The sequence below is a fragment of the Paraglaciecola sp. L3A3 genome, from assembly GCF_009796765.1.
GTDB lineage: Bacteria > Pseudomonadota > Gammaproteobacteria > Enterobacterales > Alteromonadaceae > Paraglaciecola.
This window is the reverse complement of sequence record NZ_CP047023.1, coordinates 2226959-2284629: the sequence shown is the minus strand read 5'-3', so window position 1 is coordinate 2284629 and position 57671 is coordinate 2226959. Positions and strand designations below refer to the sequence as shown.

Sequence of the window (57671 nt, the reverse complement as noted above, 5' to 3'; positions counted from 1 at the left end):
CGGACGATGTAAATTTTGTTCGTGGTTATGGATTTCAAGGAGGTGGCGCTTCAAGGCCCAAAACCGGTACCACAGCCAAACGAGTAGGTATTGGAGCTGAAGTTAAAGATAAAGCCATGCAACCTGCACCTTGGCGTTTCTTCACTGCCATGTTTGGGGAAATGTTACCTTATTACGAAAATTTCGTCAGTTTACATCCTAGCAAAAAGGATAAATGGGGAATTCCTCTACTGCACATAGATGCACAAATTCGAGACAATGAACGAAAAATGATAGTGCAGGCAGCTAAAGACGTAAAACAGTTGCTTGAGGCTGGCGGTTGTACCGATATAAAAGTGACTGAAGTGCCCGCAGACAAACATATAATGGTTGGCGCCCGTACTCACGAAATGGGCGGCGCATGTATGGGAGACGATCCAAAACAGGCAGTCTTAAATAAATGGGCCCAATCACACGATGTACCAAATGTCTTTGTGACCGACGGCGCCTGTATGCCTTCTTGCTCAACACAAAATCCTTCACTGACGTATATGGCTATCACCGCAAGGTCTGCAGATTATGCCGCTAAATTAATGCAACAAGGAAAACTGTAATGGATAGACGTAAATTTATCATCAACACAGCCGCGGCAGGCTTAGCTAGCGCAGGTTTATCATCTTGCACTTCAACCACAGAAACGACCCAAGTAACAATTGATACTATGAGTTTGGCTGAAAGACAAAAATGGCTCGCTTCATTTTCTTGTAACATTGAAATGTGGTTTAAGGATCGCCCTTTTCTAGATCGTATAACCGCGGCTAGAGAAATAGGCTTCAGTGCAGTAGAATTTTGGAATCCCCTTTCTGTTAAAAAAGCAAAAACACCGTCTCTAATTGCACAACGAGCAAGAGATGAAGGTATTCATATCACAAGTTTTTCTCCCGGTGCGCCCTATTTAGCTGATCCATCCAATCTAAATGAATTTTTAGAATGGACAGAAATAGCCATAGACCTTTGTACTTTGTTTGATGTGGCAAACTTTAATTTAACCGGTCATAAAAATATTGAAGGGCAATCTTTACAACAAATGATTGAAACCTATACTCATGCAATCAAACTTGCTGCACCAAAATTTGAAAAAGCACAAAAAATAGCAACCATTGAACCCTATAATCCGTTTGATCATAAAGGACATTTTATTTATGGCAATGAGCCGGGACTATCCATCTGCCGAGAAGTTAATTCTACCAGTATCAAACTCAACTGGGACTTTTTCCATATGCAGCGCACAAACGGTAACTTAATTACAAATATGGAAAATGGTTTTAATCAAATAGCTTATGTACAACTTGCTGACTCTCCAGACAGACACCAACCTAGCACCGGAGAAGTCGCCTACGGCTTGGTTTTGACTCGGCTCAGAGAGTTAGGTTATCAAGGTTACATAGGTGCGGAATGTTTTCCTAAAAACAAAGATGAACTTAAAGCGGCCAATGATCTTGCTCATTTAGCAAAAATCAGCAAGTTACAAGCTCCTTTATAGACAATATTTACATAGCGCCTACTCACTCTGATTAATGGTGGGCTTTATAACTAACATTCAATGGAACACAGGATAAACCTCATGGAAAAGTTATCGCGATATTTATCAAGTACGCTGATATTTACATCGCTCATTAGTCATTCAGTTCTAGCTTTGGATATTTTTGAAGCCGATCGGCTGTTTGAGAAGAAACAATATAAACAAGCTCTGCAAGAATATTCAAAGGCCGCACAGGTAGGTAGCCCCCATGCATATTATCAGTTAGGCACGATTTATCACAAAGGACTAGATGTTTCCAGAGACAATATTAGCGCCTATATTTGGTTATCTCTGGCAGCCGAATATGGTTTTTCAGATTCAAAAAAAGCGGCAAGCGAGATCTTAGAACTTTTAACTGATACACAAAAAGATAATGCTAAATATATTTTGTTATCCCTCAAACAAAAACTTGGCAAAGAAGTCATTCAAAGTAAATATTTTCCTGTTTTAAACCAACAAAACTTAAATGAAAAAATCACTTTTGGTGGTGATGGAAAATTAGAAATAACATACCAAGACACTGATCTGATGTTGGATAGTTTTGACAGTTTTGAGAGTGACGCTTTTTATGACGACGTCAGTTCCTTTGATAACCCAGATGGTGAAGATGCATTTTCAGATGCACCTCAAGAAGCACAAACAGGTACTATACGTGCACCAGCTCAGTTTATACGTAAAACACCATTTCTTATTGTTGATTACGATGTAGGACCTGATGGTTCAATTCGTAATGTCACACCCGTACAGAAAATTGGTTATTCTCGTACATTACAAGAAAAGTTTATGTTTAACACTTTCCCTGCCCCTAACTTTAAAGATACCAGAGTGAGCTTTATTAACCGTAGTTATATGGGGTCAGCTACCTATAGCCAATTTCAAATGAAAGATGAATACGAAAGGTTATATGACAAATTACGTAGAATAACTAAAAAGTTAAAAATCAGTGAAGTACCAGAAGACAAATATCAATATGCCATGATGTTATTAACTTTTACCTGGTTAAAACAAGAAGATAGTGAAGCCATTCAATTGTTAAAAGAAGTAGCAGAATCTGGACACCCATTGGCACAATTTGAATACGGCGCAAAATTATATCGTGAACAAACAGATATCCAGCAAGGCATTCATTGGATTTCTGAGGCCAGTAAATATGGCCTCCCCAAAGCTGAATACTTATTAGCGAGCATTCTGCAAAATAGCCCTTGGGTGCTGAATGATGAGAAAAAAGCGTTATATTGGTATGAATCTGCGGCGCAGAAAGACCATCTAGCGGCTCAATTAAAAGCAGCTGAGCTGCAATTATTAGCCATAGATACTAATTTACACGACCTTACTGCCGCAAATGAGTATTTACAGCAACTAAAAGAATCACAAAGAGACAATCCTGAATATTATTTCTTATTAGCCATAGCCGAGAAAAACCGACCCAACCGCGATTTCAAACAAGTGATCAATTATGTTGAAGAAGCCATCGACCTTGGAGAAAAATTTAATTGGGACGTGTCATATTGGCAAGGTTTACTAGAAAAATGGACGACTGGCTCTGTGTATATAGTAGAAGACTAGTTTAGGTGGTTTATCTAGCTCTATAAATATAAAAAGCCGGTTTCGCTTAAGCAAAACCGGCTTTTTAATATCTACCATTGAAAAACAGTATTATTTAACCAATTGATTGTAAACCTTTCATATAAGGCTGCAAAGCCGCAGGAATAGTAATACTGCCATCAGCTTGTTGGTTATTTTCTAATATAGCGACTAATGTACGGCCAACAGCTAAACCTGAGCCATTTAACGTATGTAACAATTCAGGCTTGTTGGTTTCTGGACTGCGGAATCTAGCCTGCATTCTGCGAGCTTGGAAATCTAACATATTTGAGCAAGATGATATTTCACGATAAGTATTTTGAGCCGGCAACCACACTTCTAAATCATACGTTTTACACGCACCGAAGCCCATATCTCCAGTACATAACAACACTTTACGATAAGGTAATTCCAACAGTTGTAATACCTTCTCTGCATGACTGGTTAACTCTTCTAAGGCCTCAAAAGACTTTTCAGGATGTACCAGTTGTACTAACTCCACTTTATCAAATTGATGTTGTCTGATTAAGCCTCTGGTATCTCGACCGTATGAGCCAGCCTCACTTCTAAAACAAGGCGTGTGAGCCGTCATTTTAATCGGCAATTCTTTGTCAGCAAATATTTCATCACGAGCAATATTCGTTAAGGGCACTTCTGATGTAGGGATCAGTGATAATCCTTGTCCTTCTTCAGTAGCAGGTTTGGTATGAAAGGCATCGCCAACAAATTTAGGAAATTGGCCGGTACCAGTCATACTCGCTTCATTCACCAATAAAGGTACGTACATTTCTGTATAGCCATGCTCTTCAGTGTGAAGATCCAACATAAATTGAGCTAATGCTCTGTGTAACTTGGCTATTTGACCACGAAGCACAACAAATCGAGAACCAGTCAATTTTGTAGCAGTTTCGAAATCCAAACCTTTTTTGATAGCTAAACCTAAATCAACATGATCTTTTACTTCGAAATCAAATGTCCTAGGAGTACCCCAGCGCAACACTTCAAGGTTATCGTTCTCATCTGCACCAGCAGGTACTGAATCATCTGGTAAATTTGGAATATTTTGCGATGCCGCTGAAATTTCATCAAGCAGTTCTGCAAGTTCTATTTTACCTGCATCTAACTCTGCACCTAACTTACCCACTTCAGCTAATAATGGCTGTATGTCTTCACCAGATGCCTTAGCTTTGCCTATAGATTTAGAACGTACATTACGTTCATTTTGCAATTCTTGGGTTTTTATCTGTAAAGACTTACGTTTTTCTTCCAATTGAATAAAGGAATTTACGGCTAGGTCAAACCCTCTTCTTTTCAATTTTTCGGCGGTTTGTTGAATATCGCTACGTAAACATTTTGGATCTAACATCTTGTTTTATCTAACCTTTAACTAATTGAGTGGCTAACCATGCTGCAAATAAACAACAGGTTATGTTTAATATTATATTGAGTACGGCCTTTAGCCATAAACCTTGCTGAAAAAGCATTATTGTATCAACTGAAAATGTTGAAAACGTTGTTAGTGCACCTAAAAAACCCACTCCAGCTGTGGTTCGCCATAGCGCAGATTCGAGATGACCATGTTCTAATAATGCGTACAAAAAGCCTAACAAAAAAGAACCAATAAAATTGACCAGAAGTGTACCAAAAGGAAAGCCTTTACCAAACCATTGAAGCATGAGTTGTGAAAGAAAATAACGTAAACAAGCTCCAGAAGCCCCTCCTAGCGCAATAAACACGTAAATCATAAAACTTTGCATCTTAACGGTACCTTTGTTCCTGACTACGTTTATCTAGTTCCCTTAAAAAATCTAGCTTCTCGGCAAGCTTTTTTTCCAGACCTCTATCATTAGGTTTATAATATTCTGTATTTTTTAATTGTTCAGGGAAGTAACATTCGCCTGCCGCATAAGCATAGGATTCATTATGGGCATAACGATATTCTTGGCCATAACCTAAATCTTTCATTAGACTGGTTGGTGCATTACGTAAATGTTCTGGCACTGGGTAATCCGAGGTATCTTTAGCCTCATTCACCGCGGCCTTAAAAGCTACATATACAGCATTACTTTTTGCTGCACTGGCACAATACAAGGTTGCCTGAGCAATAGCTCGTTCGCCCTCTGAAGGTCCCACACGATGGAATATATCCCAGGCATTTAAACAAATTTCCATTGCTCTTGGATCGGCATTACCAATATCTTCAGTTGCGATAGCTAATAAACGCCTAGCCACATACAAAGGGTCACATCCAGCTACTAACATTCTCGCATACCAATAAAGAGCTGCATCGGGGGCTGAACCTCGAACTGATTTATGAAAAGCTGAAATCAAATCGTAAAATAAATCGCCACCTTTATCGTACTGAGCGACTTTTTCACCTACAGCTTGTTTTACCATTTCTGCAGTTAATACTTTTTCTTTTGCATCAACAGGTAAAAAATCTGCGGTCAATTCTAGATAATTCAGTAAACGCCTTGCATCACCACTGGCCAGATCTAATAAAATAGAATTGGCATCTGAGTCGATCGATAAGCCCAAATTTCCTAAGCCGCGTTTTTCATCGGTTAAAGCTTGTTGTAAAACTAAATTTAACTCTTCACTGTTCAAACTTTTGAGGACATACACCCTAGCTCTAGACAATAATGCATTATTTAATTCAAAAGACGGATTTTCTGTGGTGGCACCAATAAAAGTAACAGTACCGTCTTCTATATAAGGCAAAAATGCATCTTGCTGACTTTTATTAAATCTATGTACCTCATCAACAAATAAAATAGTGCGTTTTTGTTGCTGCGCATAAAGTTTGGCATTATCTATTGCTTGACGTATATCTTTTACACCACTACTAACGGCAGATAATCTTTCGATATGAGCATGGCAATGATTGGCGACCAATTCAGCTAAAGTGGTTTTTCCGGTACCAGGCGGGCCCCATAAAATCATAGAATGACATTGACCACGGAGTAATGCCGCACGCAAGGGTTTTCCTTCTCCCACTATATGCTGCTGACCAAAATATTGTTCAATAACGGCTGGACGCATTCTGGCGGCTAAAGGAATAAACTCATCAGAAATTAACCCGGATTGCTCAGGATTAAAGTTAAATTCCTCTGTCATAAGGCGCGCTGATCATCCAATTCATAGCCTTCTGGCATAGTAAAAACAAACTTATTCGTTGTTAACGTTTTATTTTGCAATATATTCGAAAAGGTTAAAGTACTGGTTTGTTTCTGTACGTCTGTTGTTTCAAGCTGAACAAGTTTATCCTGACGATCAAATACTAAGCGTAACGTTTCTACACTACCAGTTTGTTGTATTGGGCTAATAATAAATTCTTTATCTTTCACCATAACGTTAAATTCTAACCACTTATTGCTACTAGGATCAGTGAGTAAGATCAATGGGTTATTCTCGATGGCGGAATCCTGATTATAGGCAACTACCTGCTCCATAAATGGGTCTATATTCCATAAGGTTTGTCCATCCGCTAACAAGATATTATCATTCGGTGCCAGTAACTCCCAATAAAGTTTATTAGGTTGTTGCAATACAATATTGCCTCTGGCTTCTTGTAATACAGTGTTCTCTATATCTACCACTTTTTGCGTAAAGTCGGCTTGATAACTTTTTAATTGCTGCAATTTTATTTGTAATGCTAATTTAGCGTCACTCACAATGTTGCCACTTAGTGCTGCATATGAATTAGCAGTAATAAATAAACTGGCAACTAACAAACAAAATAATTTAGCTGGAAATGTTTTTTTCATGAAAATTTAAATCTCTGTATTAAGCTGTTTAATCTCTTGGCGCCGGAGCAGCAAGTACTTCGCGATTACCATTATGGCCTTGTGAACTTACGACTCCACTAGATTCCATTTGTTCCACTAAACGCGCGGCTCTATTGTAACCAATTCTGAATTTACGCTGCACACTAGATACTGAAGCACGTCTTGTTTCAGTGACAAATGCCACAGCTTCATCGTAAAATACATCAAATTCTTGATCTTCACCTTCAGGTTGTTCACCTGGCAATAAAATTTCTGCGCTCGCATCACCATTTAATATTTCATCTATATATTGAGGAGCCCCGCGTTTTTTCCAATCAGCAACAACAGCATGGACTTCATGATCGTCAACAAATGCTCCATGCACTCGAGTAGGTACACCTGTTCCAGGTGGTAAATACAACATATCACCAGCGCCTAATAAGGCTTCTGCACCTTGTTGATCGAGTATGGTTCTCGAGTCAATTTTAGAAGATACTTGAAAAGCAATACGAGTCGGGATATTAGCTTTAATTAATCCGGTAATAACGTCAACAGAAGGTCTTTGTGTGGCAAGCACTAAGTGAATGCCTGCTGCCCTAGCCTTTTGCGCAATACGCGCAATCAGTTCCTCAACTTTTTTACCTACTATCATCATCATGTCGGCGAACTCATCGACGACGACCACAATTGCCGGTAATTTTTCTAAGAATGGCGCTTCTGTTTCCATGCTTTCCTCTGACTTCCACAAAGGATCTCGAATGGGCTCACCGGCTTCAATTGCATTTAATACTTTGGTGTTAAACCCTTTCAGGTTTCGCACCCCTAAAGCTGACATTAATTTATAACGACGTTCCATTTCGCCCACACACCAACGCAGTGCATTCGCAGCTTCTTTCATATCAGTCACTACTTCAGCTAATAAATGAGGGATACCTTCATAAACCGATAATTCCAGCATTTTAGGATCTATCATGATCATACGCACATCTTCAGGCGTAGATTTATATAACAGACTTAAAATCATCACGTTAACACCGACAGATTTACCAGAACCTGTAGTACCTGCAACTAATAAGTGCGGCATTTTGGCTAGGTCGACAAATACAGGTTTACCTGAAATATCTGCACCAAGTACCATAGTTAAAGGAGACTCAGCAGACTGAAATCTTTCATCAACTATCACTTCACTTAAACGTACCATGTCGCGTTTTTTATTCGGTAGTTCGAGGCCAATAACTGATTTACCTGGAATAACTTCAACTACCCTAACTGATATTGCCGACATAGAACGAGCTAAATCTTTAGATAGGGTGGTGATTTTACTGACTTTGACACCTGGTGCTAAATCCATTTCAAAACGAGTGATTACAGGCCCTGGATAAACGCCCACTACCCTAGCTTCGATATTAAAGTCAGCTAATTTAGCTTCTAATAAACGGGATACAATTTCTAGTTCTTCTGGGGTTATAGGATTCTTAATTTTATCTGGGCGTTCTAATAATTCAAAAGACGGCATAGGTCCTTGCTCAGTTCCTTCTTCTGATCCGCTAGGGTCAGTATCAGCAACGGCTTTTTCAACCTGAGGATCGGGTTCATCTTTAGTTTTTTTCCGAGATAAATTAATTTTTTTCTTTAACTCGGTGATAGATATTGGATTTTTAGTCGAACTTTGAGGTTCGGGATCATCAAGAATGTCTTGAGGAACCATAGGTTCAACAGTAAAAGGAGGGATATCATTATCATCAAAATCGCTAGCAACTTGAATATCACTGTTCCAAAAGTTGTCTTCTACTGCAGCCGGCCTGATTGGTTCTGCGGTTTGTTCCTTTGGCTTTTTAAAATTTAATAGAGGTGTTGTTGATTCTTTGAGTTTAGCTGGCGCACGGAAAATAAATAAACCAGTAAAAATAGTTAGTTCACCTAATTTATCGACAATAGTTAGCCAAGAGATACCACTTAATAAGGTCACCCCTGCACAAAAAAAACTGAGCAACAATAATGTTGTACCAACTAAACTAAAATATGGAACTAAAGACGAACTGAGAATATCCCCCACCACACCACCTGAAGCGTAATTATGTATATCACCAGCATTTAAACTGAGTAAACCTGTGGCTCCTAGCACTAACAAGATTACACCGATAATTCTTAGACCAATATTTAAATAATCAACTTCTAACAAATTTTTAGTTTGTTGAAATAAAAACCAACCTAAAAATGCGCAACAAAATGGTAAGGTATAGGCGAAAGTACCTAAGGTGAAAAAAAGAATATCTGCAAACCAAGCGCCAATTGGGCCAACCCAATTGTTAACGTTGGTTTGTAATCCAGCTTGACTCCAACCTGGATCAGCAGGATGAAATGAAGCTAAGGCCAACAGTAAAAAAAATGCAAAAGCCGCACTGATAATCATGCCAACTTCCATTATTCTTTGGATGCCTGTGAGTCTTGCCATAGTGTTATATTCGTTCTAAGTTTGAGACTAAAAAGCCAATTACTAGTTAATAGCTATAAGATACCAGTCAAGTCATAAAAATCCTAGCAAGCTGCGGCCTATCGCTCGGTTATTAAACAATCCAGTACAAGAAATTCATTTCAAACTTATTTTAACCTGTGTGGACTCTTTAACTTCCTCCATAACGACATAAGTTCTTGATTCACTTACACCCGGTAAACGTAATAAAGTGTCACCTAATAATTTACGATAACTCGACATATCGGCTACTCGAGCTTTTAGTAAAAAGTCAAAACTACCCGAGACTAGATGACACTCTTGAATATCCTCATGTGCCCTAATCGCTGCGGAAAACTCTTCAAATATATCTACTGAAGTTTTACTTAGCGTGATTTCAACAAAAACCAACATAGCTGCACCCAACTTAGTTGGATCGACACGAGCATGATAACCAGTAATATATCCCTGTGATTCCAACCTTTTGACTCTCTCAAGACAAGGACTCGCACTTAAACCAACATTTAGTGCCAATTCGGAATTAGTTATTTTGCTATTCTTTTGCAGTGCGATGAGTATGTTTCTATCAATTCTATCTAAGTGTTTCGGTGTTTTTACCAGCATAGTTAAAACCGCAATATTGCCATATCACAGCATTATATACCGTGAAAACTGATATTACCCAGTAAAAAACTGAATGCATTACTCTATACTGCAAGCTAATACTTAATAGCTAGGGTTTTAAAATGTTAATTGGCGTACCTAAAGAAATAAAAAATCATGAATACCGGGTTGGACTCACTCCCGCATCAGTGAAAGAGTTTATTAATCATGGCCACCAAGTTTGGGTACAACAAAACGCGGGAAGTGCTATTGGCTTTTCAGATCAAGATTATATTAATGCTGGTGCGACAGTAAAAAACGAAGCGGAGATAATCTTTTCCAATTCCGACATGATAATCAAAGTGAAAGAACCACAAGCAAATGAATGTAAAATGCTTCATCAAGATCAAATATTATTTACCTACTTACACTTAGCAGCTGATTCTACACAAACGGAATTATTAATAGCATCTGGTGCCAGTTGTATCGCTTATGAAACAGTGACTGATAACAAAAATACATTACCACTTCTAGCCCCTATGAGTGAAGTGGCTGGGCGGATGGCCGTACAAGCCGGCGCTCACTTTTTAGAAAAGACATATGGAGGAAGCGGTACATTATTAGGTGGAGTGCCAGGAGTAGCACCTGGAAAAGTAATGATTATTGGTGGTGGTGTGGTAGGGATAAATTCTGCAAAGATGGCCTTAGGTTTAGGTGCTGATGTCACTATTTTAGATAAATCATTAGCTAGGTTAAGAGAAATAAATGACATTTTTTTAGGTCAAGTCAAAACAGTCTACTCAACGATTGAGAGCATTGAACAATACTCGGCAATAGCCGACTTAATAATAGGGGCGGTACTTATTCCCGGGGCTTCAGCACCAAAACTTTTAACCCGTGAAAATATTAAGAGTATGAAAGAAGGGTCTGTGGTAGTAGATGTAGCGATTGATCAAGGAGGATGTTTCGATACATCTAAAGCTACAACTCACCAAGATCCCACTTATATAGTTGATGGGGTCGTACATTATTGTGTTGCAAACATGCCAGGTGGTGTTGCTCGTACCTCAACAATAGCACTTAACAACGCTACATTACTAAATGGATTAACATTAGCAAATAAAGGACTTAAACAGGCTCTTTTAGACGATCCCCATTTAATGAATGGCTTAAATGTACATAAAGGTAAAGTAACCTACAAAGCAGTAGCAGAAGCATTATCAAATAAGATTAGTTTAGAGTTTGTACAAGCAAAGCAAGCGCTAGATCTAAAACAATCAAAAAATTGCTAGTAGTTAGGCGTTTTTAATAGCCTTGCTACAACTAGTCCAGAATCAGCTAAACCTAAGCATATAACTAACCTGAATACTGGATAAGCCGAACCTCTCGATAACGCTCTTTTTGTGCCTAGCTGCGTTGGATTGTCTAGCAATAACACGTTATTACGTACGACAATCCGCCTTGCTATACACGAAAAATTTCGTCACCGAGTAAGCATCCAAGTGAGGTGATTTGGGTGAATATTATGAAGTTATTTAATTGTAATGATAAATTCAGATTAGACGATACTTCTTATCCAGAACTCAGGTTAACTAAGTTATTTAGTTCGCCTTTACACCCTTTAGTTTTACGTTACACTGAAATTAGGCATATCGAAACGTTTGATTTCAACGAAACATGAGGCGCTATTATATGATTATTGATAAATGTATTAACCAAGACATTAAACAAGCACTTAACCAAGTTAACATTTCAAAAATTATGTCTAATGGCGTATTAACTGTTTACGAGGGATGGTCTATTCGCCGACTTTCAAAATTTTTTATTAAGCATAATATTTCAGGTGCACCTGTCATTGCAGCAGACGATGAACTAGTTGGTGTAGTGACACAATCAGACATTATTCGTTTTGAAAGCCATGAACCTAGCGAACAAGAAATTCAGAAATTAGTCACTCAATTCTGTGGACCATTTGCTGGCAATATGGACGAATCCGAAATAAGACGGATCCAAGACAAAGCCAACGATTATTGTACAGTTAACTCAATCATGACTACTAAGGTATTTTCAATAAATGGTAACGCAAATATTTATGATGCCTATGAATTAATTGTAAAAAATGACATACACAGATTATTCATTACAGAAAAAGGTATTTTAAAGGGAGTAGTGACAACAATGGATATATTGAAATATTTGTTAGAGGATAAATCGACAAAGCAGGTGTAAAATATAAAAAAATTTATATATACACCTACTCAACACACATTAAAAAGCTATATTCGTGAATTATTGAATAGAATTGTTAATATCTATTAGGGCTGCCAAGGGATCGGCCGCTTGAGTAATTGGACGACCGATAACCATATAATCAACACCCACTGCCATAGCCTGTTGTGGAGTCATAATTCTTTTTTGATCGCCAACATCTGTGCCTACTGGGCGGATCCCCGGAGTCACTAATAAAAATTCTTTTCCTAAAGTTTGTTTCAGTAATTCGGCTTCCTGCGCTGAACAGACCACACCATCCAAGCCACTTTGTTTAGTAAGTTTAGCTAATCTTAGTACATGCTGTTCTGGTGTGGAGTTAATCCCAATAGCTGATAATTGTTGCTGATCCAAGCTAGTTAAGACAGTCACAGCGATTAGCAATGGAGATGTCGTTAACCCATTACTATCTAGTGCTAGTTTAGCCTGCTCCATCATCTTAGGCCCGCCTGAAGCATGTACATTGACCATCCATACACCTAAGTCAGCAGCAGCTTGGCAAGCTTTTGCTACAGTATTAGGAATATCATGAAATTTTAAATCTAAAAACACATCATAGTTTTGATCGACTAAGCCTTTTACAAAGCTAGGACCAAAATGAGTAAACATTTCTTTGCCAATTTTTAAGCGACATAATTCGGGATTTAACCTATCTATAAACGAATTGGCTTTTTGTTGATTATCAAAATCTAACGCAACCACTACTTTTGGATCTTGCACTTTATTCCCCGTCTAGGCCTTTAATCGGTTTAACTGTGCCCCACTTTTTACATGAAGGGCATAACCAATGAATTTGTCCACCTGAAAACCCACAGCTATGACATCTATACTTTGGTCTTTGTTTAATTTGTTCTTCTACTAGACCTTTAAGTAAAACTAGGCTATTTGTAGACTGTTCATGTTCTTGTAAATCTATATATAAAGCCATTAAGGTTTTAAAACCTTTCATAGTGGGATGTTTCTTCAATTGTTCTAATAAGACTTCAGCTGCTTCAGAACTCTGACCATTCTTAGCCATTTGGGTAACTTTTGCCAAATATGCTGTGGCACAGTGTTGCCAATACCTTTCTAATATATGGGTGAACTTTTGCTCATCATCTAATTTTTCTGAACACTCAGCGATCAAAGGAATGGCTTCACTTAACCAGTTAATATCTCGTACCGGAACCTGTTCTAAATGCTCAATTGCAGCAGAATAATATTCTTGTTTCATGGCCATTTGACCTAACATTAACCATGGCCGTACTGCATTATCATCAGCCTGAATCGCCTTATTAAGGTTTGATTCTGCTATCTCAAATTGATTATTTCTGATTTCTATAGATGCCTGTTCACAATAAAAATGGGCGACTCGAGCGCATAGTTCTTCACTATCTCCGCCAGCACCCATCATTTGCTCAGCTAATTCTATTGCTTTAGGCCAATCTTTAGTGGATTGATAAATATTAAATAATTGAATTTGTGCATTAAGAAAATGTTTTTGGCTATTCATTAATTGTAAAAATGCATTTTCAGCCCGCTCTAAAAAACCAGCTAAAATATAATCTCTGCCTAACTCATATAAAGCAGTTTCACGTAAAGATGCGGATATTTCTTCTTTACTGACTAAATTTTGATGGACCCTGATAGCTCTGTCCAATTCGCCTCTATGACGGAAAAACTTTCCCATTGCAATATGGGTTTCTACCGTGTCACTATCCAGATCAATCATTTTAATTAATGTATCAACTGCCTTATCAGGCTCATCAGATAAGAGAAAATTAAGTCCACGATAATAATGTTTAGCTAAAATACTAGATTGTTTACGCTGAGCTTGGCGAACACTGTTTCGACCCATTACCCAACCATACCAGGCTGCAACAGGAAGTAATAAAAAGAGAAGTTCTAGCATTATTGACTATGTGATACCTGTGAGAGTTTTTTATTTTTTCTTTCTAGGCTTGTGATCCGCCATTTTAGACGGAACACATAAACCGTACTTAAAATGAAACAAACACTAAAACCTAAAATAAACGTTATCCCTAGGACAAATGACATTTTCACTTGGCTAGAAAAATCATTAATTAAATAATTAACTGAAACTAAATGACCATTTTGTGAACCAACAAAACCCGCAATAACTAACACCAGCAGAATAAAGATAAGCAGTATTAAACCTTTGACTTTCAACCCAGCTCTCCTAATTAGTGTTATTTGTTCAATGGAATTGTAGTTTTTGTATCGTATTTAAGCTACAAAAAACAGGTTTGAATAGATTATATTGCTACTGTAACAAAAACGGCACTCGAATTGGAGTGCCGTTTTTAAATTATTTATAAAAATCAATTAGCTAAGCTTTCGTTGACCCGCTCACGTAATTCTTTGCCAGGTTTAAAGTGAGGAACGTATTTACCTTCCAATTTCACTGTTTCGCCCGTTTTAGGATTACGCCCAACACGTGGAGCACGATAATGTAGAGAAAAACTACCGAAACCTCTGATTTCAATCCGCTCACCTTTTTGTAAGGTTTGCGCCATTTGTTCTAACATTTCTTTTATCGCAGACTCAACATCTTTAGCAGGTACTTGACGTGCTTTATCGGCTAGTCTTTCAATAAGTTCTGACTTTGTCATTTACAAACCCCCAATTAATCAAAAAGCTATTAATACCGATAATAAACGCGTTAGCGTATTTGTCAAAACTAATAATGTTTTAAAAAATAACTAACACGTTTGCCACTGTTTTTATTAGTCGTTTTTAGCTGCTTTAAATGCATCAGCGAAAGCGTTACTGAAACCAACTTCTTCTTGTTGATTTACTTTATCTAACGCTTCTTTTTCATCTGCTTGGTCTTTCGCTTTAACAGATAAGTTAACAACGCGGTTCTTACGATCAACGCCCATAAATTTGGCTTCGATTTCAGAATCAACAGTTGCTACTTCAGTTGCATCTTCAATACGTTCACGAGCTAAATCAGCTACACGGATATAACCTTCAACTTCATCAGCAAGTTTAACAGTTACACCTTTAGCATCAACGGCTGTGATTGTACCAACAACAATTGTGCCTTTCTTAGTATCAGTGATGTACTGATTGAAAGGGTCTTCTTCAATTTGTTTAACGCCAAGAGAAATACGCTCGCGCTCAGGGTCAACCTGTAGGACAACAGCAGAGATTTCATCACCTTTCTTAAAGTCACGAACAGCTTCTTCGCCTGTCTTATTCCAAGAAATATCAGACAAGTGAACAAGACCGTCTATGCCGCCATCAAGACCGATAAAGATACCGAAGTCAGTGATAGATTTGATCTTACCAGAAACTTTGTCACCTTTGCTTTGTGCTTTAGCGAACTCTTCCCAAGGGTTAGGAATACATTGTTTAAGGCCAAGAGAAATACGACGACGTTCTTCGTCAATTTCAAGAACCATAACTTCACAAACATCACCAAGGTTAACCACTTTAGATGGGTGAATGTTTTTGTTAGTCCAATCCATTTCTGAAACGTGAACTAGACCTTCAACACCGTCTTCGATTTCTACGAAACAACCGTAGTCAGTAAGGTTAGTTACAGCACCGCTTAATTTAGCGCCTTCAGGGTAACGGTTTGCAATTTCTTGCCAAGGATCGTTGCCCATTTGTTTCATACCAAGAGAAACACGTGATTTTTCTTTGTCAAATTTTAATACTTTAACGTTGATTTCGTCGCCAACATTAACAATTTCACTTGGGTGTTTAACACGTTTCCAAGCCATATCTGTGATGTGTAGAAGACCATCTACGCCACCTAAGTCAACAAACGCACCGTAATCAGTAAGGTTCTTAACGATACCTTTAACTTCATGACCTTCTTCAAGGTTAGCAAGTAATGTATCACGTTCTGCACTGCTTTCAGCTTCGATAACAGCACGACGAGAAACAACAACGTTATTACGTTTAGCATCAAGTTTGATAACTTTAAATTCTAATTCTTTACCTTCAAGGTGAGCAGTATCACGAACTGGACGTACGTCAACCAATGAACCAGGTAAGAAAGCACGAACTGTGTTCACTTCAACCGTAAAGCCACCTTTAACTTTACCGTTGATCACACCAATGATCGTTTCTTTTTCAGTGTAAGCTTTTTCTAATTCTACCCAAGCTTCGTGACGTTTCGCTTTTTCGCGAGATAAGATTGTCTCACCGAAGCCATCTTCAACTGCATCCAATGCAACATCAATTGTATCACCAACAGCAACTTCAAGTTCACCATCAGCATTTTTAAATTGTTCTACAGGGATAGCACTTTCAGATTTTAGTCCAGCATCTACAAGGACTATATCTTTATCGATAGAAACGATAGTACCTTTAACAATAGAGCCAGGACGGGTTTCAAGTTCTTTTAAACTTTCTTCAAATAGATCAGCAAAATTTTCAATCATAGGTTTAATAAATTTCTTTTTTGACATCCACGTTACAATCCAGTGAGCGTGGGGTTGTTATTCATGACCAAATCATCCATAACTTGGTGTAGTTTTACATTATATAAATTTGCCTAGGCTGAAATTTTAGTTAATTTCCCTTCGACAAATAACTCAATCTTTTCAAGCACTTGCTCTATATTCAACGAGGTTGAATCAAGCACAAATGCATCTTTCGCAGGTATTAAAGGAGCAACAGTTCGATTTGCATCTCGCTCATCGCGGGCTTTTATGTCTGCTAAAAGGCGGCGCATACTAACATCATGGCCTTTATCTTTCAACTGCTTAAAACGTCTATCTGCACGTTCTTCTGCGCTGGCCGTTAAGAATATCTTAGCTTGGGCTTCAGGAAAAACAACTGTACCCATGTCTCGGCCATCAGCCACTAAACCTGGGGATTGTTTAAATCCTCTTTGTCTTCTTAATAACGCTTCGCGAATTCTAGGTAAAGAAGCAATCTGAGAAGCTACCGAGCCTACTTCTTCAGTGCGTATAATATCGCTTACATCTTCACCTTCTAAAACTACTTTCACACCATTTTCTGTTGTTTCAAAGTGAACATCTAACCCTGCTGCAAGAGGTAACAAGCCCCCCTCATCTTCTACTGGGATTTGGTGATGGATAGAGGCGATGGCTAAAACACGGTATATACTACCGCTGTCTAAAAAGTGCCAACCGAGTCTTTTTGCTAATAAAGTACTCGCGGTTCCTTTACCTGCGCCGCTTGGTCCATCGATTGTGATGACAGGTTCTGTGTACATGCGCTCTCCTGAGCTAATGAAAATCGGGCGCAATTATACGCATAGATCCAAGATAAGCAATGACACTTAGGTTACAATTTATTAACCTTAATATTTAATATCAGACAATAAAGGGAGCACTAAAGCCCCCTATTTAAATTTACTGACAAATTGTCGCAAACCTTTGGAAATAATCGGGGAATGTTTTTGCGGTACAAGCCGGGTCATTAATTGTCACTGGAGTATCACTTAATGCGACTAAAGAAAAACACATAGCCACACGATGATCGTTATAAGTATCTATTTCAGCATGAATTAAATCTTTAGTGGGGGTAACGCTGATAAAATCTTCACCTTCAACCACTGTAGCACCCACTTTTCTTAGTTCAGTACTCATAGCTGCCAAACGATCAGTTTCTTTTACTCGCCAATTGTAGATATTACGTATAGTAGTCGTACCTTCGGCGAATAGTGCTGTGGTGGCTATTGTCATGGCTGCATCAGGAATATGATTTAAGTCTAGGTCTACCGCTTTAAGTGGTGCACCTTGCACTTCGATATAGGTATCTTGCCAATTAATCTTGGCTCCCATTTTTTCTAGCACTTCAGCAAAACGAATATCACCTTGAATGCTGTTTTTACCAATACCTGTTACCCGCACAGTGCCACCTTTAATAGCCCCGGCAGCTAAAAAGTAAGAGGCTGAAGAAGCATCACCTTCAACCATAAAGTGACCAGGTGCTTGATACTGTTGATTACCTTTCACTACAAACTTTTGATAATTTTGGTTCTCAATGTGAATCCCAAATTTAGCGATCGTATCTAAAGTAATATCAATATAAGGTTTTGAAACCAACTCACCACTGATTGTAATAGAGGTATCTGCAACAAATAGAGGCGCACTCATTAGTAGTGCGGTCAAAAACTGGCTAGACACACTGCCATCTACAGTTATTTCTCCACCTGCTAAAACTTGGCCTTGAATTGATAAAGGGGGATAACCTTCTGTTTTTAAATACTCAATTTCAGCGCCAGCTTGGCGTAAAGAATCAACTAAAGCCCCTATGGGTCTTTCTTCCATCCGCGGTTCACCTGTTAATTCAAATTCACCATGACTACAGGCTAAAGCAGCACATAATGGGCGCATAGCAGTTCCGGCATTACCTAAAAATAAAGTGACAGGATCAGCTACTGAAAATACTCCGGCATTACCCGTTACCCAACATTCGGTTTTACATTTAGATAATTTATACTGGATACCTAACTTGGTTAACGCATTAAGCATATGGTGAATATCTTCACTATCGAGTAAATTGGTAAGATGTGTTTCACCTGCAGCCAATGCCGCTAATAAAAGAGCTCGGTTAGATAAACTTTTTGAACCAGGTACATTCACTGTCCCTTCAACCTTTTGAATTGGTGAAAGTAATAATTGTTCCATTAGCTATTTCTCCTAGCGAAGTCTCGCATGAAATCAGTTAGCGCAATGACTCCTTCTAAAGGCATTGCATTATAAATACTGGCACGCATGCCACCGACAATTCGATGGCCTTTCAGCGCTTTTAAACCGAACTCTTCTGCTTCTGTTAAAAAGGCAGCATCAAGTTCAGTTGAAGGTAAATGAAAGGTGACATTCATTTTCGAACGAAAATCGGGGTGCACTTTATTGGAATAAAAAGGGGTGTCATCAATACATCCATATAATAATGCTGCTTTTTGCGCATTTATTTTAGCAATAGCCGTCAGACCGCCCTGCTCTTTTAACCATTTAAAAACCAAACCAGCTAAATACCATGAGTAGGTAGGTGGGGTATTGTACATAGAATCAAACTTATCCATTGTTTGATAATGTAAAAATGTAGGAGTTTCTGGCATTGCAAAGTCTAATAAATCATCTCTGACAATCACCACAGCTAACCCCGAAGGACCAATATTCTTTTGTGCACCGGCATAGATAACCCCAAATTTAGACACATCTATAGGTTTTGACAAAATATTTGAAGACATATCGGCCACCAAAGGTAAATCTCCACAGTCAGGCACTTCGTCTATTTCAATACCATCTACAGTTTCGTTGGAACAATAATGGAAATAGGCGCTGTCTGCCCCCATCATATCAGCGCTGATTTTAGGTACCGCTGTTAATCCGTCTTTTGTCACTACCTCAGAGACTATATTTGCTGACAAGAACTTTTCTGCTTCCTGTTGAGCACCTTTTGACCATGAACCAGTTAATAAAAAATCGGCTGACTTGCCTCTTCCATGTAAGTTCATAGGTACCGCAGAAAACTGTCCTCGTCCACCACCTTGAGCAAATAATACTTTGTAGTTATCTGGGATAGATAACAAGTCACGGAGATCTTGTTCGGCTTCTTTAGCCAAAGCAATATATTCCTTACTACGATGACTTAGTTCCATTACAGAACGCCCGGTTTCCTGCCAATTGATAAACTCTGCTTGGGCTTTTTGCATGACTGCGGCTGGTAACATAGCTGGACCAGCACAAAAATTATAAATTTCTGACACTTTCTCTCTCACAAAAAATATCTTATAAAAAAAAACGAGCGGCAAAGGCCACTCGTTTGTTAGAACAACTTACTGAATATTAAGAACTAGAATTTATCTAGTTTCCATACTTTTCGATAGAAAAAATATGACTCTCTTATTCGTCTTCGTTTGTATCTAGGTTATCACTTGGGCTTGGATCTGTAGTTTCATTGCTTTCACCTGCAAGCACTTCACCTTCGACTATCCCCCCTTCAGCGTCACCTTCAATAGCTGCTATTTCAAGCTCTTCTATTTCATCGATACGTTGTAAGCCTACAACATGTTCGCCTTCAATAGTGCGAATTAAGCGCACACCTTGAGTATTCCGGCCAACGGTTGACACTTCTTCAACACGAGTTCTTACCAATGTACCTTTATCACTAATGAGCATGATTTCATCACTTTCATTAACTTGCACCGCACCGACAACTTTACCATTTCGTTCAGACACTTTAATTGAAACAACGCCTTGTGTAGCTCGGCTCTTAGCTGGGTAATCCGCAACAGGTGTACGTTTACCAAAACCATTTTCGGTTGCAGTTAAGATAGCGCCATCACCTTGAGGCACAATCAGCGATACGACTCTTTGGCCTTCTTGCAAACGAATACCACGAACACCCGTTGCAGTACGGCCCATTGGGCGTAAGGCAAGTAACTCTTCTCCGGTTTCAGGATCAAGTTTTACATTACCCGTTTCTGAATCTCGTTGTTTTTCGTTAAATCTAACCACTTTACCGGCGTCGGAAAACAACATAATGTCATTTTCGCCGTGAGTAATATCAACCCCAATTAATTCATCACCCTCGTTTAAGTTGACAGCAATAATACCGTTAGCTCTTGGACGTGAATAAGAGGTTAAAGCCGTTTTCTTCACAGTACCGTTAGCTGTGGCCATCAATACATATTTACCTTCTTCAAATTCTTGAATAGGTAAAATTGCAGTAATTCGTTCATTTTCTTCAAGTGGAAGAATATTCACAATTGGACGACCACGAGCATTTCGACTAGCTAATGGTAATTGATACACTTTTAACCAATATAAACGGCCACGTGTAGAGAAACACAAAATGTGATCATGAGTATTAGCTACTAGTAACTTTTCGATGAAATCTTCATCTTTCATCTTAGTGGCAGATTTACCACGACCACCACGACGTTGAGACTCATAGTCGTTGAGTTTTTGATATTTAACATAACCTTCACGAGATAAAGTCACTACCACTTCTTCTCTTTCGATTAAATCTTCAATATCAATGTCGTGTGATGCAGCAGTGATTTCTGTACGACGCGCATCGCCATATTCATCACGTACGGCTTCCAATTCTTCGCGGATCACTTCCATTAAACGTTCTGGGCTACCTAAAATGTGTAATAGCTCAGCAATGATTTCAAGTAATTCACGGTATTCTGATAGTATTTTATCATGCTCTAACCCCGTCAATTTATTTAAACGTAGGTCTAGGATAGCTTGGGCTTGTTGCTCGGTTAAATGGTATAAACCATCACGAATACCGTATTGTGGTTCAAGCCAATCAGGTCTTGCTGCATCATCGCCAGCACGCTCCAACATCTCAGCCACATCACCTAAAGACCAGCCTTGAGCGACTAAAGAAATTTTCGCGTCAGCTGGGCTTTTAGAAGCTTTGATTAACGCAATGATAGGATCGATATTAACTAAAGCAATAGCCAAACCTTCAAGGATATGAGCACGTTCACGGGCTTTTTTCAGTTCGAAAACAGTCCGTCTTGTGACCACTTCACGTCTATGTAAAACAAACGCTTTTAAAATATCTAATAAATTAAATATCTTAGGCTGAGTTTTATCTAGTGCCACCATATTAATACCAAACACAGTTTGCATTTGTGTTTGTGAATATAGGTGGTTTAACACAACTTCAGCTGATTCGTTGCGTCGTACTTCGACAACAATACGCATACCGTCTTTATCAGACTCATCACGTAATGCAGAAATACCTTCTATTTTTTTCTCTTTAACAAGGTCAGCTATTTTTTCAATTAGCCTAGCTTTGTTAACTTGATATGGGATCTCGTGAACGATAATAGTTTCTTTGCCATTATCTTCAGTCTCGATCTCAGCACGGGCACGCATGTAAATTTTGCCACGGCCAGTACGGTAGGCTTCTTCTATTCCTTTACGGCCACTAATAAAAGCAGCAGTAGGGAAATCAGGGCCAGGAATATATTCAATTAATTCTTCAATAGATAACTGAGGATTGTCAATCAGTGCGATACAACCATTTACCACTTCAGTCAAATTATGAGGAGGAATATTGGTGGCCATACCCACAGCGATACCAGAAGAACCATTCACCAATAAATTGGGCACTCTTGTTGGTAATACTTCAGGGATATGTTCGGTACCATCATAGTTAGGTACAAAGTTAACGGTCTCTTTTTCTAAATCAGCAAGCAGCTCATGAGAAATTTTCGCCATACGGATTTCCGTATAACGCATTGCAGCAGCAGAGTCACCGTCAACAGAACCGAAGTTACCTTGACCATCAACTAACATATAGCGAAGAGAAAATGGCTGCGCCATACGTACAATAGTGTCGTATACAGCAGAATCACCATGAGGGTGATATTTACCAATTACATCACCCACTACACGAGCAGATTTTTTGTATGGTTTATTAAAATCATTTTTTAATTCGTTCATGGCGAATAAAACGCGGCGATGTACCGGTTTTAAGCCATCCCGTACATCAGGCAGCGCCCTGCCAACAATAACGCTCATCGCATAATCGAGATAAGAGTTTTTTAGTTCTTCTTCTATATTAATAGGAAGAATTTCTTCGGCGTGATCAGTCATATACAGCCTTGTCCCTAGTCATTATTATTAGAGTATGATTTTGGATAAAACTCACTTGGTTAATTTTAAGCTAGGACTTAAAAAAAATATTAAGTTTTTACCAATATTATCTTTCATTTCAACCGCCTAATACTAACACCTACAAATATAAATAAATAGCTCGTATCGCCCATATAGTGTTCAATAAACCAGCAGTTAAGCATATATGCTGTTTTATTCACTCAAGAGCCTGAGATTTACACTAGATAGTAAGCAGACTTGCTGGCTATAATGTTGTTAATTTAACGCATAACAAAAATGACCTAGATAAATGAGCAATACTCAAAATGTCGATCACAGTGAAATTCAAAAGTTTTCTGATTTAGCATCTAGATGGTGGGATCTAAATGGAGAGTTCAAACCTCTACACCAAATAAATCCTCTTAGAACTGACTATATTAATCAACACTGCCATGGGTTAGATGGAAAAAAAGTGTTAGATGTAGGTTGTGGCGGCGGCATATTAGCTGAGAGTATGGCTAAACATGGCGCTAAGGTCACTGGTATAGATATGGGAGAAGCGCCATTAGAAATAGCTAAATTACATGGTTTAGAATCAGGCTTAGATGTTGACTATCAGCAAATCACTGCCGAAGAGTTTGCCCTGCAACATGGCTCGCAATTCGATGTCGTCACTTGCATGGAGATGCTTGAACATGTGCCAGATCCTAGTTCAGTGATTAACGCTTGTTTCCAATTAGTCAAACCAGGTGGCCATGTATTTTTCTCCACCTTAAATAGGAATATTAAATCTTATTTAATGGCCATACTAGGCGCCGAATATATTCTAGGGCTTGTGCCTAAAGGCACTCATCAACACGACAAATTTATCAAACCCTCAGAACTTATGGCTTGGATAGATAACACCCCACTGGTAATAAAAAGAATGATAGGTTTACATTTAAATCCTATGACTCAAGAATATTATTTATCGCAACAAAATGTCGATGTGAATTATATTATTCACTGTCAAAATGGAGATGAATAATGTCACAGTCACCTGATGCTATTTTATTTGACTTAGATGGGACTTTACTTGATACAGCTAAAGATTTAGGCAATGCATTAAATCAAATATTAGCTGACCAACAATTACCTAGTGTAGATTATGCAACTTATCGCAATATCGCTTCAGATGGTGCAAAAGGTATGCTTGAACTAGGTTTTGGTGAAGCCCTTAAAAAATTAAATTTTACCCAGTTACGTCAGCAATTTTTAACAAACTATGAAAATAAAATATGTGTCGACACTTGTTTCTTCCCTGGTGTTGAAACATTATTATTGACACTTAATAAAAATAATATTCCTTGGGGAATAGTGACTAATAAACCTGAATATCTAACCTTAGAGTTAGTTAAATATTTTCCATTATTAGAAAACTGCCAAGTGATAATAAGTGGTGATACGTTAAGTGAAAGAAAACCCCATCCTTTACCTTTATTGCATGCTCAACAAAAATTAAATTTAAACAGCCCTAATACTTGGTATATTGGCGATGCTGAACGTGACATCCAAGCCGCTATTAATGCCAAGATGTTTAGTGTCATTGCCGCTTATGGTTACATAGATAAAAAGACAATCATCGATAACTGGAAAGCAGACCTATGTATCAAACATGCTGCAGATTTAATCAGTTATTTGCCTTGCTCTGATTAAAATTTAAACTAGCGTATAAACACGATATGTAGTATAAAAAATCAAAAACACACACTATATATCCATATATAATTAAAATCGCACAAGTTACACAAAAATAATTTAACGTAAAAAATAACTTAAATTTTATCTTGCATTCCCTTAAAACGCACATCAAAAAGCCCTTTTAGGTGAGTCACTACTAACCTTTTATTTTCGGTAATTTGATTGCACAAATAACCACCACATATTGGGTTGCAATGTTGTTCAAACCTCACTATCTTGTGTTCAGTTTATTAAACAACACCAATTTCTGCAGACCAAAAAAGAATGGTTTGGAAAGTGTTCAAAATAAGCACAAAACAAGATGAAACATACTGACTATTAGCGCATTTCATCCTCTCGCTTAAAATAGCTATCTATATAGCAATATAATAAAATTAACGGCTAAAACATGAAGAATAATTTATACGTCACTAAACGTAATGGCGAACGTGAAATAATAGATCTAGAAAAAATTCATAAAGTGATTGAATGGGCTGCTAAAGAATTAAATAACGTTTCTGTTTCACAGGTTGAAATCAAAGCACATATCCAATTTTATGATGGTATAAAAACTGCTGATATCCATGAGACTTTAATCCGTTCTGCTGCAGAGCTGATTTCTACAGATTGTCCTGATTATCAATTTTTAGCTGCTCGCTTAGCTATATTTCATTTACGTAAAAAAGCATATGGAAAATTTGAACCACCTGCATTGTATGACCATGTAAAATTCCTTGTGAGTAATGGTAAATATGATCAACATTTATTAGAAGATTACACCCAAGCTGAATTCGAAGAAATGGATGATTATCTTGATCATTGGCGTGATATGGACTTCAGTTATGCTGCAGTTAAACAGCTAGAAGGTAAATATTTAGTACAAAATAGAGTGACAGGCGAAATATACGAAAGTGCTCAATTCCTTTATATTTTAGTGGCTGCCTGTTTATTCGCAAATTACGATAAAGAAACGCGTATGCATTACATCAAGCGTTTTTATGATGCTACGTCTAAGTTTAAAATTTCTTTACCTACACCTATCATGGCTGGAGTTAGAACCCCCACCCGTCAATTTAGTTCTTGTGTATTAATTGAAGCTGGCGACAGTTTAGACTCTATCAACGCAACCGCTAGCGCTATAGTCAAATATGTTAGTCAACGTGCTGGTATTGGTGTTAATGCTGGTCGAATTCGTGCTCAAGGTAGCCCTATCCGTGGAGGGGAAGCCTTCCACACTGGTTGTATTCCTTTTTACAAACATTTTCAAACAGCCGTTAAAAGTTGTTCGCAAGGCGGGGTTCGTGGCGGTGCAGCAACTTTATTTTATCCATTGTGGCATTTAGAAGTTGAATCATTATTAGTGCTTAAGAATAACCGTGGGGTAGAAGAAAACCGAGTTCGTCATCTTGATTACGGTGTGCAATTTAATAAATTAATGTATACACGTTTGATTAAAGATCAACACATTACTTTATTTAGCCCTTCAGACACACCTGGTTTATACGATGCATTTTTTGCTGATCAAGATGAATTTGAGCGTTTATACGAGTTATACGAAAAAGATCATTCTATCCGCAAGAAACAGATTAAGGCTATAGAGTTATTTAGTTTGTTTATGCAGGAACGTGCAAGTACAGGTCGTATCTATTTACAGAATGTAGACCATTGTAATACTCACAGTCCATTTAACCCTAAACTAGCGCCGGTTCGTCAAAGTAACCTTTGTTTAGAAATTGCATTACCCACCAAGCCATTATCAAATGTGAATGATGAAGAAGGTGAAATAGCGCTTTGTACTTTATCTGCTTTCAACTTAGGGGCAATTAAAAGCCTAGATGAATTTGCTGAATTATCTGATTTAGCGGTACGTGCATTAGATAATTTATTAGATTATCAAGACTACCCTGTGCCAGCTGCATTTAATGCCACTATGGGTCGTCGTACATTAGGTATAGGTGTGATTAACTTTGCATATTACTTAGCCAAAAATGGCGTTAAATATTCAGACGGTAGTGCCAATAGTTTAGTGCATAGAACATTCGAAGCAATGCAGTACAATCTGATGAAAGCATCATGTAATTTGGCCAAAGAAAAAGGGGCATGTCCTAAGTTTGACGAAACCACTTATTTCCAAGGTTTAATGCCTATTGATACCTACAAAAAAGATCTGGATAAAATTTGTGACGAGCCACTACATTGTGATTGGGATAGCTTAAGAGCAGACATAAAACAGTATGGTTTACGTAACAGTACCCTATCTGCACTTATGCCTTCAGAAACGTCTTCACAGATCTCTAATGCCACCAATGGTATCGAACCACCTCGTGGACACATTAGTATCAAGTCAAGTAAAGATGGTGTGTTGAAACAAGTTGTGCCTGAATATGAAAGATTAAAAGATCAATACGAATTACTTTGGGACTTACCTTCAAATGATGGCTACCTGCAACTCGCGGGTATTATGCAAAAATTTGTTGACCAAACCATTTCAGCTAATACAAGTTACGATCCCAATAAGTATGAAGGCGGCAAAGTACCAATGAAACTTCTACTTAAAGATTTGTTAACCAGCTACAAACTTGGCGTGAAAACTCTGTATTACCATAACACCCGAGATGGTGCTGGAGACTCTTCACAACAAGAACTACCTAGCCAAAAATTTGTCCCTCAAGAAGTCATAGTCGAAGAAGACGATGATTGTGCAGGCGGTGCTTGCAAAATATAGTTACTGAGTTTATGTAACGGAAAAAAACAAAACGACGTGGCCGCTCTAAGCGGCTACAAATCGTAATAATATACATCTAATGGCAACTACAATTAATGAAATACACAACTTTTAATCAAATTAGCAATAATCCCTTAGCGGAGCCGATGTTTTTTGGTAACCCTGTAAACGTGGCACGTTATGATCAACAAAAACACCAGATTTTTGAAAAGTTAATTGAAAAACAGATTTCTTTCTTTTGGCGTCCTGAAGAAGTAGATGTTAGTAAAGATAGAGTCGATTTCCAAAAGTTAAGTGATTCAGAAAAACACATATTTATTTCAAATTTAAAATATCAAACTTTACTTGATTCGATTCAAGGCCGAAGCCCTAACATTGCATTTTTGCCTATTATTTCCATCCCTGAATTAGAAACCTGGGTTGAAACTTGGTCATTTTTTGAAACCATACATTCACGTTCATATACCCATATTTTGCGTAATTTATTTGGTGACCCAAGCGAAATTTTCGAAGATATTGTAGAAAATGAAGAAATTAAAAAACGTGCCGCAGACATTTCAATATATTATGACGATTTGATTTTTGCCACTCAACTATGGCAAACATTAGGCGAAGGTACACATACTGTTGATGGTGCAACTCACATCATTACTATGCGCGAACTTAAGAAAAAATTGTTTTTGTGTATGAACTCAGTTAACGCCTTAGAAGCCATTCGTTTTTATGTCTCATTTGCCTGCACCTTTGCATTTGCAGAACGAGAATTAATGGAAGGTAACTCAAAAATTATTCGACTGATTGCCCGTGATGAAAATCTACATTTAACCTCTACACAGCATATTATAAATATTTGGGCTAAAGGCAAAGATGATCCTGAAATGGCTGAGATAGCAGAAGAATGTAAGCAGGAAGCCACCGATATTTTCTTAAATGCAGTACAACAAGAAAAAGAGTGGGCCGAATTTTTATTCCAACAAGGATCTATGATTGGCTTAAATAAAGAAATTTTATGCCAGTATGTAGAATTTATTGCTAATCACAGAATGTCGGCCATAGGTTTAGGACAACCTTTTGATATAAAAAGCAATCCACTACCTTGGATGAATAATTATCTTAACTCAGACAATGTACAAGTTGCCCCTCAAGAGTCAGAAATTAGCTCATATTTAGTTGGCCAAATTGATGCAGAAGTCAGTGCTGAAGATTTTGGTGACTTTGATTTATAACAGCAATGAGTAAATTCAGTGACAGTTTTATGATTGAAATAGTCGATCATAAAATTGTCTGTCATAAAGCACAAAAATCTTTACTTGAAAGTATCGAAGCAAACCAAATCGAAGTCCATTTTCACTGTCGAGAAGGTTATTGTGGAGCCTGTAGAACTAAACTTTTACAAGGCGAAGTGGAATATAAAACTGATCCCCTTGCCTTCATTGACGATGATGAAATTTTGCCCTGTTGTTGTTATCCCACTTCAGATATCAAAATTGAATTAGGTTAGAAATACACATTCCTAACCTACTAAAAATTAATCTATCAGCTGGTAGTCTTCACGTAATATTTTAATAATTTCAGCTTTAGGGTTGTCACTCAATAGCAATTTTTTACCAGTAATTTTTTCTGCAATACCAATATACGTTTTTGATATTTGTAGCAATACTTCCACTGGCAAGGCATTATCTTTAGCTAAGGCTAAGCGTTCTGGCATGCGATCTTTATTTAACAAAATATCTGGATCAGGGAAATGATTTAATAGTAGCTGACGAAATCCTTCCTTAGAGTTTTCTACTACTTCACCTTGTTGATACTTTTCGGCATCCCAAATGCGTGATGAATCAGGTGTGCCGACTTCATCCATATAAATCAGTTTGTTTTTACCGGATACATCTTTCACGTAACCAAATTCAAATTTAGTATCAACAAATATTTGGCCTATTTGCTCTAAAGCATCACTAATAACTGCAAACCCTTCAGTTAGTAGCCTTTCATATAAAGCAACATCACTTTCACTTTCAAAATTAAAAGCCGTAAAGTTATCAGTAATATTTTGACGAGTAATATTGACATCATCAGCCTCAGGCACATCAGGAATACCTTTTAAAATCCCCTTGGTCGAAGGTGTCATCAGTAATTGACTCAGTTTACTGTCTTGAGTTAAGCCCTCTTCGAGCTGAATACCACAAAAATCTCTTTCACCTTTATCATATGCACGCCACATTGAACCTGTTATATATTGGCGACAAATTGCTTCAATCATCACAGGTTTGGCTTTTTGTACAATCCAGACAAATGGATGAGGAATATCTAGAATATGACTATCAGCTAGACCTTGTTGTTTAAATAAGCCGAACCAATGATTAGAAATAGCATTTAATGCCGCTCCCTTACCAGGCACCCCTTGCATTCCTTCTTCACCATGCCAGATACAATCAAATGCTGAAATACGATCACTGATCACCATAATGGCTAAGGGTGTATCCATAGGAACTGGGTAGTTTTTTTGCGCAATTAATCGACGGCTATCTTGTTCAGTTAACCAATACACAGAACGAACTTTTCCACTATGCACAGGTAACTCTGTTCTTATTGGTAAGTCATTATTGATAGATAAAATTGAATCAGAGAGAGACATAGTGTGCCTAATCCTTTAAAAGAGAAATGATGAAATTAATACTGGATCTAAAGACCACCACCCTAAAATTAGGTGGTGATTAACAAATTAAATATCTAAATCTTCTGCTGCCATGGTTTTAGAAAAAACCTTATACAAATCAGTCAACTTATTTGCAGGAAATGGATTGCTTTCGCTATCTAATAAAGTGATAGATGTTTTTGGTCCCAAATCTCCAAGTTTGAATCGATAGTCTTCGGTATCCAATTTTAGATCAAGTTCACTTTCAGACCACATACCATCCCACCAGCCTTCGTCAACTCCATTATATTTAGTAAATAACAAACCAGTGCTTTTATCATAATCTTTAACATCAAAACCCAGTTTTCGTAAGACTAATAAAAACCTAGGCCAAGCAATATCATAAACGGCATCAACCACATATGCAGCATCTCCATCTTCATCAAACCCAAGCTGCATCGGAAGACCTTTACGGATTTCTCTGATGCGTCTTACATCAGCAAGTTTGACTTCAAAATCATAGTGTTCAACCACTTGATTTAAAATATCAACTTCATTGCGTCTAACATCTTTAGCTTCAGATATTTCAGTGGCTAACTCACTATTTTTCTCTTTATAATCGATTTGAGCGACTTTTAATGCAGCTGTACGACCATGTGGTTTTAATTCCAAATCAAATTTAAATCGTTGCCTAATAATACGATCTGAGCTTGACCAGTTGTACCATTTAGCTGCTACAGATTCATCGATTACCATCCAGTCAGAAATCAAATACTGCTTTTCTTTATCGAATTCTTGTACCCCTATTCCTTTACTTTCTAAAAACGCAACTAGCGAATTCCAGATGGTATCATCCAGCGCTTGGCTATCATCAACTTGATCAAACCAAATAGTCGCTTCTTTTGAACCTTCTTCGATGTGCGAACCAGACACTAAAGGCAAAACCAAGGCAGGTGAAACAATACTAAGATCTTGCCCCATCATATTTTTTGGCGCGTTATTACCTAACACAGGTAATTTATAAGCGTCACTAAATTTAGGGGTATCTACATCATTAGGAATGGCAATTTTTTGGCCTGGTGTTTCTTCTAGATAAGCAAAACTCCCGCTAGCCTTTTCATTTTCATCAATTGAACTACAAGCAGTCAAAAAGCCTAATGCCACTGCGCTAACAAAATGTATCTTATTCGTCATGCTATCTCCTTAAGATAATACGCCAGAACTGCGCATGACTTGTTCGAGTGTATTTTGGCTCTCAAGTTCCGATTCAACTAAAGGTAATCGTAAAAAAGCCGAATTGGTGTAACCCATTTTATATAGTGCCCACTTTGGCAGTACAGGATTGGGTTCAATAAACAAACTAGTATGTAAACCAGCTATCTTTTCATTTATTTGTTTTGCTAGACTAAAATCCTTAGCAAAAGCTGCATTACATATATCAGCCATTTCTTTAGGTGCTAGATTTGCCGTCACAGATATCACACCATGACCACCATTCACTAGGAATTCACAGCTACTGTCATCGTCTCCGCTCAACAACACAAAGTCATCAGGCACTAAGGGTTGTGTCTCTTTTAATCGAGCAATATCCCCTGTCGCATCTTTTAAACCGACAATTTTTGGATGTTTAGCTAATTCAGCAACCGTTTCCGGCAACATATCTGCAACAGTTCGACTAGGAACATTATACAAAATCACAGGTAGGTCAGTTGCATCAGCAATTGCTTCAAAGTGCGCTATCATGCCTTTTTGTTGCGGCTTATTATAATAAGGCACAACACTCAAAAAACCAGCAACACCTGTAGTGGCAATCTGTTGACTCAAAAAGATAGCCTCAGCAGTAGAATTAGCTCCGGTACCAGCAATAACAGGTATTTTACCCGCGGCATATTCTACCGTACGCCTAACCACCTCAATATGTTCGTCAAAAGGTAAAGTGGCAGACTCACCTGTCGTGCCCACAGACACTAATCCGTGTGTACCATTTTCAATATGAAAATCAACTAACTTCTTCAGTGAAGGGTAATCAATTTGCCCGTCTTCAAACATTGGCGTAATTAGCGCCACAAAACTACCAGTAAACATGTTTTCTCCAGAAAAATTTCGCGCCTAATGTTAATGATCCAACCCAGTAAAAACAAGCTTTGAATAGCACAATAAGCATATTAGAATAGAAACTGTAAGTACCTGGCAATAATCAGGTATAGTATTTCTCCTAAATAGAACAAAATTGGTCAAAAATGAATCAACAATTAATCATTACTATATTAGGCGCTGATCAATTTGGTGTTTTAAGTACATTAGCTGACACAGTGTCTGGCGTTGGTTGCAATATTTTAGACAGTCGACAAGCGATTTATGGTCAAGACTTCTCATTGACTATGATCATTGAGGGTAGTCCAACGGCCATAACTCGAGCAGAATGTTTATTACCACAAACCTGCCAAAAACATAATTTATTGTCATTAATGAAGCGAACCACTCAGCATAATAAACAAAACCTAGAAAGTTTAGCTGATGTAGTGATAAGAGGAAAAAGTTCTCCTGGCTTGATAGACCATATCACCCAATTTTTTTCCACCTATAATATTTCGGTTAGTGCTTTTAGGTTTAAGTTTATCGATAAAGAAGATGCAATTTCTGGTGATGCCTTAGACATGAAATGTAAGATGGTGATTTCTATCCCCCACCAACTCATTGTTACCGATATTGAACAAGCCTTTCAAAAACTGCTACAACCGTTAAATTTGCGAGGCGAGTTTAAACAGAACCATTAATTTTTTACAATTTCCAAGGATTTAAAGATGCAAATGTTAGAAGAAGGGTCACTAGCACCCGTTCATGCTTGTCCCAATCAAGATGGCCAAGCTATCTCTATTAACGATTTTAAAGGTCAAAAAGTATTAGTCTATTTTTATCCGAAAGCCATGACACCAGGTTGCACAGTTCAAGCTCAAGGGCTTAGAGATATTCAGCAACAACTACAGGATTTAAATGTAGTAGTGTTAGGTGTTAGCCCAGATGCAGTTAAACGCCTACCTAAATTTATTGAAAAAGAGAGCTTAAATTTCACGCTACTATCTGATGAAGATCATGCATTAGCCGATGCATTTGGTGTTTGGGGCTTGAAGAAGTTTATGGGCCGTGAATATGATGGGATTCACCGTACAACATTCTTAATTAATGAGGACGGCAAAGTCGAAAAAGTGTTCAAAAAGTTTAAAACCAAAGATCATCATCAAGTCGTTTTAGATTATCTACAAAATATCTAATATTCACTTAGATACCAGCAAATTTGCTGGTATCTAAAATCAAATTTAAGACTCAACAGACTCAACTTTAGTCGGCGATGACCAAGCGTTTGCTACTGCCTTGACTAAAGTTGCTAACGGAATGGCAAAAAACACTCCCCAAAATCCCCATAGACCACCAAAAAATAATACCGCTACTATAATGTATATAGGATGCAGGCTCACCGCTTCAGAGAATAAAATTGGCACTAACGCATTACCGTCTAATGCCTGAATAATGCTGTAAGCAATCATCAAATACCAAAATTCAGAAGTTAGCCCCCATTGAAATAACGCTACAACTGCCACAGGAATGGTCACAACCGCTGCGCCTATATATGGAATAAGCACAGAAAATCCAACTAACACACCAAGTAACAAGGCATAACGTAAGTCCATAAAAGCAAATGTCACAGCTGAAACTGTACCAACAATAATTATTTCTATCACTTTTCCGCGAATATAGTTGGCAATCTGGGTATTCATTTCTGAACCAACTTGTTTAATCAAACGTCTTTCATTTGGCAACAACGAAGAAATATTATTCACTAAAACGTCTTTATCTTTGAGCATAAAGAACACCATAAGTGGCACTAAAATCATATAGATTAATAAAGCACCGAGCCCCCCTAGCGAACTAAAGGAAGCGGACAACAATTGCTCAGCCAAGCTAACGACTCTTTGATTCACACCATCCAATACATCTTGAATTTGGGTGAGCTGAACCAAATCAGGATAAGATTCAGGCAAGGCTAGCAACCACAACTGTCCTTGTTCCCAGATTTGCGGCATTTCTTTGATTAAATTAATACTTTGTTGGGTGACTACCGGAACTACACCAACAAAGGTTAATACCGATAGACTGATAAAACCAAATAACACGAGTACAGTAGTATAACTTCTAGATAAGCCAAATTTATTCAATTGACTCACTGGCCAATCCAATAAATAAGCAATAATAGCAGCAACCAAAACAGGCATTAATATCCCGCCCCATAATACTAGTAATAAAGAGGTTACCAGCAACATAAATAACAACATCATGGAATCGGGATCTGAAAACTTTCGCTTATACCAACGTTCAAAAACGCTTAACATCTATTTTCCTTTATATATTTAAGGTTTAACAACCTCTATGGGTCATGTAATCTGATACTCATTCTAATAAAAGTGGCGACTAAAGTGGCACTTATATCTAGGATTGATATTACTAATTGTGGCTAATGTATGTGAGAATACCAAGATTGTAAAATACCATTTAAATAAGTGGTTTATTAAATAATCATAAATTAATAGAGGTTTTATTTTGATAAGCGATTGGCACTGTCGATTTAACAATGTGAAAGCTATTCTGCAATTAAAAAAGTCCATTAATTTTGGTGATGTTTCAGTTAACTTTCAAACTGTGGCGAAAAAACTAGCCGAACTAGAAGGCACATTTATTGATGGATTCGATAATAATATTAAATATTTACTCAATTCAGAAAACTGGAATAATACAAAATTAGTGGCAGGTAAACCACAAGTGACAATAAAAACCCGAATGGATAAATACGCTTTCGAACTTCACTGTTTTCCCATAATCAGAGGTGAAGCACAAGCAATTGTTATGGTCATAGAACCAGATTCTCCTTTTAAAGAATATAATCCGGCTAGTTTTGGCCCTGTAATTAAAATAAATGGCTTGCAAGACTTAATGACTATGATGCACCGTAAAGGTGATGATGCAGATATGGAATTAATTAAATATGCCCATATGATGACTGAACAATTGATTGATTTATTTATCCATAAGTTAAAAGTTGAAAATAAGAGTGGGCTGTCGGTAAAAGAATTTTTTTACCAACTAGAAGAAAATGAAAAAGAGTCACACCTAAGCTAATCAATAATTTTGTTACATTTAACTACCAATACAAATGAACTTATTGATACTTTTCCTGTTCTATCCATACAAACAGATGGATTAATAAAAGTAGAATACAAATAATTTATGATTAAAACTTTTCGCTGTATATTTGTAACTGCATGTCTTGTGCAAACTATTAGTAGTTTTTCGGTTCATGCGGCAAACACCAAAAACGACCTTCCCGAAATTGGTGTGGTGGCGTCTAGCGCGATAAGCGTTGATAAAGAAATGCAAATAGGTGATGCATTAATGCGTCAACTAAGAGGTCAAGCACCTATTGTAAGGGATCCCCTGCTCGACGAATATATCCAAGACATTGGCAATCGCTTAGTCGCACAAGCAGAAAATGTTAAATTTCCCTATACTTTTTTTATTCTAAATAGTTCCGACATAAACGCCTTTGCTTTTTTTGGCGGACATATTGGCATACATACAGGTTTAATTTTTAATGCCCGAAATGAATCGGAGTTAGCATCGGTTTTAGCTCATGAAGTTAGCCATGTTACACAAAGGCATTTGGCTAGAAGTATAGAAGCTAGACAAAAATCATCACCATTACAAATTGCTTCACTATTAGGCGGAATACTTTTAGCTGTAGCCAACCCTGAGGCAGGTATCGCGGCAATATCCGTAGGAAATGCTGCATCAGCACAATCATCGATTAATTATACTCGTCAAAACGAAAAAGAAGCAGATAGAGTGGGAATTAATATTTTAGCTCATGCTGGATTTGATCCAAATGGAGCCGCTTCGTTTTTTAACATATTAACTGAAAAGAACAGACTGAAGTCTAAACCTATGGCGTTTTTATTAACTCACCCCTTACCAGAGTCTCGGGTATCAGATGCACGTACTAGAGCAGCCATGTTTTCTGCTAAAACGGTACCGGAAAATATCAATTTTCATTTAGCCAAATCCAGAATACTAGCTAGATATTATGCTAATCCACAACGTAATATTGCCTATTTTTCAGAACAAATTAAAAATTCACAATATGCTTTTAAACAAGCTGCTGAATATGGCCTAGCACTATCGTATTTAGCTGATGAACAATATTCTGCCGCGGCTAAAATAATAGACGAATTATTAACACAAGCGCCTAGCAATTTATTTTATTTAGACACATTTACAGATCTATCAATTGAATTAAATAAACACCAACAAGCTATTGATAAATTGACTAAACAAATTGCCAATGCACCCTATAATCAAGTATTAACCTTAAATTTAGCGAATGTGCTAATCAAAGATAAACAAGCCCCAAAAGCCAGTATTATTTTAAAAGACTATATTTTGCTTAATCCAAATAATCTATTAGCTCATGAGTTACTGGCTGATGCATACCAAGCCAGTGATCAAAAATTAGAAATGCATCGTACAAAAGCAGAAATTTACGCTTTAATCGCTGCCTATCCTAGAGCCATAGACGAGTTACAAACAGCCTATAATTTTGCCAGTGATAGACAAATAGAAAAACAACGCATAAGGGCTAGAATTGACCAATTTAGAAATGCCCAAGAAAAATTACAATCTTTGTAGTTGTGTAATCACAGCCAGTAATTTTTCTGCATTTTGTTCTCCTTTTAATTGTTTTTTCACTTCACCATCAGCACCAATAATATAAGTAGTAGGCAAACTGCTAGGTGGCTGTAACCAAGGAAGGGTATCTAGTTGGGCAATTAATGGAAATTGAATATTATATTTTTCTTGTAACCCTTTTAATTGCTCAGGACTAACTTGATCAAAGCTTACGCCAAATAATAGAATGTCTTGTTTATTTTGTTGATGAAATTGATTAAGCTCAGGGATTTCTCTAAGGCAAGGCACACACCACTCTGCAAAATAGTTCACCACAAGCCACTTACCTTGCAAAGAAGACCATGAATATTTCTGTTTTTCCAAAGTCACAAAATCAGCTTTTACGGCAATATTCACCCAAACACCTAATAACAAAGCAATAACAGCAGTTAGACTCAATGTAAGTTTTTTCAAAATAACTTTGTCCTAAATAATATATCTACACCTAGAATTGCAATAGAATACGTTTATAAACTAAGAGGAAAAAGAATTTTATGCCTAATTTAAAAATTATCCATAACCCTAGATGTTCAAAAAGCCGTCAAACATTACAATTGTTGCAAGATAAGGGATTTGAACCAGAAATAATTGAATACTTAAAAACCCCATTAAGTGCTGATGAATTAAGTGAAATCGTCAAACAGTTAGGTTTTAGTTCAGCCAGACAATTATTACGTAAAGGTGAAGAAGCTTACAAACAGAAAAATCTACAAAATCCTGATATGAGTGAAGATGAAATTCTAGCCGCCATGCTTGATGAACCTAAACTCATTGAAAGACCTATAGTGTTAAATATCGGTAAAGCGGCAATTGGTCGTCCGCCTGAATCAGTACTAGATATTTTATGAGTCAGAAAGTTTTAGTCCTGTATTACAGTAAACATGGCGCTACGCAAGCGATGGCCAATAATATAGCGCTAGGTGTTGAACAAGTTGGACTAGAGGCCTGTTTACGGACAGTTCCCGAGGTCAGCTCAAATATTGGCGAGCATCAACAAGCGGTGCCTTCTGTTGGCGACCCTTACGTTTGTTTACAAGACTTAGTTGAATGCAGTGCTTTAGCATTAGGTAGCCCTACTCGCTTTGGTAATATGGCTGCGCCGTTAAAATATTTCCTGGACCAAACTAGTGCCCAGTGGTTATCAGGATCTTTAGAGAATAAACCTGGCTGTGTATTTACCTCTTCATCTAGCATGCATGGCGGTCAAGAAAGCACTTTATTATCTATGATGTTACCCTTACTCCATCATGGGATGTTGATTTGTGGTCTTCCCTATTCAGTTCCCCAATTACATACCACCTTAACCGGAGGTTCCCCCTACGGTGTCAGTCATTTAGCCCAAGGCAATAATCCAACTAAATTAAGTGAAGAAGAAAAAACAATGTGTATCGAACAAGGAAAAAGATTAGCGAATATGGCCGCTAAGCTAGGAAACTAATATGACATTAACCACTAATTTTTACCGTAAACTAACCTTGATTAGTTATACCTTGTTAATTTTTTGGGTGATTATTTGGCACTTTTATCTAACAGTAGATAAAGCCACTAGCCATTTATTCACAATATTATTGTGGGTTATCCCTCTTTTAACCCCAGCAAAAGGCTTAATCCAAGGTAAGCCATACACCCACGCATGGACCAATTTTATTGTCATGTATTATTTACTTCACGGCCTAACTTCTATTTATGCAGTAAAAGATGAATGGTTTTATGCGCTGATTGAAATATTATTATGTGTAGCCTTATTCACTGGTTGTAGTTTTTATGCACGTTTAAGAGGACGAGAACTAGGTCTGGGTATACGAAAATTAAAAGATGAATTACTAGAAGAAAAACAAGCTTTTGAAGGTAATTCTGAAGATAAATAAACTTATTTGGGGATAATAAGCATGTTATTAAACATGCATTTGTCCCCGTAATATAATTTATTTACATCTATTTTATATCACTAAAGAAGACTCTCTTATCACTTATGTGGGATCAAATTGAAAGAAATAAAGGCTCAAATAGATTACTGTCGTTATGCTGGGTCTCGATATAATTAGACATTCAGTCGCTTTGCGTGCGATGGCATTGGTTGAACGGCAGTTGTTAATTGTCGCCATGTTTGACGAAAAAAGGGTTATATTCAAATCCAGCAATCGCTAATTTCTTTGACGCCGGCCATTTATTGGCAGAGTCTCTGAGGTTTTAATTCCGTACTAAACACCACAATTACAGATCCAAGCTGCATTGACAAGTTCAGAGCAGGGAGCGATTCTTTTTTCTAAATTAAAGTAAAACAAGTTGAGCAAGCTTATGAAAACGACATTAATGGCACAAGAAAGCCGGCAAACACCAATTGTAATTGCCCAACAACTGATATCTAACCGAACAATTTGTCAACGTTTAGTCGAAAAAATTAACGCATTTAACCCTTATTTTGTTTATATCATTGGCCGTGGTTCATCAGATCATGCAGGAGTATTTGCAAAATATTTAATTGAAGTCGAAATGGGGATTGCTGTTTCTTCCTCTGCTCCATCCGTTTTCAGCATTTATAACCAAAGTGTTAAGTTGGATAAAGCTTTGGTGATTGTTATTTCACAGTCTGGTAGTAGCCCTGATATTATTGCTCAAACCAAGGCAGCTAAAGCGAGCGGCGCATTAACTATAGCATTGGTTAATACCCCCAATTCACCACTTAGCACAGTGGTCGATGCCGAATTACCTTTACGGGCAGGACAAGAACTCGCCATCGCAGCCACAAAAAGTTACCTAGCAACTTTAAGTGCCCTACTCCAGCTGATCGCATACTGGAAACAAGATACTGTATTACTAGAATCGTTAAATCATCTGCCACAACAATTAACAGCAGCCATCGAGGCAGACGCTAAATTATCCCATGACTTTGTCGCTAAACTCTCCCATCTTGTGGTACTAGGTAGAGGTTTTGGTTACGCTGTCAGCCGAGAAATCGCTCTAAAACTAAAAGAAGTATGTGGCATTCATGCGGAAGCCTTTAGCAGCGCAGAATTTTTACATGGCCCAGTCACTTTAGTAGAGAAGTCACTTTCTATCATAGATGTAGCTGTTGATGATGAATCTCAACAAGCACATCAAGAAATTATGGCCGATGTAAATAGTAGAGGCTCTTGTACATTAAATATAAGATTAACAGTTGATAATACGCATCCTAGATGTATGCCACTTATTATATTACAACGTTTTTATTTAGACATTGAATTTATTGCACGACAAATGAGGCTTGATCCCGATAGCCCAGCGGGCCTGAAAAAAGTGACTAAAACCCTATAGAGGAAGTACCCATGCGTTATTTTGCACCACAATTATTTGATGGGAATAACATAAAAAACAATCAAGTGATGACCATCAAAAATGGCTCCATTATATCCGTAGAAGATGGATTAGCCGAGTCAGCTGATATTCAACTAACAGGTTTAGTTGCCCCCGGCTTTATTGATGTACAGGTTAATGGCGGTGGAGGAGTGTTGTTTAATAATCAACCTACTGTTGGGGCACTACAAATAATAAGCCAAGCTCACCAACAATTTGGTACTACCGGTATGTTGCCCACATTAATCACCGACAAGATTGCCACTATGAGTTTGGCTACTAATGCCATTCAACAAGCGATAGCAGAAAAAACACCGGGAATTTTGGGAGTGCATTTTGAAGGGCCACATTTAAGTCAACCGAAAAAAGGTATTCATCCAGAGCAACATATTAGGCATATCACAGATCAAGAACTAGCCTTATTTTTACGCCATGATCTAGGCACGGTTTGTGTCACTTTAGCCCCTGAAAATGTACCTTGTGACATTATTCAAGAACTGGTTAAGTCCAATGTAAAAGTCTGCTTGGGCCATTCAAATGCCACAGTAGAACAAACACAAGCAGCCATATCAGTTGGGGCACAAGGTTTTACCCATTTATTTAATGCCATGTCACCACTGCAAAGCAGAGCAGCAGGAATGGTTGGCGCAGCACTGTTAGATAACAACACTTACTGCGGTTTAATTGTCGACCATGAACATGTTGATATAGCTAGCTGTCAGCTTGCCATTAAATGTAAAACAGCCAACAAAATAATGTTAGTCACAGATGCAATGTCACATGTGGGCAGCGATCAAGTCGCTCTTGAATTTAGTGATATGAATATTAGCCGTGAAGGCAATAGATTGACTATTGAAGGTGGCAGGTTAGCCGGTTCAGCTCTAGATATGGCGACAGCAGTTAAGCATACAATTGAAGATTTACATTGTTCAAAAGAGCAAGCACTTATAATGGCATCTAGCACCCCCGCAAACTTTCTAGGTAAACAGCAACAAAAAGGCTATTTAACTGAAAACTTTGATGCTGATTGGGTGGTATTGAACCATGATTTTACAGTCCGAGAAACATTCATCGCTGGCAACAAAGTATACTAACAAAACGAAATAACAACAAAAAGGTGAGTTATGCAAGCTATCAATCCTTCTAACACTAAACCCAGTGCCCTTATGCCTATGTTGATCATAGGTATGCTGTTTTTTATATTTGGCTTTGTCACTTGGTTAAATGGTGCATTGATCCCCTTTTTACAAATTGTATGTGAACTCACAGAAAGCCAAGCACTTTTGGTGGCATTTTCATTTTACATTGCTTATGTCGTTATGGCCCTCCCTATGTCTTGGGTTTTAGACCAAACGGGTTATAAAAAAGCCATGAGTTTAGGGTTAGGTTTAATTGCCTTGGGTTGTTTATTATTTATACCTGCTTCATATAGCCACGAATTTAGTGTGTTCTTAATAGCCCAATTCATAGTAGGTACAGGTCTCACAATATTACAAACAGCTTCCAACCCTTATATTGTAAAAATTGGCCCTCAAGAAACCGCAGCTGTACGTATATCTATTATGGGATTATTAAACAAGTTTGCTGGATTTTTAGCGCCCATTGTTTTTACTGCGTTAGTTTTAGGCGAGTTTTCCCAAGTTAATGCTCAGTCTATCGCGGCTTTATCTGAAGCAGACAAAGCCATACAAATATCGGCTTTAGCGGATGGTTTAGTTAAACCTTATGCTGCCATGGCCGCAGTATTATTAGTATTAGCCGTGTTATTAAACTTTTCATCATTACCTGATTTAGTACTAGATAAGCCTAATTCAGAAAAAGAAGCGTCGAAAAAATTAATGGCTTATCCGCAACTAATCTTAGGGGTGTTTGCCTTGTTTTTATATGTCGGAGTAGAAGTTATAGCCGGTGACACTATTGGTTTATTCGGCTCTCAGTTAGGATTAGAAAATGCCACTTCATTAACGTCCTACACTATGGCATTTATGGTCTTAGGTTATTTATTAGGGCTAGTGATTATTCCCCGTTTTGTTGACCAAGCTCAAGCATTATCGAGATCTGCAATATTAGGCTTAATCCTTAGTCTAGCTATAGTATTCTCTGACAGTCAATCAACACAAGTTTCAGCTATTTTGTGGGGATGGATGGGCTTAGGTTTACTGCCTGACACTATCACCTTAATTGCTATATTAGGTTTTGCTAATGCGCTAGTTTGGCCTGCAATTTGGCCACTTGCACTAGATGGATTGTATAGTTTAACAGCAAGAGGCTCAGCACTTCTCATAATGGGTATTTCAGGTGGAGCGATTTTGCCTATGGTATATGGTTTGCTAGCCGAACATTTTAGTAGTCATTCAGCATATTGGATGATGTTACCTTGTTATGGATTCATTTTATTTTATGCTATTAAAGGCCATAAGATGCGAGCTTGGAAAAGAGATTAAACTGCAAAAACATTATTCACTACGGGAATCATATACTCTCGTGGTTAAGGTATTTCTCTGTTCACACTTTCTAGATATCTAAAATACTTTTAACAAAAGGAATAGTCAGTTTACGCTGTTGCTGTAATGATTTTTCATCTAGCAAATCAAGGGAATTAATTAATGCAGACATATCTCTTTGCCAATGATTCACTAAAAATTTAGCGACGTCTTTGGACATATTCATACCACGTAGTTCAGCCCGTACAATCAATGCCTGTTGTCTTTGTTCGTCTGTCAAAGACATAAGTTGAAAGCTAATCCCCCAAGACAAACGAGATAATAAGTCTGGTAATGTTATTGGTAATAATTGTGCAGGTTGATTACCTGTCATCACCAAACAGCCTGTATTTTTTTCTTTCACACGATTAATCAAATCAAATAACGCGACTTGCCAATCAGCACAATCTTGAAGTTGCTGAACATCATCTAAGCAAATAATCGAATAATGTTCCAAGCCTAATAAAACCTCAGGAGTCAAATCTGCTTTTTCTTCGAAGCTAAGGTAAATACAACTCACCTTCTCTATTTCTGCTTGATGACAAATTGCGTACAACAAATGGCTTTTACCCACTTCCTGATCACTAAAAATGTAATTCAACCAATGTTCTAATCGATTATGTTTTAGTTGTTCAAATAATTGGGTTAGATGACCACACACTTGAGTGTTCTGCCCTTCTACATAACTATCAAATGTTTCAGTTTCTTTAATTGTCACTGGCAGTGATAATTGACTACTTACTTCGCCCAAGTGAACTCCGATTCATACATGGCCTGACCATATTCATCTAAAATGGGTTTAACCTTGTTATCTAAACTAAAGGCATTCTGTAAATCACTAAATTCTCCTAATAAATCTAACTCAAAGGTTGCTCTGGCACCTTTTTGTTTAATTAGGCTGGCGCTATTTACCACACTGAGGTTTTCTAGAAATACCGATACATCCACATAATCTTGTAAGCTGTTGATATTATTAATCACAATTTCGACCTTACGTTTTGAAGAATGTAGGTTATTTAAATCAATAGAGTATTTGTCAGATAATTGATCAGCCAATATATCCACTAATTTAATACCTAGCTGTTCGATTGAATCTGATTGAACTTGCCCAGCTAATAGTTTACCACTTTCAATAGTTGTCCAATCTGCGTACCAAATGTTAGACGTTAATGACAAAGGAGCCTGTTTTTCTGTTTCGCTAAGCACTTGTGCCGCAGGATAAATACGAGCCGAAATAATTGATTTCACCCCATAACGTTCACTGGCCCGAGCAATTTGCTGACTAAATCCTCCCCAGATATCATAAACCGTTAATTGCTGCACATCATCTAGATCCCATAACGGATAAACTAGCTGTATTGCTCTGGTTTTAGCTTGGACTTCTAATTGAGCAAATAACCTCGGCTGACTATCTGCTGTGACTATAGCTCTAGATGTACTGTCTGAGGTTTGGATAGCTAACCACACTATACTATCCGGTCTTCTTTTATCCCAAATAGGAAGCCCCGCGTTTCTAATTAAATTTTCTACTCGCTCTCGATCAAAGCTAATTAGAATATAAAGTTGTCCCTGCTCATTTTCATATCGGTAAGAATGAACTAAACGTTTAGCACCAACTATTCCTTTACGGATCTGGGGATTTTTCAGAACATCAGTTTTACCTCTGACTTTAATCAAAACTTGTTTTAGCCCTTGTTTAAAAGCATTAGTTTGATTGTTATCAGATTGATCAATTACCGCAATTTTAGTATCAAATAGATCATGAATAACCGCAGCGTTCGCTTTATGACAGCTACAGATCACTATAAATACTAATAACGTAAGACTAACGGAGTAAAATTTTATTGGCATCGGTGCCAATTCTCCCTAAACAGGATGAACAAAAAGGCTATTGTCAGTTATTTAACGAAAAAATTCATCAATTGTTTGTAATTAAACAACTTATATCTTGAATTATGCCCCTGTGTCAGCAGATTAACTGGCAGATCCTGTTGAACAGCTCATCCTGCAATCAATTTTTTGTATAAAAAACCAGCAAAGTTAACATCTAATTACCAATCCGATTATAAAGCTACTGATCTTGTTGGTATTCCTCAAGCAAGCTGCTAAAATCTGCGCTCTTTTTTTGTGGCCAATTGAGGTAAAGACGTGAGCGACAACAATTCATCATTAAGTTATAAAGACGCTGGGGTCGACATAGACGCAGGCAATCAATTAGTCGAGCGAATTAAATCGGTCACAAAAAAGACCCATAGACCTGAAGTTAAAGGTGGTCTAGGTGGCTTTGGTGCATTATGTTCTTTACCTGAAAAGTACAAAAAACCGTTATTAGTTTCTGGTACCGATGGTGTCGGTACAAAATTACGACTAGCAATGGATCTTAAACAACATGGCGGTATCGGCATAGATTTAGTGGCTATGTGTGTTAACGACCTTATTGTTCAAGGTGCAGAGCCTTTATTTTTCTTAGATTATTATGCAACGGGTAAACTCAATGTTGATACAGCAACAGAGGTTGTTACAGGCATAGGTAAAGGTTGTGAGTTATCAGGTTGTGCTCTTATTGGTGGTGAAACCGCTGAAATGCCAGGTATGTATCACGGTGAAGATTACGACGTTGCAGGTTTTTGTGTCGGTGTGGTAGAAGCTGATGACGTTATAGACGGCTCAAAAGTTGCTCACGGTGATACCCTTATCGCATTAGGTTCTTCTGGTCCCCACTCAAATGGTTATTCTTTAGTTCGCAAAATAATTGAAGTATCAGGTAGTGATACAAGTGAAATATTTGAAGGCAAACCTTTATCTGATCATTTACTTGAACCTACCCGCATTTATGTAAAATCCGTACTTGAATTGTTAGCACAAATTGAAGTCCATGCAATCTCCCATATTACTGGTGGTGGTTTCTGGGAAAATATTCCACGAGTGTTACCTAAAGGCACTAAAGCTGTGATCGATGGCAGTAGTTGGCAATGGCCTGGTATATTCAATTGGCTTCAAGAAAAAGGTAATGTCACTACCCATGAAATGTACCGTACATTTAACTGTGGTGTAGGCTTAATTATTGCACTTCCTGCAGACAAAGCAGCCCAAGCTGTTGAGATATTAAATAAGCTAGGCGAGAACGCCTGGGTTATTGGAAAAATTGAAAATAGTGACTCAGAACAACAGGTAGAGATTAACTAAGTGAGTAAATTAACTCCTGAAAAGTCTATTGTTGTTTTAGTATCAGGTGATGGCTCGAATCTTCAAGCCATTATCGATCAAATCAGCCAAGGTAAAATAAACGGTAAGATCATAGCTGTCATTGCCAATAAAGAAAATGCTTACGGCTTAATTCGCGCTAAAGAATCTAACATTCCGGCCATTTTTATTGATCATAAAAGTTTTACTAGCCGTGAAGATTATGATGCCGAACTAATGAACAACATAGATAATTTTTCTCCCGATTTAATTGTGTTAGCTGGCTTTATGCGAATACTGACGTCAGAGTTTGTCGAACATTATCATGGGCGCATGTTGAACATTCATCCATCTTTGTTGCCTAAGTATAAAGGATTAGATACTCATCAACGCGCAATTGCTGCAGGAGATAGAGAACACGGTGCCTCAGTACATTTTGTTACACCAGAACTTGACGGTGGACCAGTTGTATTACAATCTAAGGTACCGATATTTGAACAGCAAGATGCTGACGAATTAGCAGAAAGAGTGAAACAACAAGAAAGACAAATGTACCCTCTTGTGGTTAGCTGGTTTTGTGCTGGTAGATTAAAAATGGCAAATAATAAGGCAATGTTGGATGATAAAGTACTCTCTGAAATGGGTTATGCTATTGGCTAAACTTAAGGTGTTTGGATTAATTACCTTATTTATCTTAACATCTACCAGTAGTTTTGCAGCAAACACAGCTACTCCAACTTTAAAAAATTTTAAAGCTGAATATTCAGCCTATCGATTTGGTCGTGATCTTGGAGAAGCTAGTCTGACATTAACTAGCTTAGAAGATAACCTGTACCAACTAGATTACCATTCAAAAGTATCTGCTTTTTTCCTATCTGATGAACGCACTGAAAATAGTACTTTCTCCTTTGAGTCTGGTCAAATTACGCCACAAATGTATCTGTATACACGCACAGGTACAGGCTCTGACAAAAAAACCTCAGTACAATTTACTGACTCTCAAATCAAAATAAACAATAGTCCCCCTATCGATTGGGAGGGACAATTAGATAATCAACTTTACCGCCTAGATGTACAATTAAAACTGGCCGCCGGTCATAAAAGTTTTTCTTACGACTTAATCAATAGTCGTGGTCAAGAAAGACATTACGACTTAAAAGTGGTAGGTAAAGAAATGATCAATGTTCCTTTTGGTGCGATCGAAGCTATCAAGGTCATATTTGAACGAAAAAATTCAACTCGTAAAACATGGGCTTGGTTTTCCCCTAAACTTAATTACCAATTAGTCATGCTTCAACAATTTAAAGATGGTGATGAACAAGGTGAATTACGTTTAAAAAGTATCACTTTCAGCGATAAGTAAAGCGTTAGAAGTTTTAACACAAACTTATTAATAGTGCGCTACGCGTCCCCCACATCTTATCTGAATGAATCCTGTTTGTTCTTATATTTGCTGTATTTAACAAAGAGCATGCAATACCCCATCCCATTAGCACCATCAAAATCTACTAGTGCATTCTAAGACTTCACTTTTTAAAGTGAATGGGAATAATAAAAAACTGCATAATTTATCTACTCAATATTCTTGATCTTTGCTAAACATAGAGATAACGTTAGCTTTCTGGTCTGACCTCCAAAGGAGTTATTATGCAAGTACTTAGTTGGCTATTATTTGTCACTTTAACATTAGGTGTAGTGAGTTATTTTCGTATGAAGCTATTTAATGCTTCAATTGCTGTTTTTTGTTTATTTTTAATTGGCCATATATTTGGCTTCGTTGGGCAGTGGACCTGGGCGGCATTTTTAATTATTGCTGTGCCATTAAATATCGAGTCGATCCGCAAGAAATATATTAGCTCTCCTATTCTGAAACTTTACAAACAAATCATGCCCGAAATGTCGAGTACGGAAAAAGACGCAATAGACGCCGGTACTGTTTGGTGGGACGGAGAATTATTCAGCGGTAATCCCAATTGGCAAACATTACATAATATACCTCAAGCCCGACTCACCGCTGAGGAACAAGCTTTTTTAGACGGTCCTGTAGAACAAGTTTGTGGCATGAATGATGATTGGCATGTCACTCACAAAGAAACTGATTTATCAGCCGAAGTCTGGCAGTTTTTAAAAGATAATAAATTTTTCGCCATGATCATCAAAAAAGAATATGGCGGTCTCGATTTTTCAGCTTATGCACAGTCTCGGGTGTTACAAAAACTTGCCGGTACTAGTGCTGTATTATCTAGCACTGTAGGGGTACCAAACTCCTTAGGGCCTGGCGAATTATTACAACTTTATGGTACCAAAGAGCAGCAAGATCATTATTTACCTAGATTAGTTACGGGTGAAGAAATCCCTTGTTTTGCCCTAACGGGCCCTGAAGCAGGCTCTGACGCTGGCTCCTTACCTGACACAGGTATTGTTTGCAAAGGTGATTGGAACGGTGAAGAAATATTAGGCATGAAGCTAACCTTTGATAAAAGGTACATTACTCTGGCCCCCGTTGCTACTGTCATAGGTTTAGCCTTCAAAATGTATGATCCAGATGGGCTGCTAGGCGAACAAAAAGAATTAGGTATTACCTGTGCATTATTACCAAGAGATACCGAAGGTGTTGATATAGGCAATCGCCACTTTCCTCTTAATGTACCTTTTCAAAATGGACCTATTCGAGGTAAAGACATTTTTGTACCTTTGGATTACATTATTGGCGGCCCAGAGATGATTGGTCATGGATGGCGTATGTTAGTAGAGTGCCTATCTGTAGGGCGTGTTATTACTTTGCCTTCAACCTCTGCCGGCGGGGCAAAAACCATAGCCCTTGCAACAGGTGCTTATGCACGTATCCGTAGACAGTTCAAACTGCCAATCGCTAAAATGGAAGGTATTGAAGAAAAACTAGGAAGTATCGGCGCCAACGCTTATTTAATGGATGCTGTCACATCATTGTCTACTAAAGCTGTCGACTTAGGCGAAAAACCTTCTGTGATATCGGCAATTTGTAAATACCACTTAACCGAAAAAATGCGTCAACTTGTCTCTGATTCTATGGATATTCATGGCGGTAAAGGCATTATGCTTGGGCCAAATAATTATCTAGGTCGAGGCTACCAAGGTGCGCCCATTGCTATAACGGTAGAAGGCGCTAACATACTCACTAGAAACATGATGATTTATGGGCAAGGTGCCATGCGTTGTCATCCCTATGTATTAGCTGAACTAACAGCTGCTAGTCATGAAAACGAGGGTGAAAGTTTAGAACAATTTGATCAAGCTGTTTTCGGGCATATAGGTTTTGCCATTAGTAACTTCTTCCGCAGTATTTGGTTTTCCCTTAGTGGTGCTTGTTTAGCTCATGCTCCATTTATGGATGATACCAAAGGATATTATCGTTCTATGCAGCGTTATAGTTCAAATATGGCTTTATTGTCTGATGTAGCTATGGCAACTCTTGGTGGCGACTTAAAACGTCGTGAAAGAGTCTCAGCTCGTTTAGGCGATGTCCTCAGTTACCTTTACTTAGCTTCCTGTGTGTTAAAACGTTTTGACGATGAAGGACGCCGTAGAGAAGACAGTCCTCTTATGCACTGGGCAATGCAAGATTGTTTATACAAACTCGAAATAGCCCTTGATGAGCTATTAAACAACTTCCCTAATAAATGGCTAGGCAAAGCCCTTAAATTAATCATCATGCCTTTTGGTAAAAAGTATCAACGTCCAAGTGATGAATTAGATCATAAAATTGCCAAGATCCTGCAAACTCCTAACGACGTCAGAACGCGTTTAGGTAAAGGACAATATCTAGCCAGAATCGAAGGCAGTTTACTCGGAGACTTAGAGCTAACCCTGGAGAATATTGTTGCCGTTGAACCCATTTACGATTTAATCTGTAAAAAGGCCAACAAACGCCTGCCCTTTACCCAGCTAGATAAATTAGCCGAGCTAGGTTTAGAATTAGCAGTGATTACACAAGAGCAAGCTGATCTATTAATTGAGACTGAAAAAGGTCGGTTACGTACGATTAATGTCGATGATTTTGCCCCAGAAGAATTATTAGGTGGAGTACCTAAGCCAAATAAACCAAAAAGAAAGCCACGGGTAACTAAATCGGTATAAAAAATATAAAAACAAAAAAGCCCTGGAAACAGGGCTTTTTAATATCAGTATCTTTATCGTAATGCTATCTAATCTAAATCTAAACCTTTAAGCAACAACACAGCTTGAGTGCGTGTATTAACATTAAGTCTTCTTAAAATAGCACTAATATGAGCTTTGACTGTGGCTTCAGTAATATTCAAATTATAAGCAATTTGTTTATTCAACAAGCCCTCTTGAACTAGTTTTAACACTTCAGACTGCTTAGGGGTTAATTCACTAATTAAGCGAATTAAATCTAAACCTGAAAGTTCATCATTGTCTTGCAAGACAATGCCATTAGGCAACCATACTTCGCCTTTCATCACTTGCTTTAAAGCTTCGGCTATAACTGATGTTGAGGTGGATTTAGGTATAAAACCTTTAGCACCTAAGGCCATAACTTTACTAATAACCTTTATAGAATCACTGGCGGATACCACCACTACAGGTATGTTAGGGAAATTTTGCAATATATGAATTAAACCATATAAATTTTCACAACCAGGCATGTCTAAATCTAACAAAGCTAAATTTATATCTGTATTGGCCCGTAATGTTGAAATTGTAGAAGCTAAATCATCAGATTCTACAATGTCTACATTTTCAAAAAGTGGTGTTAGTGCCCCAACCAAAGCTTCCCTATAAAGCGGATGATCATCTGCAATTAAAAATTTTACCATTCAATACTCGTCCTATGCAGTAACGGATAATGTTACCTTATTAAAACTATACTAAAGGATTATTGATAAAATTAATAATATATAGTTCAGATCTTACTTATTAAATCTATTTTCAATTAAATCATCTACCACACTTGGATCAGCCAAGGTAGAAGTATCGCCTAATTGTTCATGTTCGTTTGCAGCAATTTTACGTAAGATACGACGCATAATTTTACCAGATCTGGTTTTAGGTAGTCCATTCGTCCATTGTATAAAATCTGGGCTAGCAATGGGGCTTAAGTCATCTCTTACCCACTGACGTATGGCTTTTGTTAATTCCTCAGTGACTTGAGTGCCATCAGTCGGTAACAAGTAAACATAAATCCCCTGCCCTTTAATATCATGAGGATAACCGACAACAGCTGCCTCAGCAACAGCAGGATGGGCCACTAATGAACTTTCGATTTCAGCGGTACCTAAACGATGGCCAGAAACATTCAGTACGTCATCAACACGACCAGTTATCCAAAAGTAACCGTCTTCGTCACGTTTAGCGCCATCACCAGTGAAATAAACGTCGTCATAAGTACTAAAATAAGTTTGAATAAAACGTTCATGATCCCCCCATACACTTCTAGCTTGACCAGGCCAAGAGCCTGTAATCACCAAATTACCTTCCGCTTCTCCGGTTAACTGTTTTCCATCATTTGACATTAAAGCAGGTTTAACCCCAAAAAATGGCTTAGATGCCGATCCCGGTTTTAAATCGGTCACACCAGGTAGTGGAGTTATCATTATGCCACCGGTTTCAGTTTGCCACCATGTATCCATGATTGGGCAAGTTGCATTACCAATTTTTTGATAATACCAATTCCAAGCCTCAGGATTAATGGGTTCGCCCACACTGCCCAAAATACGTAATGTTTCTCGAGTACTATCCTTAATAGGTTCATCTCCTTTTGCCATTAATGCTCTGATGGCCGTTGGAGCGGTATATAAAAGTGTTACCTTATGTTTATCGACAATTTGCCCCATACGTTTTACATCAGGGTATGTAGGTACACCTTCGAACATTAAAGTAGTCGCGCCATTCGCTAAAGGACCATAAACAATATAAGAATGCCCAGTGATCCAGCCGACATCGGCAGCACACCAATAAATGTCTGCAGGTTTACAATCAAATACATATTGGTGAGTCATTGAGGCATACACCATATAACCGCCTGTAGTATGCACGACTCCTTTTGGTGACCCTGTTGAACCCGATGTGTATAATATAAATAACGGGTCTTCTGCATTCATTGGCTCTGGAGCACAGACACTGGACGATTGTTCCACTAGATCATGCCACCAAATATCACAATTTTCAGACCAATCCACCTCGCCACTAGTATTTTTAAATACGATTACTCTTTCAATACAAGCCGCTTCTTTTTTAGCTAGAGCTTTATCTACATTATCTTTTAATGGCACACACTGACCGCCACGACGACCTTGGTCAGCGGTAATCACTACTTTAGCAGCACAATCTTGGATCCGATCAGCTATTGCATGGGGAGAAAAGCCACCAAAAACCACTGAGTGCACAGCACCAATCCTTGCACAGGCTAGCATGGCATAAGCAGCCTCAGGTACCATAGGCATATAAATCACAACCCTATCGCCCTTAACTACCCCTAAACTTTTTAATCCATTGGCTAATTTACATACTTGTTCATGTAATTCACCATAACTAATGTGTTTATCTGTAGCAGGATCATCTCCTTCCCAAATAATGGCTGTTCGTTCGGCGTTGTTGGCTAAGTGCCTATCAATACAGTTGTCACTAGCATTAAGTTGACCATCATAAAACCACTTAATATTGGCATTTTGCTTAGAAAAGTTACTGTCACAAATTTTTGTATAAGGTTTAATCCAATCTAAACGTTGTCCATGTTCGTTCCAAAAATCAGCAGGATTATCTATTGAACTTTGATACATGCTTTCATATTCAGACTTATTTAGATAAGCGGCTTCTTTGGCTTTTTGGCTGACAGGATAGAGTTTTTCTAACATTTTTGTTCAGTTCCTTTTACAATAATTTTCTATATTTTACATAAGGTATAAAACTAAACCCTTATTGGCAAGAATGTAAATTGATTGAAGTGCATTGGACAGGTAGAATTGCCACCAATTTTACACTAGCCACAGTAATGATTATGAACTCAGGTAAAGACGCAATTTATTCACAACCACAACAAGTGGGCTCCTTTGCTTTTGATCAAAATGTAGCCGAAGTATTTCCTGACATGATCCAGCGCTCTGTGCCTGGCTATAGCACCATCGTTGATGCCATTGGTCAACTTTGTGGCCGTCACGCAACTGACAATAGTCAGATCTTCGACTTAGGTAGTGCCTTAGGTGCAGCCAGTTTAGCGGCCAGTAAATATGTGCAAGCAAAAAATTGTCAAATCATAGCGATTGATAATTCAGAGGCCATGGCAAAACGTTGTGAATTACATGTGCAAGCCTATAAATCGTCAACACCTATTAAAGTCATATGCGATGATTTACAAAACATTGAAATCGACAATGCTTCATGTGTCATTATGAATTTTACCTTACAATTTATTGCACCTGAACAAAGGGCAGCTATTATTGCAAAAATTTATGCCGGCCTAAATAAAGGCGGTATTCTTATTTTGTCAGAAAAACTTAAGCATGACAGTCAACAGGGCAATGAATTATTGATTGATCTGCATCATGAGTTTAAACGTCGCAACGGCTACAGCGACTTAGAAATCAGTCAAAAACGCACCGCATTAGAAGATGTGATGCGTACAGATACATTTGAGCAACATCAAACTCGCTTAAAAACAACTGGGTTCACCGATGTAATACGTTGGTTTACCTGCTTTAATTTTTCATCCATGGTGGCGATAAAAGGTTAAAAGATTCGAGATTCGAGATTCGAGCAAAGTATATTCCCCTATATGAAAATATAGATACCTAATATTTATCTTTATCTGTAGCTAGAACCCCGCAGCTCACTACTGCTTTTAAGGAGGCCACTTGGCTGTTACTTGGTTTAACGATTTTTACAAACAGATTGCTGACTCCCCTTTGAGTCATTGGCTTGAAGTATTACCGGCACAAATTGCCCATTGGCAAAAAGAACAGTTACATGGTGACTTTAATAAATGGGTGAAGTTACTCGGTAAATTACCAGCAACTGAGCCTTCTGAAATCAAGCTAAAAGACAAGGTTGAATTTGGCCTAGAGTCAGATATAAACGACTATACTCAAAAACACATCACTGGATTACTTAAACAATTCGCTCCTTGGCGTAAAGGTCCTTTTCACCTACACGGCATCCATATCGATACTGAATGGCGCTCTGATTGGAAATGGGACAGAGTACAACCTCACATTCAATCACTGAAAGATAGATATGTGTTAGATGTAGGATGTGGCAGTGGATATCACATGTGGCGCATGTTAGGTGAAGATGCAAAAATGGTAGTTGGCGCAGATCCGTCGCAACTTTTCTTGATGCAATTTCAGGCAATCAAACATTTTAACTCTGCCGTTAACATTCACCTTTTACCCGTAGGAGTTGAACAACTTCCTGAATTAAAAGCCTTTGATACTGTTTTCTCGATGGGCGTTTTATACCATAGACGTAGCCCCATTGATTTTTTGTATCAATTAAAAAGCCAGTTACGTAAAGGCGGAGAATTAGTGCTGGAAACCTTAGTGGTTGAAGGTGATGAACAAACCGTATTAATGGCGGGTGAAAGATACGCACAAATGCGCAATGTTTGGTACCTCCCCAGCACTGTAGCATTAACAGTATGGATGCAAAGAGTGGGCTTCAAAAATATCAAAGTTGTCGATGTAGCCCATACTTCTGTTCAAGAACAAAGAGCAACAGAATGGATGGACAGCCATTCTTTAGTCGACTTTCTTGACCCGAATGACCACAGTAAAACTATAGAAGGCTACCCTGCTCCTTTAAGAGCAGTGATAGTCGCAGAAGTTTAATATATACATTTACAACTAAATTTAAACAGGGAGTTTTGTTATCAAATTTTATAAAGTATTAGTCGTAATGATCAGTTTGAATCTAATTGGTTGCAGCTTAGGACCTAGCGCAGCCAACCGCTCACATAAAGCTTATATTGCGGGCGAATATGCTGAATCCATAAGATTAGCTAATAGGGCTTTATCAACCTACGAATATGACAAAGAAGAAAAAGCTAACTTACTTTATTTAAAAGCAGATAGTTATGCCAAATTAAATCGCTACACAGATGCTTATGGCATTATTCAATATATATTTAAAACCTATCCAGAAACCGAAGCTTTTTATCGAGCAAAAACCCTAATAACGTCTGTAGCAAAACATTTACAACAAAAACCTATTATTAAGCCGAAAGTGAAACAAAAAACAGTCACTCAGGCTATCTGAAATAATGCTAAATAAATGTCACTTTTTGCTATTCGTTCCATGCTTTTTCTTTAGTACGGTAATAAACGCTCAACAGATTTTAGCTTCTACTGGAACCGTACTTGAAAATATCACTTATGCCACATTTTCCAAAACAAAAGTACAACTGGATTTATATCAACCTCAAACTAAAGGCATCCATCCTGCAATAGTATTAGTACATGGTGGAGGCTGGGTAAATGGCTCTAGAAAAGGTTTCCATCAAATGGCTTTATCTCTTGCCGAACGTGGATATGTGGTAGCAAATATTGATTATAGATTAGCAACTCAGGCTCAATTCCCAGCAGCAGTGCAAGATACAAAAGCCGCTGTCCGTTGGTTACGTCAACATGCAAAACTGTATAATATTGATCCGGGAAAAATAGCTGGGATTGGCGGCTCTGCTGGTGGACATCTAATTGCTATGGCCGCTTTAACCGGCCATAGCAAAAAATTTAGTGATGATTATAATTACCCAGAAATCTCAAGTGAATTACAAGCAGTAATATTAATGGGCGCAGGTGTTGATCAAGTCACTCGTGCCGAAAACGCCAAAAATCAGTATGTAAAAAACTGTGTTATCTTTTTTGCTGGCAGTCTAAAAGATAAACGTGAGGTATACATACAAGGCTCCCCCATTACTCATATTTCGGCCAATGCGCCGCCCATTCTAATGGTTGATGGTGGCCAAGATAATCCTGGCGCTAGGTATGTGGATTTTATTCCTAAGCTGCAAAGATTTGGAATTGAGTACCAATTTAAAGTCATTGCTGACGCGAAACATGGGCAATGGTTGAAAGAAAAATATTTGCATAGTTACGTCAATACGTTTGATACATTTTTACAGGCCCATTTACACTAAAATAAATGGGCTAAATGTTAAAATAAAGGAGTGTTATGCCAAGATAAACGAGATAATTGCTTTTTTATCCGCAACACTTTTTGTATTTTTTACCGCTACCACAAGGACAAATATCATTCCGTCCTGGTAATTTTTCAACTTTCACTGAAGATGTTTTATTCAATAACATTGTCAGTTCTGAGATAGACTCTACAGCCCCTTCACTGTTATCAATACTAATATCGGCATATAACTGTGCATCAGCGACTAACGCCTCAACTACAACTTTGCGAGTTTCATTTGTTACCACTAACTGCAAAGGATATTTTTTACTACCCGAGATACGTGACGCATCACGTTCGTAGCCATATTTAATATGGCTTTGACGGGCATCTTGGCGACCTTTGAAAAAGAATTTGTCTGACATTTAACGATCCAAATTAAGAAATGAGTAGCAAAATAATTAACTATTAATTTAGGCTACATTTGCGCCGCTGAGTCTAACATGCTTATAGATAAGGTGATAAAGAAAGGCAGTACAAAAAACAAATTTTGTCTATACTGCCAACCAAGATAAATCAAAGATTAACTAATGAGTCTCGACTTAAGTCAGAAATGCTTTTAGCACCAGTTAATGTCATTGCGACTCGCATCTCTTTTTCATACAAATCCAGTAAGTTCTCTACACCTGCTTGACCTTGTGCCGCTAAGGCATAAATAAATGAGCGACCAAGCAGAGTACAATCAGCCCCCAAGGCTAACATCCTTACGACGTCTAGTCCTGTTCTGATACCTGAATCAGCAAAAATCTTAATGTCACCTTTGACTGCATCAGCGATATCAGGTAACGCTCTAGCAGACGAAAGAACACCATCTAACTGTCGACCGCCGTGGTTTGACACCACAATCCCGTCAGCACCAAAACTCACGGCATTTTTTGCATCTTCTACATCTAGGATACCCTTAATCACCATAGGACCATCCCAAAAATCTCTTACCCATTCAAGGTCTTTCCATGAAATAGAAGGATCAAAGTTTTCTCCTAACCAACCTATGTAATCTTCAAGCTTGGTGGGCTCACCGCGATAAGTTGAAATATTACCTAAATCATGAGGCTTACCAAAAACGCCCACATCAAACGCCCATTGAGGATGTAACATAGACTGAAATATTCGTCTAACAGCAGCATTAGGACCACTCATACCAGAATGCATATCTCGGTATCTAGCTCCCGGAACTGGCATATCGACAGTAAACACTAAAGTCGTTACCCCTGCAGCTTTAGCTCGTTCTAATACATTTTTCATAAAGCCACGATCTTTAAGTACATAAAGTTGAAACCACATTGGGCGCTCAAGAACAGGAGCTACTTCTTCAATTGGACAAACTGAAACTGTTGACATGATAAAAGGTAGGCCTTTGTTTTCAGCCGCTTTTGCCGCCTGTACCTCACCTCTTCGAGCATACATACCAGTCAAACCTACAGGCGCAAGAGCAATTGGCATAGCTAGTTTTTCGCCGAAAATTTCAGTTTCTAAATTTAGATCTGACATATTATTCAGAATTCTCTGGCGCAATGCGACCTCAGCTAAATCTTCTGTATTACGTTTTAATGTATGCTCACCATATGAGCCTCCATCAATGTAATGAAACAAAAATGGAGGTAGTTTGGCTTTTGCAGCTTTACGGTAATCAGTTGATGCTGAAATAATCATGTTGTCATCCTAAAGTTATGCTCAAATTTACTGTTCAAATGGATTGACAGTTAATACAAGAGTCTTATCTAAGGTAGTTTTCTACCTAATTTAAATATTAAACTAATTTACTGCTTTATTTTTTATGAATAAATAGAAATAATGAAAAACATTATTTCCAAAAACATATTAATCATGCAAGCAAACGATTTAATCCTATTTACCC

Annotated in this window: 56 protein-coding genes (2 of these 56 running past the window's edge); 30 read left to right on the top strand and 26 right to left on the bottom strand. The window is 37.9% G+C overall.

What is annotated here, in order from left to right; genetic code table 11:
* The 3 genes from GQR87_RS09535 to GQR87_RS09525 form a co-directional block, all read left to right on the top strand.
* Window positions 1-593: the end of a GMC oxidoreductase gene (locus GQR87_RS09535; protein WP_158968758.1), read on the top strand. The gene continues 1126 nt to the left of window position 1, outside the view; 593 of the gene's 1719 nt are visible here — the last part of the coding sequence; its start codon lies beyond the left edge, outside the window; its stop codon occupies window positions 591-593.
* Window positions 593-1522 carry a TIM barrel protein gene (locus GQR87_RS09530; protein ID WP_158968756.1) on the top strand — a complete coding sequence of 310 codons (930 nt, stop codon included), beginning with the start codon at window positions 593-595 and terminating at the stop codon, window positions 1520-1522. Before GQR87_RS09535 ends, GQR87_RS09530 begins: the two co-directional genes overlap by 1 nt.
* A gap of 81 nt (window positions 1523-1603) precedes the next feature.
* Window positions 1604-3127, top strand: a complete 1524-nt coding sequence (locus tag GQR87_RS09525) for a tetratricopeptide repeat protein (RefSeq protein ID WP_158968754.1) — start codon at window positions 1604-1606, stop codon at window positions 3125-3127.
* A 94-nt stretch (window positions 3128-3221) separates the two neighbouring features.
* Here GQR87_RS09525 and serS read toward each other — a convergent pair whose 3' ends face one another.
* The 6 genes from serS to lrp form a co-directional block, all read right to left on the bottom strand.
* Window positions 3222-4511 carry a serine--tRNA ligase gene (serS, locus tag GQR87_RS09520; protein WP_158968753.1) on the bottom strand — a complete coding sequence of 430 codons (1290 nt, stop codon included), beginning with the start codon at window positions 4509-4511 and terminating at the stop codon, window positions 3222-3224.
* Between the two features lie 10 nt (window positions 4512-4521).
* Window positions 4522-4902, bottom strand: coding sequence for a fluoride efflux transporter CrcB (gene crcB / locus GQR87_RS09515; protein ID WP_158968751.1), 381 nt, complete (start codon window positions 4900-4902; stop codon window positions 4522-4524).
* A gap of 1 nt (window position 4903) precedes the next feature.
* On the bottom strand, window positions 4904-6262 hold the full coding sequence (locus GQR87_RS09510) for a replication-associated recombination protein A (protein WP_158968749.1): 1359 nt from the start codon (window positions 6260-6262) through the stop codon (window positions 4904-4906).
* Window positions 6259-6912 (bottom strand): outer membrane lipoprotein chaperone LolA, encoded by a 654-nt coding sequence (gene lolA / locus GQR87_RS09505; protein ID WP_158968747.1) that lies wholly within the window; start codon window positions 6910-6912, stop codon window positions 6259-6261. Before lolA ends, GQR87_RS09510 begins: the two co-directional genes overlap by 4 nt.
* A gap of 28 nt (window positions 6913-6940) precedes the next feature.
* Window positions 6941-9367 (bottom strand): DNA translocase FtsK, encoded by a 2427-nt coding sequence (locus GQR87_RS22585; protein ID WP_158968745.1) that lies wholly within the window; start codon window positions 9365-9367, stop codon window positions 6941-6943.
* A gap of 135 nt (window positions 9368-9502) precedes the next feature.
* Window positions 9503-9988, bottom strand: a complete 486-nt coding sequence (lrp, locus tag GQR87_RS09495) for a leucine-responsive transcriptional regulator Lrp (protein WP_158968743.1) — start codon at window positions 9986-9988, stop codon at window positions 9503-9505.
* Between the two features lie 122 nt (window positions 9989-10110).
* Between lrp and ald the strand changes: the two genes are divergently transcribed.
* The 3 genes from ald (at window position 10111) to GQR87_RS09480 (ending at window position 12196) form a co-directional block, all read left to right on the top strand.
* On the top strand, window positions 10111-11259 hold the full coding sequence (gene ald, locus GQR87_RS09490) for an alanine dehydrogenase (RefSeq protein WP_158968741.1): 1149 nt from the start codon (window positions 10111-10113) through the stop codon (window positions 11257-11259).
* 233 nt (window positions 11260-11492) lie between these two features.
* Entirely contained in the window at window positions 11493-11648 is a 156-nt protein-coding gene (locus tag GQR87_RS09485; protein WP_158968739.1) for a hypothetical protein, read from the top strand.
* A gap of 11 nt (window positions 11649-11659) precedes the next feature.
* Entirely contained in the window at window positions 11660-12196 is a 537-nt protein-coding gene (locus GQR87_RS09480) for an HPP family protein (protein WP_158968737.1), read from the top strand.
* A gap of 60 nt (window positions 12197-12256) precedes the next feature.
* Here GQR87_RS09480 and pyrF read toward each other — a convergent pair whose 3' ends face one another.
* The 9 genes from pyrF to gyrA form a co-directional block, all read right to left on the bottom strand.
* Complete coding sequence (pyrF, locus tag GQR87_RS09475; protein ID WP_158968735.1) at window positions 12257-12955, bottom strand: orotidine-5'-phosphate decarboxylase; 699 nt, start codon at window positions 12953-12955, stop codon at window positions 12257-12259.
* Between the two features lies 1 nt (window position 12956).
* The gene (gene lapB, locus GQR87_RS09470) at window positions 12957-14126 is read right to left on the bottom strand and encodes a lipopolysaccharide assembly protein LapB (protein ID WP_158968733.1); all 1170 of its coding nucleotides are present in this window, start codon (window positions 14124-14126) and stop codon (window positions 12957-12959) included.
* Entirely contained in the window at window positions 14126-14404 is a 279-nt protein-coding gene (locus GQR87_RS09465) for a lipopolysaccharide assembly protein LapA domain-containing protein (RefSeq protein ID WP_158968731.1), read from the bottom strand. Before GQR87_RS09465 ends, lapB begins: the two co-directional genes overlap by 1 nt.
* Before the next feature lie 152 nt (window positions 14405-14556).
* Window positions 14557-14847, bottom strand: a complete 291-nt coding sequence (ihfB, locus tag GQR87_RS09460; protein ID WP_158968729.1) for an integration host factor subunit beta — start codon at window positions 14845-14847, stop codon at window positions 14557-14559.
* Window positions 14848-14961: 114 nt separating this feature from the next.
* The gene (gene rpsA / locus GQR87_RS09455) at window positions 14962-16632 is read right to left on the bottom strand and encodes a 30S ribosomal protein S1 (protein ID WP_158972955.1); all 1671 of its coding nucleotides are present in this window, start codon (window positions 16630-16632) and stop codon (window positions 14962-14964) included.
* 113 nt (window positions 16633-16745) lie between these two features.
* Window positions 16746-17432: a (d)CMP kinase gene (cmk, locus tag GQR87_RS09450; RefSeq protein WP_158968727.1), complete on the bottom strand. Its 687-nt coding sequence runs from the start codon at window positions 17430-17432 to the stop codon at window positions 16746-16748.
* 139 nt (window positions 17433-17571) lie between these two features.
* Window positions 17572-18852: a 3-phosphoshikimate 1-carboxyvinyltransferase gene (aroA, locus tag GQR87_RS09445; protein ID WP_158968726.1), complete on the bottom strand. Its 1281-nt coding sequence runs from the start codon at window positions 18850-18852 to the stop codon at window positions 17572-17574.
* Window positions 18852-19937: a 3-phosphoserine/phosphohydroxythreonine transaminase gene (serC, locus tag GQR87_RS09440; RefSeq protein ID WP_158968723.1), complete on the bottom strand. Its 1086-nt coding sequence runs from the start codon at window positions 19935-19937 to the stop codon at window positions 18852-18854. The genes aroA and serC overlap by 1 nt, the downstream gene beginning before the upstream one ends.
* Window positions 19938-20073: 136 nt before the next feature.
* On the bottom strand, window positions 20074-22791 hold the full coding sequence (gyrA, locus tag GQR87_RS09435) for a DNA topoisomerase (ATP-hydrolyzing) subunit A (protein WP_158968721.1): 2718 nt from the start codon (window positions 22789-22791) through the stop codon (window positions 20074-20076).
* A gap of 310 nt (window positions 22792-23101) precedes the next feature.
* On the opposite strand from gyrA, the gene ubiG reads away from it, so the two are divergent.
* From ubiG to yfaE, 5 genes are all read left to right on the top strand, one after another.
* Entirely contained in the window at window positions 23102-23818 is a 717-nt protein-coding gene (gene ubiG / locus GQR87_RS09430; protein WP_158968719.1) for a bifunctional 2-polyprenyl-6-hydroxyphenol methylase/3-demethylubiquinol 3-O-methyltransferase UbiG, read from the top strand.
* On the top strand, window positions 23818-24486 hold the full coding sequence (locus GQR87_RS09425; RefSeq protein ID WP_158968717.1) for an HAD family hydrolase: 669 nt from the start codon (window positions 23818-23820) through the stop codon (window positions 24484-24486). The genes ubiG and GQR87_RS09425 overlap by 1 nt, the downstream gene beginning before the upstream one ends.
* 433 nt (window positions 24487-24919) lie before the next feature.
* Window positions 24920-27235: a class 1a ribonucleoside-diphosphate reductase subunit alpha gene (gene nrdA, locus GQR87_RS09420; protein ID WP_158968715.1), complete on the top strand. Its 2316-nt coding sequence runs from the start codon at window positions 24920-24922 to the stop codon at window positions 27233-27235.
* Between the two features lie 95 nt (window positions 27236-27330).
* Window positions 27331-28461 (top strand): class Ia ribonucleoside-diphosphate reductase subunit beta, encoded by a 1131-nt coding sequence (gene nrdB / locus GQR87_RS09415; RefSeq protein ID WP_158968713.1) that lies wholly within the window; start codon window positions 27331-27333, stop codon window positions 28459-28461.
* Window positions 28462-28466: 5 nt separating this feature from the next.
* The gene (gene yfaE, locus GQR87_RS09410; protein WP_158968711.1) at window positions 28467-28736 is read left to right on the top strand and encodes a class I ribonucleotide reductase maintenance protein YfaE; all 270 of its coding nucleotides are present in this window, start codon (window positions 28467-28469) and stop codon (window positions 28734-28736) included.
* A gap of 27 nt (window positions 28737-28763) precedes the next feature.
* Here yfaE and GQR87_RS09405 read toward each other — a convergent pair whose 3' ends face one another.
* The 3 genes from GQR87_RS09405 to dapA form a co-directional block, all read right to left on the bottom strand.
* Window positions 28764-29867: a phosphoribosylaminoimidazolesuccinocarboxamide synthase gene (locus GQR87_RS09405; protein ID WP_158968709.1), complete on the bottom strand. Its 1104-nt coding sequence runs from the start codon at window positions 29865-29867 to the stop codon at window positions 28764-28766.
* Between the two features lie 87 nt (window positions 29868-29954).
* Window positions 29955-31061: an outer membrane protein assembly factor BamC gene (bamC, locus tag GQR87_RS09400; RefSeq protein ID WP_158968707.1), complete on the bottom strand. Its 1107-nt coding sequence runs from the start codon at window positions 31059-31061 to the stop codon at window positions 29955-29957.
* 9 nt (window positions 31062-31070) lie between these two features.
* Window positions 31071-31952: a 4-hydroxy-tetrahydrodipicolinate synthase gene (gene dapA, locus GQR87_RS09395; protein ID WP_158968705.1), complete on the bottom strand. Its 882-nt coding sequence runs from the start codon at window positions 31950-31952 to the stop codon at window positions 31071-31073.
* 155 nt (window positions 31953-32107) lie between these two features.
* Between dapA and GQR87_RS09390 the strand changes: the two genes are divergently transcribed.
* Together GQR87_RS09390 and bcp are read left to right on the top strand one after the other, a co-directional pair.
* Window positions 32108-32644, top strand: a complete 537-nt coding sequence (locus GQR87_RS09390; protein ID WP_158968703.1) for a glycine cleavage system protein R — start codon at window positions 32108-32110, stop codon at window positions 32642-32644.
* 27 nt (window positions 32645-32671) lie between these two features.
* Window positions 32672-33139 (top strand): thioredoxin-dependent thiol peroxidase, encoded by a 468-nt coding sequence (gene bcp, locus GQR87_RS09385; protein ID WP_158968701.1) that lies wholly within the window; start codon window positions 32672-32674, stop codon window positions 33137-33139.
* Window positions 33140-33184: 45 nt separating this feature from the next.
* On the opposite strand, the gene GQR87_RS09380 is transcribed toward bcp, so the two are convergent.
* Window positions 33185-34255: an AI-2E family transporter gene (locus tag GQR87_RS09380; RefSeq protein ID WP_158968699.1), complete on the bottom strand. Its 1071-nt coding sequence runs from the start codon at window positions 34253-34255 to the stop codon at window positions 33185-33187.
* A 208-nt stretch (window positions 34256-34463) separates the two neighbouring features.
* Between GQR87_RS09380 and GQR87_RS09375 the strand changes: the two genes are divergently transcribed.
* Both GQR87_RS09375 and GQR87_RS09370 read left to right on the top strand, forming a co-directional pair.
* Window positions 34464-35039 (top strand): hypothetical protein, encoded by a 576-nt coding sequence (locus GQR87_RS09375; protein ID WP_158968697.1) that lies wholly within the window; start codon window positions 34464-34466, stop codon window positions 35037-35039.
* A 108-nt stretch (window positions 35040-35147) separates the two neighbouring features.
* Complete coding sequence (locus GQR87_RS09370; protein ID WP_158968695.1) at window positions 35148-36602, top strand: M48 family metalloprotease; 1455 nt, start codon at window positions 35148-35150, stop codon at window positions 36600-36602.
* Here the strand turns inward: GQR87_RS09370 and GQR87_RS09365 are convergent.
* A complete protein-coding gene (locus tag GQR87_RS09365; RefSeq protein ID WP_158968693.1) occupies window positions 36588-37055 on the bottom strand; it encodes a TlpA disulfide reductase family protein in 468 nt (155 codons plus the stop codon). The two genes, GQR87_RS09370 and GQR87_RS09365, sit on opposite strands and share 15 nt — an antisense overlap.
* An 80-nt stretch (window positions 37056-37135) precedes the next feature.
* On the opposite strand from GQR87_RS09365, the gene arsC reads away from it, so the two are divergent.
* The 6 genes from arsC to GQR87_RS09335 all read left to right on the top strand — a co-directional run bounded on the left by arsC (window position 37136) and on the right by GQR87_RS09335 (window position 42421).
* A complete protein-coding gene (arsC, locus tag GQR87_RS09360; RefSeq protein ID WP_158968691.1) occupies window positions 37136-37489 on the top strand; it encodes an arsenate reductase (glutaredoxin) in 354 nt (117 codons plus the stop codon).
* Window positions 37486-38079, top strand: coding sequence for an NAD(P)H:quinone oxidoreductase (gene wrbA / locus GQR87_RS09355; RefSeq protein WP_158968689.1), 594 nt, complete (start codon window positions 37486-37488; stop codon window positions 38077-38079). The genes arsC and wrbA overlap by 4 nt, the downstream gene beginning before the upstream one ends.
* A 1-nt stretch (window position 38080) precedes the next feature.
* Window positions 38081-38509 carry a DUF2069 domain-containing protein gene (locus GQR87_RS09350; protein ID WP_158968687.1) on the top strand — a complete coding sequence of 143 codons (429 nt, stop codon included), beginning with the start codon at window positions 38081-38083 and terminating at the stop codon, window positions 38507-38509.
* 430 nt (window positions 38510-38939) lie between these two features.
* Window positions 38940-39938 carry a glucosamine-6-phosphate deaminase NagB-II gene (gene nagB-II / locus GQR87_RS09345; RefSeq protein ID WP_158968685.1) on the top strand — a complete coding sequence of 333 codons (999 nt, stop codon included), beginning with the start codon at window positions 38940-38942 and terminating at the stop codon, window positions 39936-39938.
* An 11-nt stretch (window positions 39939-39949) separates the two neighbouring features.
* Complete coding sequence (gene nagA, locus GQR87_RS09340; protein WP_158968683.1) at window positions 39950-41071, top strand: N-acetylglucosamine-6-phosphate deacetylase; 1122 nt, start codon at window positions 39950-39952, stop codon at window positions 41069-41071.
* 30 nt (window positions 41072-41101) lie between these two features.
* On the top strand, window positions 41102-42421 hold the full coding sequence (locus GQR87_RS09335) for a sugar MFS transporter (RefSeq protein WP_158968681.1): 1320 nt from the start codon (window positions 41102-41104) through the stop codon (window positions 42419-42421).
* 70 nt (window positions 42422-42491) lie between these two features.
* Here GQR87_RS09335 and hda read toward each other — a convergent pair whose 3' ends face one another.
* Complete coding sequence (gene hda, locus GQR87_RS09330) at window positions 42492-43211, bottom strand: DnaA regulatory inactivator Hda (RefSeq protein ID WP_158968679.1); 720 nt, start codon at window positions 43209-43211, stop codon at window positions 42492-42494.
* Window positions 43199-44311: a DUF2066 domain-containing protein gene (locus GQR87_RS09325; protein WP_158968677.1), complete on the bottom strand. Its 1113-nt coding sequence runs from the start codon at window positions 44309-44311 to the stop codon at window positions 43199-43201. Before GQR87_RS09325 ends, hda begins: the two co-directional genes overlap by 13 nt.
* A gap of 297 nt (window positions 44312-44608) precedes the next feature.
* Here GQR87_RS09325 and purM point away from each other — a divergent pair, with 297 nt between their 5' ends.
* The 4 genes from purM to fadE all read left to right on the top strand — a co-directional run bounded on the left by purM (window position 44609) and on the right by fadE (window position 49759).
* On the top strand, window positions 44609-45646 hold the full coding sequence (gene purM / locus GQR87_RS09320) for a phosphoribosylformylglycinamidine cyclo-ligase (RefSeq protein WP_158968675.1): 1038 nt from the start codon (window positions 44609-44611) through the stop codon (window positions 45644-45646).
* Window positions 45647-46303 (top strand): phosphoribosylglycinamide formyltransferase, encoded by a 657-nt coding sequence (gene purN, locus GQR87_RS09315; RefSeq protein WP_158968673.1) that lies wholly within the window; start codon window positions 45647-45649, stop codon window positions 46301-46303.
* Window positions 46290-47006 carry a DUF3108 domain-containing protein gene (locus tag GQR87_RS09310; protein ID WP_158972954.1) on the top strand — a complete coding sequence of 239 codons (717 nt, stop codon included), beginning with the start codon at window positions 46290-46292 and terminating at the stop codon, window positions 47004-47006. The genes purN and GQR87_RS09310 overlap by 14 nt, the downstream gene beginning before the upstream one ends.
* 284 nt (window positions 47007-47290) lie before the next feature.
* Window positions 47291-49759 (top strand): acyl-CoA dehydrogenase FadE, encoded by a 2469-nt coding sequence (fadE, locus tag GQR87_RS09305; protein WP_158968671.1) that lies wholly within the window; start codon window positions 47291-47293, stop codon window positions 49757-49759.
* Window positions 49760-49827: 68 nt separating this feature from the next.
* On the opposite strand, the gene GQR87_RS09300 is transcribed toward fadE, so the two are convergent.
* A complete protein-coding gene (locus tag GQR87_RS09300) occupies window positions 49828-50460 on the bottom strand; it encodes a response regulator transcription factor (RefSeq protein WP_158968669.1) in 633 nt (210 codons plus the stop codon).
* 93 nt (window positions 50461-50553) lie between these two features.
* Window positions 50554-52497 carry an acetate--CoA ligase gene (acs, locus tag GQR87_RS09295; RefSeq protein ID WP_158968667.1) on the bottom strand — a complete coding sequence of 648 codons (1944 nt, stop codon included), beginning with the start codon at window positions 52495-52497 and terminating at the stop codon, window positions 50554-50556.
* A 143-nt stretch (window positions 52498-52640) separates the two neighbouring features.
* Between acs and cmoA the strand changes: the two genes are divergently transcribed.
* The 4 genes from cmoA (at window position 52641) to GQR87_RS09275 (ending at window position 55772) form a co-directional block, all read left to right on the top strand.
* The gene (cmoA, locus tag GQR87_RS09290) at window positions 52641-53372 is read left to right on the top strand and encodes a carboxy-S-adenosyl-L-methionine synthase CmoA (RefSeq protein ID WP_158972953.1); all 732 of its coding nucleotides are present in this window, start codon (window positions 52641-52643) and stop codon (window positions 53370-53372) included.
* Window positions 53373-53493: 121 nt separating this feature from the next.
* The gene (gene cmoB / locus GQR87_RS09285; RefSeq protein ID WP_158968665.1) at window positions 53494-54465 is read left to right on the top strand and encodes a tRNA 5-methoxyuridine(34)/uridine 5-oxyacetic acid(34) synthase CmoB; all 972 of its coding nucleotides are present in this window, start codon (window positions 53494-53496) and stop codon (window positions 54463-54465) included.
* 67 nt (window positions 54466-54532) lie between these two features.
* The gene (locus tag GQR87_RS09280) at window positions 54533-54892 is read left to right on the top strand and encodes a tol-pal system YbgF family protein (RefSeq protein ID WP_158968663.1); all 360 of its coding nucleotides are present in this window, start codon (window positions 54533-54535) and stop codon (window positions 54890-54892) included.
* Window positions 54893-54896: 4 nt separating this feature from the next.
* Window positions 54897-55772 (top strand): alpha/beta hydrolase, encoded by an 876-nt coding sequence (locus tag GQR87_RS09275; RefSeq protein WP_158968661.1) that lies wholly within the window; start codon window positions 54897-54899, stop codon window positions 55770-55772.
* A 64-nt stretch (window positions 55773-55836) separates the two neighbouring features.
* On the opposite strand, the gene GQR87_RS09270 is transcribed toward GQR87_RS09275, so the two are convergent.
* Window positions 55837-56178: a PBPRA1643 family SWIM/SEC-C metal-binding motif protein gene (locus tag GQR87_RS09270; protein WP_158968659.1), complete on the bottom strand. Its 342-nt coding sequence runs from the start codon at window positions 56176-56178 to the stop codon at window positions 55837-55839.
* A gap of 151 nt (window positions 56179-56329) precedes the next feature.
* The gene (gene lldD, locus GQR87_RS09265; protein WP_158968657.1) at window positions 56330-57466 is read right to left on the bottom strand and encodes an FMN-dependent L-lactate dehydrogenase LldD; all 1137 of its coding nucleotides are present in this window, start codon (window positions 57464-57466) and stop codon (window positions 56330-56332) included.
* A gap of 141 nt (window positions 57467-57607) precedes the next feature.
* On the opposite strand from lldD, the gene GQR87_RS09260 reads away from it, so the two are divergent.
* Window positions 57608-57671, top strand: the beginning of a protein-coding gene (locus tag GQR87_RS09260; protein ID WP_233267443.1) for a LysR family transcriptional regulator. The gene runs 875 nt beyond the window's last position; only the first 64 of its 939 coding nucleotides appear in the window; its start codon is at window positions 57608-57610; its stop codon lies beyond the right edge, outside the window.

Bases quoted from the DNA above. Each gene is read 5' to 3' on its own strand.
- GQR87_RS09530 (WP_158968756.1), top strand. From the start codon at position 593: ATGGATAGACGTAAATTTATCATCAACACAGCCGCGGCAGGCTTAGCT.
- GQR87_RS09525 (WP_158968754.1), top strand. From the start codon at position 1,604: ATGGAAAAGTTATCGCGATATTTATCAAGTACGCTGATATTTACATCG.
- serS (WP_158968753.1), bottom strand. From the start codon at position 4,511: ATGTTAGATCCAAAATGTTTACGTAGCGATATTCAACAAACCGCCGAA.
- crcB (WP_158968751.1), bottom strand. From the start codon at position 4,902: ATGCAAAGTTTTATGATTTACGTGTTTATTGCGCTAGGAGGGGCTTCT.
- GQR87_RS09510 (WP_158968749.1), bottom strand. From the start codon at position 6,262: ATGACAGAGGAATTTAACTTTAATCCTGAGCAATCCGGGTTAATTTCT.
- lolA (WP_158968747.1), bottom strand. From the start codon at position 6,912: ATGAAAAAAACATTTCCAGCTAAATTATTTTGTTTGTTAGTTGCCAGT.
- GQR87_RS22585 (WP_158968745.1), bottom strand. From the start codon at position 9,367: ATGGCAAGACTCACAGGCATCCAAAGAATAATGGAAGTTGGCATGATT.
- lrp (WP_158968743.1), bottom strand. From the start codon at position 9,988: ATGCTGGTAAAAACACCGAAACACTTAGATAGAATTGATAGAAACATA.
- ald (WP_158968741.1), top strand. From the start codon at position 10,111: ATGTTAATTGGCGTACCTAAAGAAATAAAAAATCATGAATACCGGGTT.
- GQR87_RS09485 (WP_158968739.1), top strand. From the start codon at position 11,493: ATGAAGTTATTTAATTGTAATGATAAATTCAGATTAGACGATACTTCT.
- GQR87_RS09480 (WP_158968737.1), top strand. From the start codon at position 11,660: ATGATTATTGATAAATGTATTAACCAAGACATTAAACAAGCACTTAAC.
- lapB (WP_158968733.1), bottom strand. From the start codon at position 14,126: ATGCTAGAACTTCTCTTTTTATTACTTCCTGTTGCAGCCTGGTATGGT.
- ihfB (WP_158968729.1), bottom strand. From the start codon at position 14,847: ATGACAAAGTCAGAACTTATTGAAAGACTAGCCGATAAAGCACGTCAA.
- rpsA (WP_158972955.1), bottom strand. From the start codon at position 16,632: ATGATTGAAAATTTTGCTGATCTATTTGAAGAAAGTTTAAAAGAACTT.
- cmk (WP_158968727.1), bottom strand. From the start codon at position 17,432: ATGTACACAGAACCTGTCATCACAATCGATGGACCAAGCGGCGCAGGT.
- aroA (WP_158968726.1), bottom strand. From the start codon at position 18,852: ATGGAACAATTATTACTTTCACCAATTCAAAAGGTTGAAGGGACAGTG.
- gyrA (WP_158968721.1), bottom strand. From the start codon at position 22,791: ATGACTGATCACGCCGAAGAAATTCTTCCTATTAATATAGAAGAAGAA.
- ubiG (WP_158968719.1), top strand. From the start codon at position 23,102: ATGAGCAATACTCAAAATGTCGATCACAGTGAAATTCAAAAGTTTTCT.
- GQR87_RS09425 (WP_158968717.1), top strand. From the start codon at position 23,818: ATGTCACAGTCACCTGATGCTATTTTATTTGACTTAGATGGGACTTTA.
- nrdA (WP_158968715.1), top strand. From the start codon at position 24,920: ATGAAGAATAATTTATACGTCACTAAACGTAATGGCGAACGTGAAATA.
- nrdB (WP_158968713.1), top strand. From the start codon at position 27,331: ATGAAATACACAACTTTTAATCAAATTAGCAATAATCCCTTAGCGGAG.
- yfaE (WP_158968711.1), top strand. From the start codon at position 28,467: ATGAGTAAATTCAGTGACAGTTTTATGATTGAAATAGTCGATCATAAA.
- GQR87_RS09405 (WP_158968709.1), bottom strand. From the start codon at position 29,867: ATGTCTCTCTCTGATTCAATTTTATCTATCAATAATGACTTACCAATA.
- bamC (WP_158968707.1), bottom strand. From the start codon at position 31,061: ATGACGAATAAGATACATTTTGTTAGCGCAGTGGCATTAGGCTTTTTG.
- dapA (WP_158968705.1), bottom strand. From the start codon at position 31,952: ATGTTTACTGGTAGTTTTGTGGCGCTAATTACGCCAATGTTTGAAGAC.
- GQR87_RS09390 (WP_158968703.1), top strand. From the start codon at position 32,108: ATGAATCAACAATTAATCATTACTATATTAGGCGCTGATCAATTTGGT.
- bcp (WP_158968701.1), top strand. From the start codon at position 32,672: ATGCAAATGTTAGAAGAAGGGTCACTAGCACCCGTTCATGCTTGTCCC.
- GQR87_RS09380 (WP_158968699.1), bottom strand. From the start codon at position 34,255: ATGTTAAGCGTTTTTGAACGTTGGTATAAGCGAAAGTTTTCAGATCCC.
- GQR87_RS09370 (WP_158968695.1), top strand. From the start codon at position 35,148: ATGATTAAAACTTTTCGCTGTATATTTGTAACTGCATGTCTTGTGCAA.
- arsC (WP_158968691.1), top strand. From the start codon at position 37,136: ATGCCTAATTTAAAAATTATCCATAACCCTAGATGTTCAAAAAGCCGT.
- wrbA (WP_158968689.1), top strand. From the start codon at position 37,486: ATGAGTCAGAAAGTTTTAGTCCTGTATTACAGTAAACATGGCGCTACG.
- GQR87_RS09350 (WP_158968687.1), top strand. From the start codon at position 38,081: ATGACATTAACCACTAATTTTTACCGTAAACTAACCTTGATTAGTTAT.
- nagB-II (WP_158968685.1), top strand. From the start codon at position 38,940: ATGAAAACGACATTAATGGCACAAGAAAGCCGGCAAACACCAATTGTA.
- nagA (WP_158968683.1), top strand. From the start codon at position 39,950: ATGCGTTATTTTGCACCACAATTATTTGATGGGAATAACATAAAAAAC.
- GQR87_RS09335 (WP_158968681.1), top strand. From the start codon at position 41,102: ATGCAAGCTATCAATCCTTCTAACACTAAACCCAGTGCCCTTATGCCT.
- GQR87_RS09325 (WP_158968677.1), bottom strand. From the start codon at position 44,311: ATGCCAATAAAATTTTACTCCGTTAGTCTTACGTTATTAGTATTTATA.
- GQR87_RS09310 (WP_158972954.1), top strand. From the start codon at position 46,290: ATGCTATTGGCTAAACTTAAGGTGTTTGGATTAATTACCTTATTTATC.
- fadE (WP_158968671.1), top strand. From the start codon at position 47,291: ATGCAAGTACTTAGTTGGCTATTATTTGTCACTTTAACATTAGGTGTA.
- GQR87_RS09300 (WP_158968669.1), bottom strand. From the start codon at position 50,460: ATGGTAAAATTTTTAATTGCAGATGATCATCCGCTTTATAGGGAAGCT.
- acs (WP_158968667.1), bottom strand. From the start codon at position 52,497: ATGTTAGAAAAACTCTATCCTGTCAGCCAAAAAGCCAAAGAAGCCGCT.
- cmoA (WP_158972953.1), top strand. From the start codon at position 52,641: ATGAACTCAGGTAAAGACGCAATTTATTCACAACCACAACAAGTGGGC.
- GQR87_RS09280 (WP_158968663.1), top strand. From the start codon at position 54,533: ATGATCAGTTTGAATCTAATTGGTTGCAGCTTAGGACCTAGCGCAGCC.
- GQR87_RS09275 (WP_158968661.1), top strand. From the start codon at position 54,897: ATGCTAAATAAATGTCACTTTTTGCTATTCGTTCCATGCTTTTTCTTT.
- GQR87_RS09270 (WP_158968659.1), bottom strand. From the start codon at position 56,178: ATGTCAGACAAATTCTTTTTCAAAGGTCGCCAAGATGCCCGTCAAAGC.
- lldD (WP_158968657.1), bottom strand. From the start codon at position 57,466: ATGATTATTTCAGCATCAACTGATTACCGTAAAGCTGCAAAAGCCAAA.